Annotated in this window: 50 protein-coding genes and 1 tRNA gene (2 of these 51 cut by a window edge); 38 read left to right on the forward strand and 13 right to left on the reverse strand. The window is 58.0% G+C overall.

Translation table 11 applies throughout. From position 1 onward, the window contains the following. Positions 1–1,078, reverse strand: partial view of an MECDP-synthase gene (locus D0851_RS19110; RefSeq protein ID WP_117620041.1) — the 5' portion only. The gene continues 1,769 nt to the left of window position 1, outside the view; the window shows 1,078 of its 2,847 coding nt (coding positions 1–1,078); the start codon lies at positions 1,076–1,078; its stop codon lies beyond the left edge, outside the window. Between the two features lie 689 nt (positions 1,079–1,767). On the opposite strand from D0851_RS19110, the gene D0851_RS19115 reads away from it, so the two are divergent. Then, positions 1,768–3,282 (forward strand): fumarate hydratase, encoded by a 1,515-nt coding sequence (locus D0851_RS19115; RefSeq protein ID WP_117620042.1) that lies wholly within the window; start codon positions 1,768–1,770, stop codon positions 3,280–3,282. An 85-nt stretch (positions 3,283–3,367) separates the two neighbouring features. Here the strand turns inward: D0851_RS19115 and D0851_RS19120 are convergent, their stop codons facing one another. After that, positions 3,368–4,822: a protein adenylyltransferase SelO gene (locus D0851_RS19120; protein ID WP_117620043.1), complete on the reverse strand. Its 1,455-nt coding sequence runs from the start codon at positions 4,820–4,822 to the stop codon at positions 3,368–3,370. Between the two features lie 77 nt (positions 4,823–4,899). Here D0851_RS19120 and D0851_RS19125 point away from each other — a divergent pair, with 77 nt between their 5' ends. Genes D0851_RS19125 through D0851_RS19150 form a run of 6 tightly spaced genes read left to right on the forward strand, consistent with a single transcriptional unit; the run spans position 4,900 to position 11,775 of the window. Further along, positions 4,900–5,838, forward strand: coding sequence for a hypothetical protein (locus tag D0851_RS19125; protein WP_117620044.1), 939 nt, complete (start codon positions 4,900–4,902; stop codon positions 5,836–5,838). 12 nt (positions 5,839–5,850) lie between these two features. Then, entirely contained in the window at positions 5,851–6,654 is an 804-nt protein-coding gene (locus tag D0851_RS19130; RefSeq protein ID WP_117620045.1) for an HAD-IIB family hydrolase, read from the forward strand. A 35-nt stretch (positions 6,655–6,689) separates the two neighbouring features. Then, positions 6,690–7,913 (forward strand): glycosyl transferase, encoded by a 1,224-nt coding sequence (locus tag D0851_RS19135; RefSeq protein ID WP_117620046.1) that lies wholly within the window; start codon positions 6,690–6,692, stop codon positions 7,911–7,913. After that, a complete protein-coding gene (locus D0851_RS19140; protein WP_117620047.1) occupies positions 7,910–9,640 on the forward strand; it encodes a sugar phosphorylase in 1,731 nt (576 codons plus the stop codon). The genes D0851_RS19135 and D0851_RS19140 overlap by 4 nt, the downstream gene beginning before the upstream one ends. Positions 9,641–9,654: 14 nt before the next feature. Next, entirely contained in the window at positions 9,655–10,776 is a 1,122-nt protein-coding gene (locus D0851_RS19145; RefSeq protein ID WP_117620048.1) for a DUF3524 domain-containing protein, read from the forward strand. A gap of 30 nt (positions 10,777–10,806) precedes the next feature. Then, positions 10,807–11,775, forward strand: a complete 969-nt coding sequence (locus tag D0851_RS19150) for an NAD(P)H-quinone oxidoreductase (RefSeq protein ID WP_117620478.1) — start codon at positions 10,807–10,809, stop codon at positions 11,773–11,775. A 322-nt stretch (positions 11,776–12,097) separates the two neighbouring features. Here D0851_RS19150 and D0851_RS20690 read toward each other — a convergent pair whose 3' ends face one another. Next, complete coding sequence (locus D0851_RS20690) at positions 12,098–12,445, reverse strand: hypothetical protein (protein ID WP_227539362.1); 348 nt, start codon at positions 12,443–12,445, stop codon at positions 12,098–12,100. 44 nt (positions 12,446–12,489) lie between these two features. Here D0851_RS20690 and D0851_RS20695 point away from each other — a divergent pair, with 44 nt between their 5' ends. The 7 genes from D0851_RS20695 (at position 12,490) to D0851_RS19180 (ending at position 20,724) form a co-directional block, all read left to right on the forward strand. Further along, entirely contained in the window at positions 12,490–12,681 is a 192-nt protein-coding gene (locus D0851_RS20695; RefSeq protein ID WP_227539363.1) for a hypothetical protein, read from the forward strand. A gap of 153 nt (positions 12,682–12,834) precedes the next feature. Then, a complete protein-coding gene (locus D0851_RS20700; RefSeq protein ID WP_227539364.1) occupies positions 12,835–14,145 on the forward strand; it encodes a type VI secretion system Vgr family protein in 1,311 nt (436 codons plus the stop codon). Further along, positions 14,142–17,519 carry a hypothetical protein gene (locus D0851_RS19160; RefSeq protein WP_117620049.1) on the forward strand — a complete coding sequence of 1,126 codons (3,378 nt, stop codon included), beginning with the start codon at positions 14,142–14,144 and terminating at the stop codon, positions 17,517–17,519. Before D0851_RS20700 ends, D0851_RS19160 begins: the two co-directional genes overlap by 4 nt. Beyond that, positions 17,516–18,601 (forward strand): hypothetical protein, encoded by a 1,086-nt coding sequence (locus tag D0851_RS19165; RefSeq protein WP_117620050.1) that lies wholly within the window; start codon positions 17,516–17,518, stop codon positions 18,599–18,601. The genes D0851_RS19160 and D0851_RS19165 overlap by 4 nt, the downstream gene beginning before the upstream one ends. A gap of 174 nt (positions 18,602–18,775) precedes the next feature. Next, the gene (locus tag D0851_RS19170) at positions 18,776–19,624 is read left to right on the forward strand and encodes a transposase (RefSeq protein WP_117620051.1); all 849 of its coding nucleotides are present in this window, start codon (positions 18,776–18,778) and stop codon (positions 19,622–19,624) included. A gap of 124 nt (positions 19,625–19,748) precedes the next feature. Continuing rightward, the gene (locus D0851_RS19175) at positions 19,749–20,162 is read left to right on the forward strand and encodes a TA system antitoxin ParD family protein (protein WP_117620052.1); all 414 of its coding nucleotides are present in this window, start codon (positions 19,749–19,751) and stop codon (positions 20,160–20,162) included. After that, the gene (locus D0851_RS19180) at positions 20,140–20,724 is read left to right on the forward strand and encodes an AAA family ATPase (RefSeq protein ID WP_227539365.1); all 585 of its coding nucleotides are present in this window, start codon (positions 20,140–20,142) and stop codon (positions 20,722–20,724) included. The genes D0851_RS19175 and D0851_RS19180 overlap by 23 nt, the downstream gene beginning before the upstream one ends. Before the next feature lie 7 nt (positions 20,725–20,731). On the opposite strand, the gene D0851_RS19185 is transcribed toward D0851_RS19180, so the two are convergent. After that, positions 20,732–21,628, reverse strand: coding sequence for a DUF1853 family protein (locus D0851_RS19185; RefSeq protein ID WP_117620054.1), 897 nt, complete (start codon positions 21,626–21,628; stop codon positions 20,732–20,734). 75 nt (positions 21,629–21,703) lie between these two features. Here D0851_RS19185 and D0851_RS19190 point away from each other — a divergent pair, with 75 nt between their 5' ends. The 3 genes from D0851_RS19190 to D0851_RS19200 all read left to right on the forward strand — a co-directional run bounded on the left by D0851_RS19190 (position 21,704) and on the right by D0851_RS19200 (position 24,022). Beyond that, the gene (locus D0851_RS19190; RefSeq protein ID WP_117620055.1) at positions 21,704–22,144 is read left to right on the forward strand and encodes a VOC family protein; all 441 of its coding nucleotides are present in this window, start codon (positions 21,704–21,706) and stop codon (positions 22,142–22,144) included. A gap of 107 nt (positions 22,145–22,251) precedes the next feature. Further along, positions 22,252–23,676 (forward strand): hypothetical protein, encoded by a 1,425-nt coding sequence (locus D0851_RS19195; protein WP_117620056.1) that lies wholly within the window; start codon positions 22,252–22,254, stop codon positions 23,674–23,676. Then, entirely contained in the window at positions 23,648–24,022 is a 375-nt protein-coding gene (locus tag D0851_RS19200) for a hypothetical protein (RefSeq protein WP_117620057.1), read from the forward strand. Before D0851_RS19195 ends, D0851_RS19200 begins: the two co-directional genes overlap by 29 nt. Before the next feature lie 46 nt (positions 24,023–24,068). On the opposite strand, the gene D0851_RS20955 is transcribed toward D0851_RS19200, so the two are convergent. Then, entirely contained in the window at positions 24,069–24,602 is a 534-nt protein-coding gene (locus D0851_RS20955) for a cold-shock protein (RefSeq protein WP_117620058.1), read from the reverse strand. 223 nt (positions 24,603–24,825) lie between these two features. Between D0851_RS20955 and D0851_RS19210 the strand changes: the two genes are divergently transcribed. Next, complete coding sequence (locus D0851_RS19210) at positions 24,826–25,044, forward strand: SlyX family protein (protein WP_117620059.1); 219 nt, start codon at positions 24,826–24,828, stop codon at positions 25,042–25,044. Between the two features lie 76 nt (positions 25,045–25,120). Here D0851_RS19210 and dapE read toward each other — a convergent pair whose 3' ends face one another. From dapE to map, 6 genes are all read right to left on the reverse strand, one after another. Then, entirely contained in the window at positions 25,121–26,257 is a 1,137-nt protein-coding gene (gene dapE, locus D0851_RS19215; protein WP_117620060.1) for a succinyl-diaminopimelate desuccinylase, read from the reverse strand. Then, the gene (gene dapD / locus D0851_RS19220; protein WP_117620061.1) at positions 26,244–27,272 is read right to left on the reverse strand and encodes a 2,3,4,5-tetrahydropyridine-2,6-dicarboxylate N-succinyltransferase; all 1,029 of its coding nucleotides are present in this window, start codon (positions 27,270–27,272) and stop codon (positions 26,244–26,246) included. The genes dapE and dapD overlap by 14 nt, the downstream gene beginning before the upstream one ends. Before the next feature lie 91 nt (positions 27,273–27,363). Further along, positions 27,364–27,705: an ArsC family reductase gene (locus tag D0851_RS19225; RefSeq protein ID WP_117620062.1), complete on the reverse strand. Its 342-nt coding sequence runs from the start codon at positions 27,703–27,705 to the stop codon at positions 27,364–27,366. Next, complete coding sequence (gene dapC / locus D0851_RS19230; protein ID WP_117620063.1) at positions 27,702–28,904, reverse strand: succinyldiaminopimelate transaminase; 1,203 nt, start codon at positions 28,902–28,904, stop codon at positions 27,702–27,704. The genes D0851_RS19225 and dapC overlap by 4 nt, the downstream gene beginning before the upstream one ends. Then, complete coding sequence (locus tag D0851_RS19235) at positions 28,901–31,546, reverse strand: [protein-PII] uridylyltransferase (RefSeq protein WP_117620064.1); 2,646 nt, start codon at positions 31,544–31,546, stop codon at positions 28,901–28,903. The genes dapC and D0851_RS19235 overlap by 4 nt, the downstream gene beginning before the upstream one ends. Then, positions 31,547–32,317, reverse strand: coding sequence for a type I methionyl aminopeptidase (gene map, locus D0851_RS19240; RefSeq protein ID WP_117620065.1), 771 nt, complete (start codon positions 32,315–32,317; stop codon positions 31,547–31,549). A gap of 254 nt (positions 32,318–32,571) precedes the next feature. On the opposite strand from map, the gene rpsB reads away from it, so the two are divergent. The 20 genes from rpsB to D0851_RS19340 all read left to right on the forward strand — a co-directional run bounded on the left by rpsB (position 32,572) and on the right by D0851_RS19340 (position 53,548). After that, entirely contained in the window at positions 32,572–33,324 is a 753-nt protein-coding gene (rpsB, locus tag D0851_RS19245; protein WP_117620066.1) for a 30S ribosomal protein S2, read from the forward strand. A 92-nt stretch (positions 33,325–33,416) separates the two neighbouring features. Next, positions 33,417–34,286: a translation elongation factor Ts gene (gene tsf, locus D0851_RS19250; RefSeq protein WP_117620067.1), complete on the forward strand. Its 870-nt coding sequence runs from the start codon at positions 33,417–33,419 to the stop codon at positions 34,284–34,286. Positions 34,287–34,470: 184 nt separating this feature from the next. After that, the gene (pyrH, locus tag D0851_RS19255; protein ID WP_117620068.1) at positions 34,471–35,199 is read left to right on the forward strand and encodes a UMP kinase; all 729 of its coding nucleotides are present in this window, start codon (positions 34,471–34,473) and stop codon (positions 35,197–35,199) included. 85 nt (positions 35,200–35,284) lie between these two features. Continuing rightward, entirely contained in the window at positions 35,285–35,842 is a 558-nt protein-coding gene (frr, locus tag D0851_RS19260) for a ribosome recycling factor (RefSeq protein WP_117620069.1), read from the forward strand. Positions 35,843–35,913: 71 nt separating this feature from the next. Next, on the forward strand, positions 35,914–36,684 hold the full coding sequence (uppS, locus tag D0851_RS19265) for a polyprenyl diphosphate synthase (RefSeq protein WP_117620479.1): 771 nt from the start codon (positions 35,914–35,916) through the stop codon (positions 36,682–36,684). A 21-nt stretch (positions 36,685–36,705) separates the two neighbouring features. Next, positions 36,706–37,545, forward strand: coding sequence for a phosphatidate cytidylyltransferase (locus tag D0851_RS19270; protein ID WP_117620070.1), 840 nt, complete (start codon positions 36,706–36,708; stop codon positions 37,543–37,545). 2 nt (positions 37,546–37,547) lie between these two features. Beyond that, on the forward strand, positions 37,548–38,732 hold the full coding sequence (gene ispC, locus D0851_RS19275; protein ID WP_117620071.1) for a 1-deoxy-D-xylulose-5-phosphate reductoisomerase: 1,185 nt from the start codon (positions 37,548–37,550) through the stop codon (positions 38,730–38,732). 48 nt (positions 38,733–38,780) lie between these two features. Continuing rightward, entirely contained in the window at positions 38,781–40,130 is a 1,350-nt protein-coding gene (gene rseP, locus D0851_RS19280; protein ID WP_117620072.1) for an RIP metalloprotease RseP, read from the forward strand. A gap of 44 nt (positions 40,131–40,174) precedes the next feature. After that, positions 40,175–42,493 carry an outer membrane protein assembly factor BamA gene (gene bamA, locus D0851_RS19285; protein ID WP_117620073.1) on the forward strand — a complete coding sequence of 773 codons (2,319 nt, stop codon included), beginning with the start codon at positions 40,175–40,177 and terminating at the stop codon, positions 42,491–42,493. A gap of 45 nt (positions 42,494–42,538) precedes the next feature. Then, positions 42,539–43,036 (forward strand): OmpH family outer membrane protein, encoded by a 498-nt coding sequence (locus tag D0851_RS19290; protein ID WP_117620074.1) that lies wholly within the window; start codon positions 42,539–42,541, stop codon positions 43,034–43,036. 47 nt (positions 43,037–43,083) lie between these two features. Further along, the gene (gene lpxD, locus D0851_RS19295; protein WP_117620075.1) at positions 43,084–44,124 is read left to right on the forward strand and encodes a UDP-3-O-(3-hydroxymyristoyl)glucosamine N-acyltransferase; all 1,041 of its coding nucleotides are present in this window, start codon (positions 43,084–43,086) and stop codon (positions 44,122–44,124) included. Further along, positions 44,121–44,558, forward strand: a complete 438-nt coding sequence (gene fabZ / locus D0851_RS19300; protein WP_117620076.1) for a 3-hydroxyacyl-ACP dehydratase FabZ — start codon at positions 44,121–44,123, stop codon at positions 44,556–44,558. Before lpxD ends, fabZ begins: the two co-directional genes overlap by 4 nt. Beyond that, positions 44,558–45,349: an acyl-ACP--UDP-N-acetylglucosamine O-acyltransferase gene (gene lpxA / locus D0851_RS19305; RefSeq protein WP_117620077.1), complete on the forward strand. Its 792-nt coding sequence runs from the start codon at positions 44,558–44,560 to the stop codon at positions 45,347–45,349. The genes fabZ and lpxA overlap by 1 nt, the downstream gene beginning before the upstream one ends. Positions 45,350–45,367: 18 nt before the next feature. After that, on the forward strand, positions 45,368–46,552 hold the full coding sequence (gene lpxB, locus D0851_RS19310) for a lipid-A-disaccharide synthase (RefSeq protein ID WP_117620078.1): 1,185 nt from the start codon (positions 45,368–45,370) through the stop codon (positions 46,550–46,552). Beyond that, complete coding sequence (gene rnhB, locus D0851_RS19315) at positions 46,552–47,238, forward strand: ribonuclease HII (RefSeq protein ID WP_117620079.1); 687 nt, start codon at positions 46,552–46,554, stop codon at positions 47,236–47,238. Before lpxB ends, rnhB begins: the two co-directional genes overlap by 1 nt. A 200-nt stretch (positions 47,239–47,438) precedes the next feature. Further along, positions 47,439–47,515, forward strand: a tRNA-Met gene (locus D0851_RS19320). 123 nt (positions 47,516–47,638) lie between these two features. After that, positions 47,639–48,859 carry a polyhydroxyalkanoate depolymerase gene (locus D0851_RS19325; RefSeq protein ID WP_227539366.1) on the forward strand — a complete coding sequence of 407 codons (1,221 nt, stop codon included), beginning with the start codon at positions 47,639–47,641 and terminating at the stop codon, positions 48,857–48,859. A gap of 198 nt (positions 48,860–49,057) precedes the next feature. After that, positions 49,058–50,179, forward strand: coding sequence for a metallophosphoesterase family protein (locus D0851_RS19330; RefSeq protein ID WP_117620080.1), 1,122 nt, complete (start codon positions 49,058–49,060; stop codon positions 50,177–50,179). Beyond that, on the forward strand, positions 50,176–52,833 hold the full coding sequence (locus tag D0851_RS19335) for an AAA family ATPase (RefSeq protein ID WP_117620081.1): 2,658 nt from the start codon (positions 50,176–50,178) through the stop codon (positions 52,831–52,833). The genes D0851_RS19330 and D0851_RS19335 overlap by 4 nt, the downstream gene beginning before the upstream one ends. Before the next feature lie 319 nt (positions 52,834–53,152). Beyond that, complete coding sequence (locus tag D0851_RS19340) at positions 53,153–53,548, forward strand: fibronectin type III domain-containing protein (protein WP_117620082.1); 396 nt, start codon at positions 53,153–53,155, stop codon at positions 53,546–53,548. 33 nt (positions 53,549–53,581) lie between these two features. Here the strand turns inward: D0851_RS19340 and D0851_RS19345 are convergent, their stop codons facing one another. Together D0851_RS19345 and D0851_RS19350 are read right to left on the reverse strand one after the other, a co-directional pair. After that, positions 53,582–56,149: a CHASE2 domain-containing protein gene (locus tag D0851_RS19345; RefSeq protein WP_117620083.1), complete on the reverse strand. Its 2,568-nt coding sequence runs from the start codon at positions 56,147–56,149 to the stop codon at positions 53,582–53,584. Positions 56,150–56,181: 32 nt separating this feature from the next. Beyond that, positions 56,182–57,671: the 3' portion of a FecR domain-containing protein gene (locus tag D0851_RS19350; RefSeq protein ID WP_117620084.1), read on the reverse strand. It continues 148 nt past the right edge of the window; 1,490 of the gene's 1,638 nt are visible here — the last part of the coding sequence; the start codon falls outside the window, past its right edge; it ends in the stop codon at positions 56,182–56,184.

Consider the following 57,671-nt stretch of genomic DNA (forward strand, 5'->3'; position numbering starts at 1 on the left):
CGATGGCGGTCTCTGTTGTCGCCTGCTGCGCGGCACCAAGGGCCGTAATCGCATCAAGTTCCTGCGCTGTAAGCGTGCTTGGATCAACCGATCCACCTTGCAAACCGGCTGCGAGGGTTCGAAGTTCGCCAAGCTTTGTGGTCAGCTGTGAAAAGTTCAGGGTCGGATAGTTGTCACGAACGGCCTTCAAAAGAGCTGTGAAGCCAACCTTCTGGCCAAGAGCACTGCCAAAAACGGCAGGGGCCATCATGGCGCGCAGCACATCTGTATCGGAGTTTGTCGTAAACGTGTATGCCAAGGCCGATTCCGGAGTGTTCTGGGGAATCGCTAGTGCAAGGAAGCCGTTCGCCAACTGATCCGAAGCTGCCAGGAGGCTCTTTATGTTGGCTAGCGCGGGGTTGCCCAAAACACCATCGGCCAGGTTTACGTCCTGTACGGACCTTTCGATAGGCTTGCCGTTGGTGCCAACAATATCGTTAGTCGCTACGACCAGGTACTTTTGGCCCTCCTTGAGCGGCTCCAGGGGAACGATACGGATAGCGTTATCGCTGCCGCTGTCCACGCTTACAACGTCGGCACGGAAGTTCGGGGTCGAGGCTAGATCAAAAGGATTGCTCTGGTCGATGCCTGAAGGATTGGTGTTTGGCAGTGCTTCAGGAACTCCCTCCACAGCATCTTTAACATTGACGGCCAGCAGGAAGACAGTTGCTCCCGCTTGTACCGACTGAGGATTCAGGGATCCATCGAATTTCAGGGTGAATGCGCCTGAGGTCGAGAAGCCGGACAGGTCGTTTATAGCATCATCAGCGGGAGATGTGCCGGTAGAAAGCCCAGTGAAGTCGTAATTGGCACTCTGGGTCGCGCCCAGCAACAGGATCAGGTCCGAGTTGATCGGGAACTGCGGGTCTGCCGCGATCGGGTTCGGATCGTAGATCGGGCGCACAATTGATCTATCAATCGTCGTGTCTTCAATCTGATAATCCGGATTGGCATTCGCCCCCGTATTGCCGCCCTCAAGGCAGCCTGTAAGTCCAACGGAAGACGCCACGGCAAGACTTATTAGAGTTTTCTTGAACATGGGTGGAACCTTTTCCTGTTGTTGTGTCGTTATGTTCGGCAGCTGACGGGGCCGGTCTGATCCGGTAAGCCCGTTGTCAGTGGCCTGTTCTGCTTAAACGGTTGTTCTGAAATTGTAGCCAGCGCTGTAAGCCAATTTCTGTATCTATGACTATAGCGACAGTATGGCAAGTGTTGATCAGCCAAAAGTGTGATTCTAGTGTAGTGCATTGCCTTATTTGATACTTATAGCGAGTACCTCAGGGGGGCCAGCTGCAAGGCGCGATCGCGCAGGCATAGCGGGCTACGTCAAGCGGTCGCAACACCGCAGATGGCCCCCCTGAGGTACTCGCCCGGAGGGAGCTCCGTACAGCCGCGATCACTGCGTTGGAGCTCTTGGAAAGGGCTACGGCCATTCCCGGCGAGCTCCGTCTTGCGCTCGCGGCTGTACGGAGCTCTATAAGTACCAAATAAGGCAATGCACTACACTACACTGATGCTTTGAACCCTCCCCGCACGGTTGGAGCTCGGCCTTTGTGAAAAATAGTTGCCGGTTAACGGTTTGTCGAGCTTCGGTGCCGGTAGCGCTCCGGTTTTTCCACGAATGGCTTCGCCATCTGTCGAATCACTCGCCAAACCGATTTTCTGGTAAACTCTCGCCTCCCGATTTCCGATGACACAACATAACGATATCAAGCTGATGAGGCGCCTATGACCACCGTAATCCGCCAGGACGACCTGATTGAAAGCGTAGCGGACGCGCTGCAGTTCATTTCCTACTACCACCCGAAGGATTTCATTGACGCGGTTCATGAAGCCTACCAGCGGGAAGAGAGCGAGGCGGCCAGGGATGCCATGGCCCAGATTCTGATCAATTCACGTATGTGTGCCCAGGGTCACCGGCCGCTGTGCCAGGACACCGGTATTGTCACCGTATTCGTGAACATCGGAATGAACGTGCAGTGGGATTGCGAGCTGCCGCTGGATGAGGTGATCAACGAAGGCGTGCGCCGGGCGTACACGCATCCGGATAACGTACTGCGGGCTTCGATCCTGGCGGATCCGGATGGCAAGCGCCAGAACACCGGTGATAACACGCCGGCCATCATCCACTATAAGGTGGTGCCGGGCGACAAGGTTGAGGTGCATGTTGCCGCCAAGGGCGGCGGTTCCGAGGCGAAATCCAAGTTCGCCATGCTGAATCCTTCGGATTCGGTCGTGGACTGGGTGCTGAAGATGGTGCCGCAAATGGGCGCTGGCTGGTGCCCGCCGGGCATGCTGGGTATTGGTATCGGTGGTACCGCGGAGAAAGCCATGGAAATGGCAAAAGAATCTTTGCTGGACCCGATCGATATTCACGATCTGCAAGAGCGTGGCGCGTCCAGCCGCGCAGAGGAGCTGCGCCTGGAGCTGTTCGACAAGGTCAACGAGTTGGGCATTGGTGCCCAGGGCCTCGGCGGCCTGACCACGGTTCTGGATGTAAAGGTGAAGGACTACCCGACTCACGCCGCCAACAAGCCCGTGGCTATCATTCCGAACTGTGCGGCCACCCGCCATGCTCACTTTACCCTGGATGGCACCGGCCCCTCCCTGCAGACCCCACCGAGCCTGGACGACTGGCCGGAAATCACCTGGGAAGTGGGTGAAAACGTTCGCCGCGTGAACCTGGATACCGTAACACCGGAAGATGTGAAGGACTGGCAGCCGGGTGAAACCGTTCTGCTGTCCGGCAAGATGCTGACCGGCCGCGATGCCGCCCACAAGAAGATGGTGGACATGATCGGAAAAGGCGAGGAGCTGCCGGTGGATCTGAAGGGCCGTTTCATCTACTACGTGGGCCCAGTGGATCCGGTGCGCGAAGAAGTAGTTGGTCCCGCCGGCCCGACCACTGCAACCCGTATGGACAAGTTCACCCACACCATGCTGGAGAAAACGGGCCTGACCGGCATGATCGGTAAGGCCGAGCGCGGCCAGGTAGCCATCGACGCCATCAAGGAATTCGGTGCGGTTTACCTGATGGCCGTGGGTGGTTCCGCCTACCTGGTTTCCAAGGCGATCAAGCACGCCGAAGTGGTTGCCTTCCCGGAGCTGGGTATGGAAGCGATTTACGAGTTCGAAGTAGAAGATATGCCGGTCACGGTAGCGGTAGACTCACGTGGTTCTTCGGTGCACCAGACCGGCCCGGCTGAATGGCACGAGAAGATCATCGCGGCCAAGGCAGTCTGAAAGCTGAAATTGGGGTCAGATGAAAATGGGGTCAGATGAAGTTTCATCTGACCCCATTTTCATCTGACCCCGTCTTTATCTACGGTCAGCTGGAACAGCTGATATTCAGATGCTTGCCCCAGTCTGGCGGTAAAGCAGCGTAAGCTTCGTTTTCCGGCTGCTCATCGAAGGGGCGCTCCAGAACCTTGAGCAGTGCCTTCATCGGTTCATAATCCCCGTTCTGTGCTTCCAGGATAACCTGCTGGGCCAGATAGTTTCTCAGCACATACTTCGGATTCACCCCGCGCATGGCGTACTCTCGTTCGTCGTGGGCACGGGTCTCGCTCTTGAGTCTCTCTTCATAGCGCTCCAGCCACTGGTCCGCTACGCTGCGATCCACGAACAGGTCCCTGACTGGCGCGTGGCCTTTAGCATATAGATTGGACAGTGCCCGGAAGAACGCGGTGTAGTCCACGTGATGCTCATGCAGCATGCTGAAGGTGTCCATGATCAGGCTCAGGTCTCCCTCATCCTCGATTGCCAGGCCCAGTTTGTCGCGCATGTTCTGCAGGAACCGTTCGTTGTAGGCGGTTTCGTAGCGGCGCAGCCCCCGGCGCACGTCATCCTCATCCATAATCGGCAGGAGGGCACGGGCCAGGTACTGGCAATTATCAAAGCCCACCTGCGGCTGGCGGTTGTAGGCGTATCGCCCGGCCTGGTCGGTGTGGTTGCAGATGTAGCCAGCATCGAAATCGTCGAGGAATGCGAAGGGGCCATAATCAAAGGTGTCGCCGATGATCGACATATTGTCGCTGTTCATCACGCCATGGCAGAAGCCCACAGCCTGCCAGTCTGCAATCATCCGGGCGGTGCGCTCCACCACCTCCCCGAACCAGCGGCTGTGGCGTTCGTCATCCGGCAGGCTGATCAAATGGGGAAAGTGCAGCGAGATGACGTGTTCGAGCAGGGTTTTGACCGTTTCCGGTCCTTCATGATGGGCCGCGAACTCGAAATGGCCGAAGCGGATATGGCTCTGGGCCACCCGAACCAGCGCTGCGGCGGTTTCGATGGATTCCCGGCGAACCGGGTCTCTGGCGCTTACCATAAAAAGAGCCCGGGTAGTGGTGATGCCCAGGCCATGCATGGCTTCACTGCAGAGGTATTCGCGGATGGTGGAGCGCAGAACGGCCCGGCCGTCGCCGAATCGGGAATAGGGGGTCATGCCTGCGCCTTTCAGGTGCCAGTCCCAGCGGCGACCGTCCGGCCCCACGGTTTCCCATAGCAGGAGGCCCCGGCCGTCGCCGAGTTCGGGGTTGTATACGCCGAACTGGTGGCCGGTGTATTTCATTGCCACCGGGTCCATGCCCTCAAGCAACTCTGTACCTGCGCCCACGCCGGTCCAGTCGGATTCGGACTCGGCATGGAAGCCCATCTGCCCAGCCAGCGTGTGGTTGAAGCACACCATCTTTGCGCCGCTCAGGGGTGAGGGTTGGACTCTTGTATAAAAGCTGTCCGGGAGTTCCAGGTAGCGATGCTCCACACGAAAACCGTTGCCACTCATAAAATGCCTATACTCCCATTGGTACGAATTCTGCTGACCTGTTTCTTAAACCATCTGTCAAAACCGGGAAAACCAACGTGCCTGACCGATCGCTCGAACAAACCATCAAGGCCCTGATTCAACAGGAGGGCCTGCCCGAGACCTACGCCCAGACCGTGGAACAGACCATTTTGCCACTGGCGGACCATATCCTGGCGCTCCATGATACGGAAAAACGCCCGGTAGTGGCGGGCATTCACGGAGCCCAGGGCACTGGCAAGTCCACGCTGACCCTGTTTCTGCGGGAAATTCTCGCCCGGCACCGGAACTGTCCCACCGCCAGCTTTTCCCTTGATGACATCTACCTTACCAGAGCTGAGCGCCAGGACCTTGCCGAACGGGTCCACCCCCTGTTTAAAACCCGGGGTGTGCCGGGCACCCACGATGTTGCACTCGGGCAAAGAGTGTTGGGCCAGCTTCGCTCCGCGGGGCCTGATGCCACTACCCCGATTCCTTCCTTCGACAAATCCAGGGATGATCGGGTTCCAACCGATGGCTGGCCTGCCTTCCCGGGCCGGGCGGAGGTGATCCTGATTGAAGGCTGGTGTCTGGATGCCCGGCCCGAGGATGAGGGGGTGCTGAGGTCTCCGATCAATCGGCTGGAGGCGGACGAAGACCCCGATGGAACCTGGCGGACGTATGTCAATGAGCAGTTGAAAGGCCAGTACCGCGATTTTTTCGGCCAGATCGATTGCCTGGTGATGCTGAAAGCCCCGTCCATGGAGTGTGTTCTGGAATGGCGCAGTCTACAGGAGCAGAAGCTGGCCCGGAAAATCCGTGGCGCACCAGAGTGGGGCGATGCTGGTGCCTGCGCCCAAGGCTTGCGCATTATGGATGACGACGAAGTCGCCCGATTCGTCATGCATTACGAACGCGTTACCCGGGCCTGTCTTGCTGAAATGCCGGGCCGGGCTGATGTTCTGATTAAGGTGGCCGAGGATCACTCCCTGGGCCTTCCGCAGTTCCGCGCAGGTTAACGGAGACCCACCATGGCCAGACCCCGTTTGCTTATTTTTTCAGACCTGGACGGCACCCTGCTTGACCACGACGATTATCGCTGGCAGCCGGCGCGCCCCGCGCTGGCAAAGCTCCGGGCGGCGGCGATTCCGCTGGTGCTCAACTCCAGCAAGACCCTGCCGGAAATACGGGCGTTGCGGGAGGAGCTTGGAAATACCGCCCCCTTTATTGTCGAAAACGGTGCAGCGGTCATTATTCCGCCTCACACCTTCGGCAATACCGCTGAGGAAGTGGTGAATTTTGGTGCAACCCGGGACCGGGTGCTCGAAGTCCTTGGCGCCCAACGGACCGCGGGTGCGCAGTTTCGGGGCTTCGATGACATGTCTGCCGAAGAGCTGGCCGGTGAAACGGGTCTCGATCCGGCCGCGGCAGAACGGGCGAAACAGCGCCTGGGTACCGAGCCGTTAATCTGGCAGGGTGCCGACGAGGGACTGGCCGAATTTAAAGCGGCCCTGGCGAACGAAAATCTCCGGCTGGTGCCGGGAGGACGTTTCCTTCACGCCATGGGCATTTTCGATAAAGCCGATGGGGCCCGTTTCTTGCTGGGCAAATACCGGGAGCGTTACGGCGAGCAGCCGCTGGTGGCCATCGCCCTCGGCGACAGCCCCAACGATCAGCGAATGCTCGAATCGGCGGATATACCGGTGGTGATCCGGGGCGTAAAAAGCGAAGAGGTGACGTTACCTTCGGCAAAGCACGCCATGCGCTCCCTCAAGCCCGGCCCCGAAGGCTGGAATGAGTGTGTGCTCAATCTCTTGTTTGAGTACGGGTACTGACCTGTTTAAGTAAGGGTATAAAAAGGAGAGCCGCCATGGGCGACTTTTACCAGAATGGCATTATCACCACCCTCCATAACCTGGTTCGCCGCCCGGTGGAGGACCTCGAAGCGGAGTTGATGAACTTCCGCAAATCCCGCCCCATGTCCCTGGTGCTGCCGTCGCTCTATTCCGAGCTGGAAGGCCCGGCCCTGAAAAACATCGTGCAGGAACTTGGCAAGGTGTCCTATCTGGATCAGGTTGTTATCGGCCTGGACCGGGCGAACGAGGAGCAATATCGCCATGCCCTCGAGTATTTCTCTGAGTTGCCCCAGAACTTCAAAGTGTTGTGGAACGACGGGCCGCGACTGAGGGCCATTGATCTCCAGCTTCGTGAGCAAAATCTGGCACCGACGGAAATGGGCAAGGGACGAAATGTCTGGTACTGCTTCGGCTATGTGCTGGCGTCTGGGGTGAGTAAATCGGTTGCGCTGCACGATTGCGACATCCTGACCTATTCCAGGGACCTGGTGGCGCGGCTGATATACCCGGTGGCGAACCCGGGCTTCAACTATATGTTCTGCAAAGGCTATTACGCCCGGGTGGCCGATAGCAAAATGAACGGTCGGGTCAGCCGCCTGTTGGTGACACCACTGATCCGGGCCCTGAAAAAGGTGTGCGGCCCCAACGATTTTCTGGATTACCTGGACAGTTACCGCTATCCCCTGGCCGGTGAATTCTCGTTCCGTACCGACGTGATCAACGATCTGCGCATCCCCAGCGACTGGGGCCTGGAGATCGGAGTGCTTTCGGAAATGAAGCGCAACTACGCGACCAACCGTCTGTGCCAGGTGGACATCGCCGATGTGTACGATCACAAACATCAGGAACTGTCCCCCGAGGATGCCAGCAGGGGGCTCTCAAAAATGAGCATGGACATCGCCAAGGCCCTGTTCCGCAAGCTGGCGACCAACGGCGAGATTTTCTCCAACGAGAAATTTCGCACCATCAAGGCCACCTATTTCCGGATCGCCCTGGATTTTGTCGAAACCTACCAGAACGACGCCATAATCAACGGCCTGACCTTTGACCGGCACAAGGAAGAGAAAGCCGTGGAGCTGTTCGCCCAGAATGTGATGCGGGCCGGCGCCTATTTTCTGGATAACCCCATGGATACCCCCTTCATTCCCAGCTGGAACCGGGTAACCAGCGCCCTCCCGGATATCAAGGAACAGTTGCTGGAGGCGGTCGAGCTGGATAACGAGGAATTCCGGCCATGAACCAGCCGCTGAAAGCCAAGCTGGTGGCCATGCTGGACGTGGTCTACCCGGAACTGGATTGCGATTTCCTTTCGGAACAGCTGCTGATTACCATGGGTCTGGCGGCCAACCAGCCGCCGCCCCCGGCCCATCAGAACAACTGGGATGAATCGGATGTGGTGCTGATCACCTATGCCGATACGGTGCAGCAGCCAGGGGAGAAGCCTCTGGTCACTTTGCACCGGTTCCTCAGTGACTGCCTGGCTGACAGCCTGTCGTCCGTCCATATCCTGCCGTTTTTCCCCTACAGCTCAGACGATGGTTTCTCGGTGATGGATTACCTGGCTGTCAACGAATCCCACGGAACCTGGGAAGACATCGAGCGCATCGCCCGGGATTACCGGCTCATGGCGGATTTGGTTGTTAACCACATGTCGGCCCGCAGCCGTTGGTTTGAGAATTTCCGAAAACGGGTGGATCCGGGCAAGGACTATTTCTTTGAGGGCAATCCCCGGGATGATCTGAGTGCCGTGGTGAGGCCCCGCACCTCACCGCTGCTGAATCCGGTGCAGACCGACGATGGTGAGCGGTACGTCTGGTGTACCTTTAGTGAGGACCAGGTCGATCTGAACTTTGCCAACCCGAAGGTGTTGATGGAGTTCGCGGCGATCATTCGGCAATACCTGGAGCGGGGCATTACCCTGTTCAGACTGGATGCGGTGGCTTTCCTGTGGAAAGAGCCGGGCACGCCCAGCATCCACCTCAGGCAGACCCACGAGCTGATCAAGATCCTGCGCCTTCTGATCGAGCATCACAGTCCGGATGCGGTGGTCATTACCGAGACCAACGTGCCCAACCGCGAAAATCTGACCTACTTTGGCAACGCCAACGAAGCCCATGTTATCTATAATTTTTCCCTGCCACCGTTGCTGATCAATACCCTGGTGACCGGAGACTGCAAGCACCTGAAAACCTGGCTGATGAGTATGCCGCCGGCGCAAATGGGCACCACTTACCTGAACTTCATCGCCTCCCACGACGGCATTGGCATGCGCCCGACCGATGGCCTGCTGACCGATGAGGAAAAGCAGCGGCTGATCAATACCATGGATTCCTTCGGAGGCAAGGTGTCCTATCGCCGTACGGCCGATGGCCGGGACCAGCCCTACGAAATCAACATTGCGCTCTACGATGCCCTGAGGGGAACCGCGGAATCCGGTGCGGATCACTGGCAGTTGCAGCGCTTTATCTGTGCTCACACCGTTATGCTGGCGCTGGAGGGGATTCCGGCGTTCTACATCCACAGCCTGCTGGCGACTGAGAACGATCTGGAGCGGGTGGAGCACACCGGTCGGCTGCGGTCCATTAACCGCAGCCAGTGGCAACTGGATGAGCTGGAGCAGAAGCTCGCGGACCCCCTGAGCCATCACAGCAAGGCCTTCCAGGAGTTGAAGCGCCTGATTGCCATCCGTCGAAAACAGCCCGCATTCCACCCCAATGCCACCCAGTTCACCCTGCATCTGGGCCTTCAGTTATTTGGCTTCTGGCGGCAGAGCATGCGGCGGGATCAGTCGATCTTCTGCATTCACAACATCAGCGATGAGGTTCAGCCAGTGGCTTTGAGTGATATCAATCTCATAGGAACCGATCACTGGCAGGACCTGATCTCGGGTATGAAGATCGATGACCTGTCCGGCTCGATCACACTTAAGCCCTATCAAAGCGTCTGGTTGTCGAACCGGGAGTAGGGCAGAATGCGCCCATGCCCGAACACACAGCAACGAACCGACCCCGAATACTCCTGCTTTCGGCCTACGATGCAGGCAGCCACCGACGCTGGCGGGAACAGCTGGTGGCAACGCATCCGGAGTTCGACTGGCATACCCTGGCCCTGCCGCCCCGGTTCTTCCAGTGGCGGATTCGTGGTAATGCGCTGAGCTGGTTTCGGGAACCCTTGCTGCAGGAATCCTGGGATCTGTTGCTGGTTACCTCCATGGTGGATCTTGCCAGCCTCCGGGGAATCCACCCCCATCTCGCCGCAACGCCTGCCATCCTGTACATGCACGAGAACCAGTTCGCCTACCCGGATTCCGGCAACCAGCATTCCAGCGCTGAGCCTAAAATGGTGAACCTGTACAGTGTGGTCGCCGCGGATACGGTTCTGTTCAACAGCGACTGGAACCGACGCAGCTTTCTTGAGCAGGCCCAGGCTTTTCTGGACAAGCTGCCTGATGGTGTACCTGAAGGCCTGATCCGCACTATTGATGAAAAATCCAGGGTGCTTCCTGTACCGGTTGAAGACAGCCTGTTTGCAGGCGATCATTGTGGCGTTGATCGACAGTGCCCGCATCTGGTGTGGAACCATCGCTGGGAATACGACAAGGGGCCGGACCGGCTGCTGCTTCTGCTGGATGCACTGGTCGCCCGTGGCCAGCCGTTTCGTATCAGTGTAGTGGGTGAGCAGTTCCGCAACGCACCTGAGGCGTTCCGGTTGATCGAGCAGCGACACAGCGAACGGCTGGTCAATTTTGGTTTCATGGCAAGCCGCGACGATTACAACCGGCTGCTCAGGCAGGCGGATGTGGCTGTTTCCACGGCGCTGCACGATTTTCAGGGACTGGCGATGCTGGAGGCCATGGCTTCTGGCTGCCTTGCGCTCGCTCCGGACCGGCTTGCTTATCCGGAATACGTCCCCCGGAATCAGCGCTACCCAAGCCATCCGGGCGAGCCAGAAGCCGAGGCTTTGGCCGCGGCTGACCGGCTTGCGGAACTGTTGGCAAATCCTCCCTTGCCCAGTTGCCCGGGTGAGTGGCGGGTTTCGTCGCTTGCCACTCGCTATGGCGATATCATTCGTGCAACGCTTGAAAAACATGGGGTATCCTGAGCGGATATGAGCAAGGCCGAGATATCAGACATGAGCAAAGCAATCAAGATGACGGGGGCCAACCTCCGCTGGGAAACCTGGGAAGGGCCGGGTGAGCCACCGGCAGATCACGTAGAAATCGAAGTAGTCTGGACAGCAATCAACCGGGCGGACCTTATGCAGCGGGCCGGTGTTTACCCGCCTCCGCCGGGTGCCTCCGACATCCTGGGCCTGGAAGTGAGTGGCCGGATTGCCTCGGTTGGCCCGGGCGTTAGCCGCTTTCAGCCCGGGGATGAAGTGTGTGCCTTGCTGACGGGCGGGGGCTACGCCACCCGCGTGGTTGTACCGGACATTCAGGTATTGCCAATACCCAAGGGCCTGACTCTGGAGAAAGCCGCGGCGATTCCGGAAGTTTTTGCCACGGCCTGGCTGAACCTCTACCACGAGGCAGCGCTGAAACCCGGTGAGCGGGTGCTTCTGCACGCAGGCGCCAGCGGACTGGGCACCGCTGTTATTCAACTGGCCACGGCGTTTGGCAACCCGGTGTTTGCGACCGCCGGCGATGACGCCAAGCTGGAGACCTGCCGGAACCTGGGAGCCAGTGGTGTCTGGAACCGGAAAGCGGGTTCCTTTGTTGACGCGGTTAAGAGCTGGGGCGGGGTGGATATGGTGCTGGACCCGGTCGGCGGCAGTTACATTGCGGACGACCAGAAGGTGCTGAATGTCGACGGCCGCATTGTGCTGATCGGACTGATGGGCGGGCGAATGGCCGAAGTGGATCTGGGGCTGATGCTGATCAAGCGCCAGCGCCTGATCGGCTCCACGCTTCGCTCCCGCACCGTCGCAGACAAAGGCGAGGTGATGCAGGCCCTGTACCGGCATGTCTGGCCACTGCTCAGTGCCTGCCAGATCGAACCGCTGATCGACAGCACCTGGCCGATTGAGCAGGTAGAAGAGGCAATGGCCTACGTCTCCGAAAACAAGAACACCGGAAAGGTGCTCCTGAAAGTCTCAGACTGATCCGGCAGGCCTTGCAGGAAAGCTGATCGGTTGAAATCGGGGTCAGATGAAAATGGGGTCAGATGAACTTTTCATCTGACCCCATTTTCATCTGACCCCATGTTCAGCCCTCACCACTGGATTTTCTGAACCAGTGCTGGTACTTTCCCCGCCAGTTGTTGTTCGTCAACCCGACCAGGATGTGGTTGGCGTGGAATTCGGGGTCAGATGAAAGTTCATCTGACCCCAACTTCAGGGATTGAAGATATGCCCCAGGCAAGCGGATTGCAGTTTACCGCCCGTGTTGGCGAACTCCCCCGGATCTATTCTCAGTGGTTTGGCTTCACCCTGCCGGACGCCTTTCCGAGGTGTTCCACGTCGCCTTGAGCTGGCCAGTACCGACGGTCGATTCAGGCTGCGGGACATTCTGGAACAACCGGTCGATCTCGCCGTCTGGCAGGGACGGCGTGCCGCTTCGGCGTTTCACCGGCGTGGTCAGCGAATTCGCCCGGGCGATGCCGGCCACCGGCGCACCCGCTACGAACTGGTCATCCAGCCCCCGCTCTGGCGTCTGGCCTGATGCACAACAGGCCGGATCTTCCAGGCCCAAGGCACCGATGCCATCGTGCGGACCCTGTTGGAGGAGCGGGGCATTATCGATTCGGTCTTTGATTTCAAACGCCCACCGCAAGAGCGGGAGTATTGCGTCCAGGCACCGGGAAAGCGACCGGGCCTTTGTCGAACGCCTTGGCCGCCGAGGAAGGCTGGCACTACCGCTACGAACACGGCAGCGTGGACGGGGAGATTCAACCGGCCCTGGTCATCGCCGACCACCACGGCGGATGCCCCGACACTGGCTCCCGCGGAGTACAACGCCAACGCGGGCGGCAGCACCCGGCGCCCGGTGGTGTATCGTTTCCGATATGAGGGAGGCGGTGCGGTGGGCCTCCGTGGCCATGAAGGACTACACCTTCAGGAATCCGGCCTACCCCTGATGCACGAGAATGCCACGGCGGATTGCATCATCGCTGAGGGACTACCAGCACTACGACTACCCCGGCCGTTTCAAGGCCGACGCCAGTGGCCAGCCCTTCACCGAAGGCCAGACTTCAGTCCCTGCGCAACGACGCCCGCACCGCCACCGGGGAGAGCAACCGCCCGGATTCTGTGCGGGTGCCAAAGGTAGAACTGACTGACCACGGCAGCGATGCCCTGAACCGGGAATGGCTGCTGACGGCGATCATCCACACCGGCACCCAACCCCAGGCCCTGGAAGAAGAGGACGGCAGCGAGCCGACCACCTACCATAACCAATTCCGCGCGGTGCCCGCCGACATCCCCTGGCGGCCACAAACCCAACACCGCCCCCGGATGGACGGCCCGCAGATTGCCATGGTCACCGGGCCCGAGGGTGAAGAGATTCACTGTGATAAGCACGGCCGGGTAAAAGTCCGCTTTCCGTGGGATAGATACAGCCGCAATAACGAACACAGCAGCGCCTGGCTACGGGTCAGCCAGGGCTGGGCCGGCGGCCAGTACGGCTTCATGGCACTGCCCAGGATGGGCCACGAAGTGATTGTCTCCTTCCTGGACGGCGACCCGGACCAGCCCATCATCACCGGTCGCACCCACCACGTCACCAACACGCCGCCCTATGCGCTGCCGGAACACAAAACCCGCACCACCCTGAAAACCAAAACCCACAAGGGCGAGGGCAGCAACGAACTGAGGTTTGAAGACGAAGCCGACCAGGAGCAGATCTACCTCCACGCCCAGAAAGACCTGGACTTGCTTACCGAGAACAACCGGACCGAGGTGATCCGGAACGATAGCCACCTCACCGTCGAGAACAACCGCTTCAGCCACACAAAAGCCAATGAACACTGCACTGTCGACGGAGAAAAGCGCGAATCCGTGGGCGGCGATTGCCCTCAGAACATCGGCGGCACCTTCCACCAGAAATCCGGCAAGGGCACCCTCAGCGAAGCCGGTACTGAAGTACACCACAAGGCCGGCGCCAAAGTGGTGCTGGACGCCGGAGCAGAGCTCACTATTTCGGCGGGTGGCAGTTTGCTCAAGCTGGATCCGAGTGGCGTGACGCTGGCGGGGCCGGGGGTGGGGATCAATTCTGGGGGGAGTCCGGGGGGTGGTACTGGCACTTTTCCTCAGAATACTCAGTTTCCGCAGATTCTGGAAAAAGACAAACCAGTAGCGGCGTCTGAAGTGAGGCTTGCGAATGTCAGCACTCGCCAAAATGGTTCTTCAGCCGACGCCCCTCTACAGGAGTTGCCTGGCAGCGAGCGAAAGCTGATTGTCGATGTTATCGGCGGCAAACTCGACAGGGACACCGTGGAGGCCTGGAAAGGGGTGTCAAAGGAGGACAACGAATGACTGATACTGTGGCGTTTTCAGATGAGTGTAAAGAGCGCTCCGTGTGTCGCAAAGCCGAATACGATGAAACCAACCCGCACGATCTCGTCCTCACGATTCCAAAGCGTAAGGGAGGCCAAATCGCCATTCCGCTCATCAAGAACGCGCGGTCGAATGTCGAGCGGGAAGATCATCAGGAGAACACTCTGCTACGTGTGAAGCCTCTTGCAGAGGTCGAGAGCACGCTACCCGTTACTGTCGGTTATGGTGCGCCCGTCAATCAGGGAAAGGCAGTTGCGATGCTTCGGCCCGGTTTCCTTTATGTTTTTTGTCGCGATAGGTTATGGCGTGAGCTGCAGATCGGTCCGGATTCCAGACTAAGTGATGTTGACCTGGCCAACGCTCGGGAATCGATCAACGATCTAAACAGCAGTTTAAGGATAGAGCGCCCCGCAGAGGGCGAGTGGTTGGATGATGTACTACTACCGGTATTTCTGGAGAGTCAGGCGGTTTTGCACGATTTCCGAATGGCTTACAGCGAAGTTCAGTGGGACTGGAGTTACATCCAGGCGTTGGAAGAAGATGAGCGCACACGGACTGCCCGTACAACTGGTGTAGGGCACGCATGGGCCGTTACCACGGTGGACTCGCTGAGCTTTAGGACCGGATTCCCGGCTTCTCGAATTGAGGATGTGCCCGAATTGCGAGCTCGGGATCTTGGCGTTGAGCTGATGCTGGAGAACCCCCGGGATTTCTTGCCAACCTTTGAACAACCCTCAGATTCAGAGCTCTGTTCAAAACTCGCTAAACGGCTGAAAGACAACCAGGAAGAGGGTGACGAGTCAGTTGGACTGGGTATCCAATGCGATCCTGGGAACGACATGCTGGCCGACTTGCGAGGCCAGAGAGGCCTGGCCTGTGTGGCGCTGCCGGATCCACTGTTCAGATTGCGTCACAGCCTCGCCCAGTTGCAGTTGGCATTGCATTATCTGGATGCGGTGGATGTGTCGATTCAGAAAAACCCTATGGCTCACTCAGCCATGCTGATTAGGCAAGCCGTGTTTGATCCTTTGCCAAATGGAAGTCCCAGTGCCCTGGCCAATTACGCAAAAGCTATAGACCGGGAGAAGTTGGATAATGTGTTGCACACTGCGGAAAAAAATCATGCTATCCGCATAATTGAAAGACACGTTGACGGGCTTCTGGACATGATAAAAGGAAGAAAGCTCGACCCGGTCTTCGACGACTACCGTGAATGCAGGGATGTTGCGATCTGTGAAGCTTACTTGCTGATTGCTGACAAGCTGAACATCCTGCAGCAGATTCCGGGGGTCCTTAAAGCACAGGGTGTGGCAAGCCGCAATCACGTGTTCACCGGTTTACGGCAATGGATAGTTGCTGGCGATTTCCTGGAAAAGTGGGCTCCGGCAGCAGACGAATCAACGAAAGAGCATGAGAGCGATTCTTCTGCAATATCCCCATTTGAGCGCTTGCGACAACTTGCCCAGCAGCAGGCTGAGATTGATGAAGCGTTGTTAAATCGACTGAATGTTCAGTCTTTGGTGCACCTTGAGAAGCAGGTCAGAGAAAACGATGCAGGCAATAGCAGTGCGATCAAGGGGGTTGCTAACGCAGGCAAGGTAGGAGGCATGATTTCTGGTGCCCTTAACGAATGGAGCACTTCGATACTGACAGTATGCAAACGCCTTGTCGAAGAAGACGTGATTCAGTCCCTCGAAATACAGCGGATTATGCAGAGAGTCAGTTCGAATCTTGTGCTGGCTGACCCGACGCTCAGGGGCATCGATGTGATGGGGCGGACCGGGGCTATGGAGCAACGAATTATCGTGGGAGTATCTGGTCATGGTCTCAAACGTGGCCTTACGGATTTCGACCGAACGGAGGGCTTGCTTACACGGAGCAAGGATTACCTGTACGCGGATCTGTTAGATGAGACAGGCAACCGGATGGCTTCGACCAGTCCCGGGCGTGCCGCAGAAGCATTGGATGAGGCCATTAAAAAGGTCGCCGGCTCGGCCTTTGTTTTTTCTGCTCCAGCGGGGCACCCTGAAGCCCATAAACTGAGTTTGCTTAAGGTGGATTATGCCAAGCAGGTTGGGCAGGTAGTGGATGGTCCGGCGGTGTCTCATGGGTTGGTGGTATTGGCTGCTTTTAATGTTTTTTTGGAAGCTCAGTCACTTCGAAAAGCAGTAAAATCTGATCAGGGAAATGTACCTCTAGCAGTTACGAAGCTCTTGGCTGGTGCGGGGAGTGAGCTACTTGCTGCATCACTCAAACTCAGCGAAGTGTTGGGCAGATCCTCCGCTGCGACTGGGGCTACTGCAAGAGTACATCAGATCGCGGTCCGACCTCTGTTTGATATGAAAAACTGGACATTTATTGGGAGCTTGCTGAAACGTAGTGGAGCCTCTACGCTGGTCCGTGTCGCGGGCCTGGCAACATTCGTCGCTGGCGGGGTCGGAGCTGGCCTGAGCTATTGGGGCATGCGAATCAGCATGACCAATAAGGACTTCGATACCGCGACAGGGCATGCAATCGCCATGACCGGAAGCTTGGTTGTTTTGTCGTCTCCCCTTATGCATGGCTTGCTGGCAATACCAGGTTGGGGCTGGGCTATTTTTGGTTTAGTGATGACGGTTGGTGGCGGGCTGTATGCGGGGGCTGCCACCGATGATGCCTTTGAAAAACTGCTCAAACGTGGCCCTTGGGGCACTTACCCTGATGGAGCGTTGCCGGGGCGGGATGATCAAGCCTACTACAGCCAGTTGCTGGCCCTTTTGTCGCCTGTTCAGGTGACGGCCCAGCGGTATGAGGAGGTGGAGCAAGACCCTGCGCTCGCCCACCCTGACTATCCGCCGAAAGCGGATGATTACGTGATTACGCTCCAGTTCCCGCTCGTTAGTCGCTTGAGGATATACCGAAAGGGTGGTGGCGGCCTAACTGACAGCCCATTCCGTTTGGTAGTCCAGGAGGTAGCCTACCAGTCCTCGACAGCTACAGCTGTCGCTCCCGGCTCGACAGATTCGGTAAGTGATACCCAGATGCTTAAGGTCACACCGCTGACCAAGGTCACCGCCCGGCAGTCCCTGCCCAACCAGTCAGCGGTTCGATTCCTTGTGCGGCGTGAAATCCAGGACAGCAGTTATCAGGGTTTGTTTTACGAGGAGACTGTAACGACTCAGGTCCGAGTTGGGCTTCAGGCCACCCTGGATACCGAACTGGGACCGCTGGTGTTCCCCGCCCCGGTGCTCGAAGACTACGAGCCGTTCGATGTTACACAGCATAGTCAACCACCTTCCAAAGTTCGGTCGGTCCTGAACCCCTATTCCCAGCCTCAATCCCCTTACTGGTACTTCACCGAGGTCAGCACATGAACAGCGAACACGAACAATCCGTGTTCATGGACACAGCCTTCCGGGCATCGGCCATTGGCCCCTTGCCCGAGGCCCCGACTAAACGCACCCGCATTGGCGAAGAGTTGCAGCCTTTTGGCAGCTATGCGGGGGCCGTTCCTTACCTTGGCACGATTCAGGATGTTGAGGCACTTCAGGACTGCGAAAAGAGCGATCCGGAATTCCGGGATGAGGATTGGTGGTGGGATCATCAGCGGATACGGTTTTTGAACGGGAAGCTGGGGCTTAAGTTCTTGATCTTAATCATACCTCTTACTTGGATAATTTTTCTGTGGCTGAGCGGAGTGGGAATGGTTTGCTGGGGGGTTGTAGAGTTCCTCGAACAACCTAACCTGTCTGATGCCATTGCTATCATCGCGATTGCAACAGCCTTTCTTCTGACATTAAGTTGGTTTGCATTTGCGATCTGGGTGACCCCCGTCACCACCAACTGGATCATGAGCACCGGCCTAGGCTTCCTTCTCAAACCATTCGAAAAGACACTCAACAAACGGTTAAACGAGACAATGGAGGACGGCTGCAGTGAATTCAACCGAGTCACCGGCCAGGTCCGGATTGCTTTGGGACGAAAACGCTTTTTCGAAGTTCCCTTTGTGGAATTCGATGCCTATGTGGACCGGGTTATCCAGGAAAGTGGCGTCTTTTACCGGTTAATGTTGGTGCACCGCTATACCCAGAAAACCTTCAACAAAACGGCCTTTAGCACCATTGAGTCAAACAAGAATGAAGTACTGGCTACCTGGGATATGCTGCAGCGTTACATGGATGTGAGTCAGCCGCTACCTGATACCCCTCGCCTCGAACCTTTCCGTCACCTGGACCCGGTAACGGCAGAACACGACAGGAGGACAGGACGCAATCCCCGGTACTGGCGAGACCTTGACCTGGAATCCTGGAAGGACGGTGAGGGCTGGGCAGAAGTTTATAGACATCAGAATGAATACCCCTGGGGAACCCGATTCTGCAAGCTTACTCCGCAACTGGGCAAGATATCGATGGAGGAATATCGGAAACAACGCCCGGCTGGCGCATCACCAATTTAAGGCCTGATCGAAGAAGCAAGTCTCAATTGTTGCAACACGCAACAACCGTGGTAACCTGTAACAGGCCAGATCAGGGTCATGGATCAGGGGGCACACAGATCAGGGGTCAGGTCTTGCTCTTTGATCTTGAGAGAAAGGAACTCTCCCAACTCGTAACCGACAGGGAGCCAAGGAATGGCCAGACCACTACGCCTGGAATTTGAAGGCGCGCTCTACCACGTCACCTCCCGAGGCAATCGACAGGAAGCCATCAACGAGACACCCGATGACCGGGAAAGTTACCTCGATATTCTGGGGAGCACCTGCGAAAGGTATAACTGGCTTTGCCATGCCTATTGTCTGATGGGGAACCACTACCACCTCTTGATCGAAACCCCTGAGGCGAACCTTTCCAAAGGCATGCGCCAGCTCAACGGCCTGTACACTCAGTATTTCAACAGGGCCCATGGTCGGGTGGGGCACGTTTTTCAGGGGCGATACAAGGCCATTTTGGTTGAGAAGGAAACCTATTTGCGGGAACTTGCCCGTTACATTGTTCTGAACCCCGTCAGGGCCGAAATGGTTTCATTCCCACCTGAGTGGCCGTGGAGCAGTTACCGGGCCACTGCCGGTGAGGTTCCTCCGTTGGACCACCTGACTACAGATTGGTTGCTTTCGGTATTCGGAACAACCAGAAGTCAGGCACAGCAGGCTTACGTCGACTTCGTCAGTAATGCCTGTCCCAAAAGTTCACCCTGGGATGACCTTAAAGGGCAGATTTACCTGGGAAGTAACCACCAGTTTCGTGAACGCATGCTGGAACACCTTGACGAGCCGGACCGTTTGAGCGAAGTCCCCGCAGCTCAGCGCCGCCCTGAGCCGTTGTCCCTGGAAGCATATTTTTGCAAAACTGAAGATCGTAATGCCGCTATCGCGAAAGCCTATGCCAGCGGTGGGTATACGCTGAAGGAAATTGGAGATTACTTAGGGCTGAGTTATTCGCGCATTGGTCGGATAGTAAAAGAGCGCAAAGGCAAGACCTGACCCCATGTCCACTAGACCTGACCCCATGTCCAGACCTGGTCGAAGAAGCAAGTCTCAGGTGTTGCAACTCGCAACACCCGTGGTAACCTGTAACAAGCACCAAGTCATACCTCAGGAGGCCATCATGACAACCGCTGTCCGTCTCGACGACACCCTGGTCGGCCACGCCGCAGCCGAGGGCGCGGTTCATCGGCGTTCAACGCCCAAGCAGATTGAGTACTGGGCCGAGATAGGGCGCGCCGTTGCCGGTGAGGTGAGTGCCGAGGATCTGATTGCCATCATCCAGGGTATTCGCCAGGTGAGGGTTGAGCCGGTGGTGGCTGAGTCGGTTTCCAGTGATGACCTTTGGGCGGAGGTGGATCAGGCCCGTGAAAGTGGCGAGTTGAGCCGGTCCATTGCCCGGGGGCGCACGGTGTATCAGGCCTCTGGCGACAAGCCCGGGTATCTGGAGGCCATTTATCCGGATGGCTCCCGGGAAGTCGGGCAGTTTCGCAACGGGCGTTTTGAGGCACTGAGTGACCGTGACAACGCGGCCTGAGCTCTGGCTGCTGGTTGGCGGTAACGGTGCCGGCAAGACAACCTTCTATGAGCGTTTTCTGGCCCGCCGGAAGATCCCTTTGGTGAATGCCGATAACATTGCCCGCAGCGTTTGGCCGGATGCGCCCGAGAAACACAGTTATGAGGCGGCGCTGATCGCAGAACGGGAACGGTTTCGACTGCTTGAGGAACGTCAGGGTTTCTGCTTCGAGACCGTCTTCTCCCATCCGTCGAAGGTGGACTTCGTGGGCGCTGCCAAAGCGGCAGGGTTTCGCATTCGGCTGTTCTATTTCCACCTGGAACTGGCATCATTGAATAAGGCCCGGGTGGCCTCCCGCGTAAAATCCGGAGGGCACAATGTACCGGAGACCAAGATAGAGGCGCGAATTCCAAGAGCCCTGGCGAATCTTCGCCAATGCATAGGCCTGGCGGATGAACTGCACCTGGTCGATAACACCAGCCTTGATCAACCCTACTTGCGCGTCGCGGTCTGGCAGGCGGGGCAGTGGCGTTCCTGTCAGGAAGTCTTGCCTCAGTGGGCAAAGGATCTGATCGATACCTGATTGACCACTAGGGCCAAGTGTCCGGCACCACGAATAACCGGTCGGTTTCCTGCCAGAGTCCGGTGGTTGAATCTTTCTCGAGGTTGGCGAACAACAGAGGCATGGCGTGGCGCTCGATTATGTTCAGCGCAGCCAATACATCTTCCGTTTCGGGCGCCTTACTCTGGCGCCAGCGCCCAATCCAGTGGGGTTTGTTCAGTACCACCCAACCGGGAATGTTCGATGACGTCACCTGCGAAAGATAGCACCATTGCCCGTGCAGGTGATTGGCGGGTACATAGTCGGGAGCGATAGCTTCTTGTGCGGTAGGATAAAACAGGTATCCCGGCATAAAAATTCTGGGCGTCACCGGCCTCGTAATCCCGACCTCATCCAGTAAGGTTCGGGCCTCCGGCAACTGGGTCCGCTGGCTTTGCTGGTGCAGCATCCGGTCGGTTTTCAGGTCAAGTCGGTCCCTGGCGTTAGGGCCGTACCACAGGGTCTTCCCATTCGGCTCGGGCACACCCAGGTAATACTTGATGGCAATTTCGTGGTGCTCTATCCGGTCATCGGTCCGATTGTGCACCACAAAATCCAGCTCGCCAATGGTTCGCCCGTTCGACTGTATCTGCCGGTTCTGCAGAATAATGTCCCAGCCAAGCAGGTCTTCCAGCAATACCCGGTAAAGTCGCTCGAAATAAAAGCCCAGTCGCTTCAGGGGCGCTTCTCTCAGTAGCGCCGGAGCCGCACCGGGGTTGCTGTCCCATGCCCAGAATGTGCTGTCCAAAGCTCCGGAGAGGTATCGGGCTGGCTCAAAGGTCAGTGGCGAGTGTAACAGCTGAGGCGCCCGGCACAGCCAAGCGAGATGTCGGATTGCCGGTGTATTCAGCTCCGAGAGGTGGTTGTCCGCTGTTTTTGCATCCATGGGGCCAGAATACCGTAAAATGTCCCCATAGTAAGATGATGAATTTGCGATTAATCCTGTTCCGAAGGAGGCGCCATGCAATATCTGCACACCATGATCCGGGTGAGTAACCTGGACGAGACTCTTCATTTCTTCTGCGATCTGCTGGGGATGGTTGAAATCAATCGGAAAAGCAGCGATAAGGGCCGATTTACCCTAGTGTTCCTGGCAGCTCCTGAAGACGAGGCCCGTGCCCTTGAGGACAAGGCGCCAATGATCGAGCTCACCTACAACTGGGATCCGGAGGAGTACACCGGCGGGCGGAACTTCGGTCACCTCGCTTATCGTGTTGATAACATTTACGCACTTTGCGAGCACCTGAAGGCCAATGGCGTCACTATTAACCGGCCGCCGCGGGATGGTTACATGGCCTTTATCCGCACGCCGGACAACATTTCTATCGAATTGCTGCAAAAAGGTGAGGCGTTGCCGCCGAAAGAGCCCTGGGCCAGCATGGAAAACACCGGTATCTGGTAAAGGGTGAGATCCTGGTACGGGCCGCCAACCGCCCGAAAGTGTTATGATAGCACTCCGCAAAACAGCTTTTGCATCAGGATGATGCATACAGAACAGGGAGGTGTTTGATGGAAGATTGGCAAGGGTGCCTGGATCCCCAGTGCCAGACGGCATTATTGCGAGCCCGGGACAGCGTTGAACGCCGTGGTGGCTCAGTGATTACGGTTGAAGATTACCTGCTCGCCCTTCTGGATTCGGGCCCGGCAATAACCCGCTTTCTGCGGGGCTGTGGGGTGGATATGGACGAACTCACCCGCACCATTCAGTGTGAGCAACCCATCGTGACCGAAGTCGGTGGCGAGGGCCTGTTATCTTCCCAACTCATGTACTGGTTTGCAGCGGCCAGGGAGGCCCGCGAGTCACCCTGGCTGGGGTGGGCGCAGTTGCTGGAAGCCCTGGTTCGCCACGCCGAGCGGCTGCAGGAAAAGGCTTATGTGGCAGTCCTTGAGCTGGTCGCCCGCTGGCCAGACCAGACTGAGGATCGGGACCCTCCACCCATTGATGAACTCCAGAGAGCGCCAGTGGTGGTTACGGATTCCGCGTGGATTGAGCTTGCTGAAGATGTGGCGGTCAGTCTGGAAGCCTCGCCCTCAGCTATAGTTTGGGTGCGTGGCGAGCGTGGTTCCGGCAAAACTGCCTGGCTGCAGGTGCTTCTGTCAGCGCTGGAACAGGATTATGTCGAGCTGGACCTGAGGCGCGAAGCGGAGATCATGGCCAGTGATTTGCCGGTCCTTCCGGAGCGAGGAGGCATTGGGCATTCTCCGGGCGATCACTCTCGCTGGCCGGTTCTCGTGCTCGACAACATTTCTCCCTCCGATCTGGTTGCTCTGATGAATCTGCCCGATGGTCTGGCGTCAGCGCTGGTGCTGCAATGGGAGGGGCCAATACTCCTGTTGGGGCCTGACGAGCCGGGCGGTAGCAACGCAGCAGCACCACTGCAACACCGCCTGGGTCGAACTCTGGACACCTATGATATGCCGGTTTCAAGCACGGTTCAGCGCCAGGCGATTCTGATCGCCCATCAGGCGGCCATCGAGAAACAGTGGAACGTGCAGGTTCCGGGGGCGGTGATCCGTTTTGTCTCTTCCAGGCGCAGCCGGTGTGTCAGCACCCCGGGTGGAATGCTGCAGTGGCTGGAGCGGGCCGCCGCCCGGCTGAGTCTATTTGCCCGTAGGGGGCCGACAGATGCATTGGCTCTCGCGGGGCAGGCAGACACCCTGCGGCGTCAGTCTCTGGTGGCGCTGGCGCGGAAAGAACCGGTCGAAGAGATTGAGACCTCGCTGGGCGAAATCCAGCTCCAGCGTGCGGCTGCCGAGGTGGTCTGGCATGAGCGCAAGGCGGCGGGAACGGTGCGTCAGCTCAGCATCGAGGATTTGCGGCAGGAACTGGAGCGCTGGGTTGCAGCGCGGCGCGGGCCGGTTCACTATGTGCTGCATTGTGAGCAGCAGGATGGAGATTCAGCGGGTGCAGGACCTGGAAATTTATATTCGTGATCTGGAAGCGGGTGCGGTTTCGGGATGGCTCGAGAGCCACGTCGACGAATTGAAACTGGACGACAGTGAGGTTACAGGCGTGGTCAAGGGTTTGGCCCGTTATGAAGGCGAGTCGCTTCGGATAGCCCTGTATCCGGGGGCTTTTGGAAAGCGCTTTACGTCACTGGTCATTGAGGGTGAGCGTCTGCCCTGGAGCAGCGATCTGGACTGCGCCCGCAGTGCCTGGCGGGCCATGGATACCGAGATTCGTTGCAGCCCGGGAGACTGGAAAGAAGGCGAGCCGGTTGAGGAAGAAAAGTGGTGGCGCCTGGATCACCGGGGTGAACAACAGGTCGCCTGGAACTGAAAGAGGCAGCCCGCGGGCTGCCTCTTTGTTTTCAGTGGACCGTGATTCAGTCACTCAGGATGGAAACGTTGTCGGCTTGCAGCCCCTTGTCGGCTTCCACAACATTAAAGCGAACCAGTTGTCCCTGGCGGAGAACCCGGCGGCCGCGACCACGGATAGCACGGAAGTGAACGAAAACCTCATCGCCACTGTCACGCACGATAAAGCCAAAGCCTTTCTTGACGTTAAACCACTTGACGGTACCTTCCTCGTCACCCTCAGGGCTGTTCTCGTCGTAGCTGTCGTCTTCGTCCTCATCGTAGTTCTGGCTCGGTGCGCGGTTGTCGGGCCGGGAAGTGCTGCGCTGGCTGGCCGGTTGTTTGGCTGAGAGCGCAAGGGCCAGGAAGCCCGTAACGCCGAAAAGAACGAGGGCAATAACGTAAGCAGCGATGCCACGGGTGCTTCCCAGTGCTTCAACAAATTCGCCAACGGCAATAAGACGAAGTGGCTCGGGGGTGAACGACAGCAACAGGGCAAGTACCAAGGGTGCGGGAATGGCGATCAGGAGAGCAACAAGGATCGCTTTGGATGGATTACGCATTGAGTGAAATATCTCCATTCTTGTAACGCTAACGATAAAAACCGGATATCGGGTAAAATCGGGCATCCGGCCGGTGAAAACCGTCAGTTCCCCGGAAAACGGGAGCGCTGGCGGGCAAAGGCGGCATGATACCAGATTATCCCGAGCGCTGACCAAGCAACGGGGTAAAGCAGTGTCATCTATCCCATTCTTCAGAGATCCACCCAGGGGAGTACCAATACCAATGAGCCAGAACGATCTGGAAATCCGACTGGACGAGCTGGAAACACGGCTGGCGTTTCAGGATGACGTTATCAACACGCTGAGCGAGCAGGTGGCGAAGCAGGAAATGGACATTCGGGAGTTGTGGGAGGCTAAGCGCTTGTTGCACAAACAGCTGAAGGATGTATCCCCGTCCGATATCAAATCGGAACAGGACGAAACCCCTCCGCCTCACTACTGAAAATGGGGTCAGATGAAAATGGGGTCAGATGAAAATTTCATCTGACCCCATTTTCATCTGACCCCAGGTTCACGCTTTACGCCAGAAGCTCGATCAGAATCTGCTCGTAAATCTCTGATAGCGTGTCCAGGTCCTTGGCCTTCACACGCTCATCCACTTTATGAATGGTGGCGTTGATGGGGCCAAGCTCGACTACTTGTGCGCCGGTCGGGGCAATGAACCGGCCATCTGAGGTGCCGCCTGAGGTCGAAAGCTCGGTTTCCCGTCCGGTAACCGCACGAATGGCATCCTGGCTGGCGGACACCAGTGCGCCCTTGTCGGTCAGGAAGGGCCGCCCGCTCAGGTGCCACTGCAGGTCGTACTTCAGGTTGTGGCGGTCCAGAATCGCGACTACCCGTTCCTCCAGGCTTTCTGCGGTATTTTCGGTGCAGTAGCGGAAGTTGAAGTGCACCAGGCACTCTCCGGGGATGATGTTACTGCCGGTGCCGGCTGCCACTTTGGTGATCTGGAAGGTGGTCGGCGGGAAGTAATCGTTGCCGCTGTCCCAGAACTCATTCGCCAGGGCATCCAGCGCCGGGGCGGCCGAATGGACCGGGTTCTCGGCCATGTGCGGATAGGCCACGTGGCCCTGCACGCCTCGAACCGTCAGGTAACCATGGAGGGAGCCCCGGCGCCCGTTCTTGATCACGTCGCCCACCTCATGGGTGCTGGACGGTTCGCCAATCAGGCACCAGTCGATTTTCTCGTTCCTGGCTTCCAGGGTTTCCACTACTTTCACGGTGCCGTGCTGGGCGGGGCCTTCTTCGTCACTGGTGATCAGCAGGGCAATCGAGCCCCGATGATCCGGGTAGTTCGCTACAAATCGCTCACAAGCAGTGATGAACGCAGCGAGGCTGCCTTTCATATCGGCAGCGCCCCGGCCGTACAGGTAACCGTCCTTGATGACCGGATTAAAGGGCGGGTGAGCCCAGTTCTTCTCCGGCCCGGGTGGCACCACGTCGGTATGCCCGGCAAAGGCGAGCACCGGGCCTTCGGAGCCCTTGCGGGCCCAGAGGTTATCGGTATCGCCAAAACGCAGGTTTTCTCCGGCAAAGCCCAGAGGCACCAGGCGAGACATCATCAGTTCCTGGCAGCCGGCATCGTCCGGGGTGACGGACCGCCGGCTGATCAGATCGATGGCAAGATCGAGTGTCGGAGAATCAGTTGTTCGCATGCAGCTCTTCATTCAGCTCGATGGCGGACTTGTTGGTTTTGCACTCCACCGCGCCGGTCTGGCTGTTGCGACGGAACAGCAGGTCGGTCTGGTTGGCCAGATCCCGGGCCTTGATAACCTCAACCAGCTCGTTATTATCATCCAGCAGGGCAACCTTGGTGCCAGCGGTGATGTACAGTCCGGCTTCAACCTTGCAACGGTCACCCAGCGGGATACCAATGCCGGCATTGGCACCGATCAGGCAGTTCTCGCCAACGGCAATGATGATGTTGCCACCACCGGAAAGGGTACCCATGGTGGAGCAGCCACCGCCCAGGTCCGAGCCCTTGCCAACCATAACACCAGCGGAAATACGGCCTTCAATCATGCTGGTGCCTTCGGTGCCGGCGTTGAAGTTGATGAAGCCTTCGTGCATGACGGTGGTGCCTTCACCCACATAGGCGCCCAGACGGACACGGGCGGTATCGGCAATACGCACACCTTTCGGTACCACGTAGTCGGTCATCTGCGGGAACTTGTCCACCGATTTTACCTCCAGCATACGGCCTTCCAGCCGGGCCTGGAGCTGTCGATCGGAGAGTTCGTTCAGGTCGATTGCGCCTTCGTTGGTCCAGGCCAGGTTCGGCAGCAGACCGAAAATGCCGTCCAGCTTTACACCGTGCGGTTTTGCCAGGCGGTGGGAGATCAGGTGCAGCTTCAGGTAAACCTCGGGCGTGCTTGAGGCAGTGGTATCGGTTTCCAGGATTGTGATCGCCACCGGGCGCTTGCTGTTGGCGGCTTTTTCCGCCAGGGTTGCCTGGTCGGTCTCGCCAACCTGGCGCAGGGCGTTGGCAAGCTGGCTGAGGTGTTCGGTAGTGGCGCTGATCACCTGGTTGCCACCCTTGTAGTCCATTGCATTGCGAATGACTTCCATGAGGGTGTCGTCAGGTGTCATGACCGGCTGCTGGTAGAAGACTTCCAGCCATTCGCCCTGGTTGTTCTGGGTGCCGATACCGATACCGAATGCAAAACTCATCAGGTGGTTGCTCCTGTTCTGAATATGGGGTCAGAAGAAAGCGTTCTTCTGACCCCGGAGTTAAATTTTGACGTTGGGTTGGACCTGGAATTCAGGCTAGCCATGAAGCCCATTCGTCTGCATTAAAGCCCGCGGACACATTCCCGCCCCGTTCGACGACGGGGCGCTTAATGATGGAAGGATTCTCCAGCATGATCTCGTGGGCGCTCTGGGCGCTAATGGTATCACGAACCTCCTCGGAGAGTTTGCGCCAGGTGGTTCCGCGACGGTTCAGCAGGGTCTCCCAGCCAACGGCCTGTTCCCAGCGGGATAGCATCTCGCCGTCCAGTCCGTCCTTTTTGAAATCGTGGAATTCGTAGTCAACGCCATTCTCATCCAGCCATTTGCGGGCTTTCTTGACGGTGTCGCAGTTTTTTATGCCATAAAGCTTCATGTCTTATTCGCCTTAACAAATTCAGCAATCCGGCGCGCTGCTTCCACGCATTCTTCCAGGGGCGCCACCAGGGCCATCCGCACCCGGTTTTCGCCCGGATTATGGCCATCTGCGGTCCGGGACAGGTATCGGCCCGGAAGCACGTGTACATTCTGCTGTGCTGAAAGCTCCCGGGCGAAGGTTTCATCATCCATCGGAGTGACCGGCCATAGATAGAAACCTGCATCCGGGAAATCCACGTCCATCACTTCACGCAGGATGGGGACAACCGCTTCGAACTTGGCGCGATAGGCCGCGCGGTTTTCCCGCACATGGTCTTCGTCGTTCCAGGCGGCAATGCTGGCCAGTTGGTTGTGGGCCGGCATCGCGCAACCATGATAGGTTCGGTACTTCAGGTAGCCTTCGAGAATCCGGGCGTCACCGGCAACAAATCCGGACCGCAGCCCCGGCAGGTTGCTGCGCTTGGACAGGCTGTGGAATACCACGCATCGGGCGTAATCATCGCGGCCAATGGCGGCGCAGGTCTGCAACAGGCCTTCGGGTGGATTGGCTTCGTCCGGGTAGAGCTCGGAGTAGCACTCGTCTGAGGCAACGATGAAATCATACTTGTCGGCAAGCGCAATCACGTTTGCCAGTGTTTCTCTGGGAATGACCGCACCGCTCGGATTGCCCGGCGAGCAAAGGAACAGCACCTGGCAGTCCTGCCAGACAGGCTCTGGCACCGAATCAAAATCCGGAATAAAGCCGTTGGAACCGTCGCAGGGCAGGTACACGGGCGTGGCGCCCGCCAGGAAGGCAGCTCCTTCGTACACCTGGTAAAACGGATTCGGGCTTATCACGGTGGCCGGTTTGCTGGCGTCTACCACGGCCTGAACCAGGGAGAAGATGGCCTCCCGGGTTCCATTCACCGGCACGATATGGCGGGCCGGGCTCAGGCTGCCGGGTGCCAGATTGAATCGGCGGGTTGCCCACCGGCTGATGGCTTCACGGAGTTCGTCGGTTCCCCGGGTGGTCGGGTAATTGGCAAGCTTGTCGAGATTGTTCGCAATGATCTGCTTAACGAAGTCTGGCGACGGATGTTTGGGTTCACCAATACCGAGTGAAATCGGCCGGAGGTGGTCGGGCACGGTGATGCCGGCCTTGAGTCTGGCCAGTTTTTCAAACGGGTAGGGGTGGAGTCTGTCCAGGTTCGGATTCATTGAATGTCGTCCAGCATTTTACAGAGGTCTTGCTGCAGGGCCTGGCACATGGCCGGGTCCCGGATAGGTTCGCCCTGCTCGTCGGTGACGAAGAATACGTCTTCAACCCGCTCACCCAGGGTGGCAATCTTGGCATTGCTAAGGCGAACGCGGTGCTCCAGCAATACCTGGCCGATCCGTGCCAGAAGGCCGGGGCGGTCCGGAGTGATCACCTCCATCACCGTGCGCTGATTGATGGTGTCGTTGGAAAACGTCACTTCCGTCGGGAAAGCGAAATGTTTCAGTTGCCGTGGTGTTCGCCGGTGGATGATGTCCGGGTAGTCGTCTGGGTCGTCCAGCTCCTCAATCAGCCGCTTGCGTGTGCGCTCCTTGCGGGCAGGGTCAATGCCCAGTGGCTGGCTTTTCTCGTCCAGCACTACGTAGGAGCTGATGGAGTAGGGCCCTTCGCTGGAGCTGATCCGGGCATCTACGATGTTCAGATTGAGTTGCTCCAGCACCGCCGTGGTCGCGGCAAACAGGGCCACCCGGTCCTTCATGTAAATGATGATCTGGGAATAACCGTCGGTGGGGCCGCCCCGGGTGTCGCGAATCAGTACCAACGGGTCCGGGTTGTCGCCATGGCGGATGATGGCGGCCGTTTGCCAGGCGATATCCACAGTGGAATCCTGGAGGAAGTAGTCCTCGTCCACGGTGTCCCAGATGGCATCAATCTGCTCGTCGGTCATGTTCTGGGCGTGCAGGATCTCCCGGGCCTCGGACTGGGTGGCGCGCACCCACTCCTGCCGGTCGATGGGCGTTTCAGTGCCCCGCCGCAATGCCCGCTTGGCTTCGATGTAGAGCTGGCGCAGGAGGGAAGCGCGCCAGGTATTCCAGAGCTTGGGGTTAGTGGCGCTGATGTCGCACACGGTCAGGATGTACAGGTAGTCCAGATGTGCCTGGCTTGGCACTGCCCTGGCAAAACCGTGGATAATGTCCGGGTCCGAGATGTCCTTGCGCTGAGCGGTCATGGACATCAACAGATGGTTTTCTACCAGCCAGGAAATCAACTGGGTATCCCGCTCGCTGAGGTGATGCCGTTTGCAGAAGGCCTCGGCATCCATGGCGCCCAGTTCTGAGTGGTCGCCGCCACGGCCCTTGGCCACATCATGGTAGATGCCGGCAATGTAGAGGGTTTCCAGTTTTGGCAGCCGGTGAATCAGGCGGGAGGCGAGGGGGTACTCTGTCTGTGCTTCTGTACCGTTGAGTCGGACCATGTTCCGGATCACCCGCATGGTGTGGGCATCCACCGTGTAAATGTGGAACAGGTCGTGCTGCATCTGGCCGATGATCTGGCCGAACTCAGGCAGATACCGGCCAAGCACGCTGTACTTCTTCATGGCGGACAGGGTCTGGTCCAGCGCGTGGGGGGTTCTCAACAACTCCATGAACAGCGTGGTTACCGCCAAGTCTGAACGGAAGGCGTCATCAATCAGGTGCCGGTGTGCTCGCAGGGAACGAATCGTGGTGGCCCGGATACCCTTGATTTCGGGATGCTGCGCCATCAGCACGAAGATTTCCATGATGGCGTAAGGCGCGTAGGCAAAGACCTGATTGTTGACGGCTTCTATATAGTAGTTGCGAATCTGGAAGCGTTTGTTGATCGGCTGGATCGCATCCTCCGAAGCGCTGCCGAGGATCGCCTCGTCGTAATACTGCAGGATCACATCGGCCAGCTCGGCGAGGGCGAGAACGGTCCGGTAGTAGGACTGCATCATCAGCTCTACACCGAGGCGTTTGCCTTCATCCTTGTAGCCAAGCATCTGGGCCAGGGCCCGCTGGTGATCAAACAGGAGTCGGTTCTCGTTTCTGTCTGCCAGAAGCTGAAGGCCGTAACGCAGCTGCCACAGGAAGGTCTCACCCTGGAACAGGATCTGGTGCTCTTCTTCGGTAAGGATGCTGAAGCGGGTGAGGTCGGCTATATTCTGCAGGCCGAAATGCCGCTTGGTAATCCAGCCGATGGTCTGGATATCACGAAGGGCGCCCGGTGAGCCTTTCACGTTGGGTTCCAGGTTGTACTCGGTATCGCCGTATTTCTGGTGCCGTTGTTGCTGCTCTTCCCGCTTGGCAATGAAATAGTCGCGATCGGTACTGACACCATCGGAATACACCTGCTCGCTGAGCTCCATGCGCAGCTCATCCGGCCCCGCAATGGTGCGGGTCTCAAGCAGATTGGTCAGGATGGTGACGTCTTCGCGGGCGGCGGCTTTGCTTTCCTCGATACTGCGAACGCTGTGGCCAATATCGAGCCTCAGGTCCCAGAGCAGCGTAACGAAGGCGCCGAGGTCTTCGTGCCAGCTGTCTTCAATGCCATTCCGGGTGAGGATAAGCAGGTCGATGTCAGAGTGGGGGTGAAGCTCGCCCCGACCGTAGCCGCCTACCGCAATCAGGGCAATATCCGGTGAGCTGGAAAAGGAATAACGGTTCCAGATCAGTCTGAGAACGGTATCGACCGTGCCGGCCCTGGATTGGACAAGAGCGCGAACATCGGCACCCTGCCGGAAGGCCTCGGCATCGGCGTTGTACCTCCCCTTCAACAGCTCCCGGGCCGCCTTCACCGGAGAAGGGTCTTTACTGATGCGGGATTCCAGCTCGCTTCGGTCCACTTAGAAGGACTCTTCCGATCGCTTGGTAAGAACCTCGTGGCCGTCTGCGGTCACGAGGATGGTGTGTTCCCACTGGGCGGACAGCTTGTGGTCCTTGGTGACCACCGTCCATCCGTCTGGCAGCAGCTTGGTCTGGTATTTGCCCTGATTGATCATCGGCTCAATGGTGAAGGTCATGCCTTCCTGTAATTCCATGCCGGTGCCGGGTTTTCCGTAGTGCATCACTTGTGGTTCCTCATGGAATACCGCGCCGATACCATGGCCACAGTAGTCACGCACCACCGAGTAACGATGTTTCTCGGCATGCTGTTGGATAACGTTGCCGATATCACCGAGACGGGTTCCCGGCCTTACCAGCTCAATACCTTTATATAGGCACTCCTGGGTTATCTGGATCAGGCGCTCGGTACCCGGTTTCGGCTTGCCGACAATCCACATCTTGCTGGTGTCGCCGTGGTAGCCCTCCTTTATTACGGTGACATCGATGTTCAGGATGTCTCCGTCCTTGAGAATTTTCTGCTCGGAAGGAATGCCGTGGCAGATGACGTGGTTGACCGAGGTGCAGATGGATTTCGGAAAACCCTTGTAGTTGAGCGGGGCCGGGATGGCCTTCTGCTCGTTTACAATGTAATCGTGGCAAATCCGGTCGAGCTCTTCGGTGGTTACGCCAGGCTTGACGTGTTCACCGATCATCTCGAGAACATTGGCCGCCAGGCGGCCTGCGACGCGCATCTTTTCGATTTCTTCCGGAGTCTTGATCGATACCTGCATTGGGCTTCCCGTTGATTTGTATCAAACCGGCATTTTAAGGGGCCTGATGCCCGGGTACAAGGAAGCAGGCCCTCAAAAATAATGGCGTTTGTTGGCCCGTTTGTGGTATAAACGCGCCCGCTGGAAACAAATCCGGCAAATTCACACACGTGTCGGCACGTTATCCCAGGGTGCCTGCTCCTGCTTTATAAAGGGGCCAGGTTGGGGTAATCGGATACGTGGAGGACTAACCCGAAGCTAAAAAGGTAACTATCATGGCTCAGGTAAATATGCGTGACCTGCTCAAGGCAGGTGCTCACTTCGGTCACCAGACCCGCTACTGGAACCCGAAAATGTCGAAGTTCATCTTCGGCGCCCGTAACAAGATTCATATCATCAACCTTGAGCAGACTGTTCCTGCCATGAACGATGCGCTGAAATTCGTTCAGCAGCTGGCAGAGAACAAGAACAAGATCCTGTTCGTTGGTACCAAGCGTGCCGCGGCCAAGATCATCAAGGAAGAAGCCGAGCGTGCCGGTCAGCCCTTCGTAAACCACCGCTGGCTCGGTGGCATGCTGACCAACTACAAGACCATCCGTCAGTCTATCCGTCGCTACCGTGATCTGGAAGCCCAGAGCAAGGACGGCACATTCGACAAGCTGACCAAGAAAGAAGCGCTGGACCGTACCCGTGAAATGGACCGCCTTGAGCGTTCTATTGGTGGTATCAAGGACATGGGCGGCCTGCCGGACGCCATGTTTGTGATCGACGTTGACCACGAGCGTATTGCTATCAAGGAAGCCAACAAGCTGGGCATCCCTGTTATCGGTGTTGTGGATACCAACAGCGATCCTGACGGTGTTGATTACGTCATTCCGGGCAATGATGACGCCATCCGCGCTATCCAGATTTACGTGCAAGCCGTGGCCAACACCTGCATTGAGGCCGCCCAGGCTGGCGGTGCCGGAGCTGACGAGTTTATTGAAGTCAGCGAAGACGCCGAAGGCGCTGCTCCAGCCGCTGAGTGATGCTTTATCTTCACGTTTGAGATGTAAGGTGTGCCCGGGTTTGCTTCGGGCATACCTCCCCACCGAATTCGGAACAGTTGAGAGGATTGAACATGGCTGCAATTACCGCTGCAATGGTCAAAGAGCTGCGTGAGCGTACCGGCCTTGGCATGATGGAGTGCAAGAAAGCACTCGTGGAAGCTGAAGGCAGTGTTGACGCTGCGATCGAAGAGCTGCGCAAGTCTTCCGGCCTGAAGGCTGCCAAGAAAGCCGGCCGTACCGCCGCTGAAGGCGTGTCTCTGATCAAGATCTCTGACGACAACACCGTCGCCTACATTCTGGAAGTTAACTCAGAAACAGACTTCGTTGCCCGTGACGACAACTTCGTCAACTTCGCCAACGATGTTCTGAATGTCGCTTTCGAAAAAGGCGAAACTGACGTTGCCAGGCTGATGGATGGCGATCTGGAAGCCAAGCGCGAGGCGCTGGTTCAGAAGATCGGCGAGAACATCACCGTGCGTCGCATCGTTAAGGTTGAAGGTCCGGTTGTTGGTGGCTATGTCCACAGCAACAACAAGATTGCTTCCGTTGTTGCGCTGACTGCCGGTGATCCGGAAGTGGCCCGCGACGTCGCCATGCACGCTGCGGCTGTTAACCCGCGCGTTGGCAAACCGGAAGACATGCCTGCCGATGAGCTTGAGAAAGAGAAAGACGTCATCAAGGCCCAGCCGGATATGGAAGGTAAGCCTGCCGAAATCGTCGAGAAGATGATGGGCGGCCGCATCAAGAAGTTCCTCAAGGAAAACAGCCTTGTTGAGCAGCCTTTCGTTAAAAACCCGGACCAGACCGTGGGTGAACTGATCAAGTCCGCCGGTGGCGAACTGGTCGGCTTCGTTCGCCTGGAAGTGGGTGAAGGCATCGAGAAGGAAGAGGTGGACTTTGCTGCCGAGGTTGCTGCCGCAGCCGGCACAGGCAAGGCCTGATCCTTCTTTTGGTGCAGCGGGCTCATTGCCGCTGCGCCAGCTGAGTCTGCCACGTTAGCCGGGAATTCCCGGCTAACGTGGCGGGCTTGTATCTGAGATACCCCTTTTGCGAGGAGTATGTCAGATACAAGCCTGCAACGGGTATCACGCCGGATAGCAGCCAACAGACGAAAAGGGGATCACCATGCCGACATCATCGAAAACCCAGCCCAGATACAAGCGTGTTCTGCTCAAGCTCAGTGGCGAGGCCCTGATGGGGGAGCACGATTTCGGTATTGATCCCAAAGTTCTTGATCGTATGGCCCTGGAAATTGGCGCGCTGATTGGTATTGGTGTTCAGGTTGGCCTGGTCATCGGTGGTGGCAACCTGTTTCGGGGTGCAGCCCTGAATGCGGCTGGCATGGACCGGGTGACCGGTGACCACATGGGCATGCTGGCAACCGTTATGAATGGCCTCGCCATGCGGGATGCCCTTGAGCGTTCCAATATCCGGACCCGCGTAATGTCCGCAATCCCCATGAGCGGGATTGTCGAGCATTATGACCGCCGTCGGGCGGTGCGGGACCTTAAGGACGGAGATGTGGTGATCTTCTGCGCCGGCACCGGCAACCCCTTCTTCACCACAGATTCCGCCGCTTGCCTCCGTGGTATCGAAATTGAGGCCGATGCGGTACTCAAGGCCACCAAGGTAGATGGCGTATACTCTGCTGATCCGCATCTGGACAGCAGTGCCGAGAAATACGATCACCTCACCTACGATGAGGTGCTGGACAAAAAACTGGGGGTGATGGATCTGACGGCCATCTGCCTCGCCCGGGATCACGGTATGCCGCTGCGGGTATTCGACATGAACCGCGCAGGCGCGCTGACTCGCATCGTAACCGGCGAAAGAGAAGGTACACTGATCGAATAACCTGGTTGTCCGGGTCCCTTTGATCCGTGCCTTTCAAGAGGACCAGGTTACTGAATGACATGACGAACGAATTGAGGATGCTGAAGTGATCAACGACATCAAAGCAGAAGCCGAAAAGAAAATGAAGAAGAGCCTGGAGTCTCTGCACTCGGCGTTTAACAAGATCCGTACCGGCCGGGCCCACCCGTCCATCCTGGACAGCGTTATGGTGAACTACTACGGCCAGGAGACACCGCTGAAACAGGTGGCCAGTGTCAATGTCGAGGACAACCGGACTCTGACCGTCTCCCCCTGGGAGAAAAACCTGATGCCGACTATCGAGAAGGCCATCATGAGCTCTGATCTGGGCCTCAACCCGGCCACCAGTGGCGACATTATTCGCATTCCGATGCCCATGCTGACCGAAGAAACCCGCAAGGAAATGGTCAAGCAGGCGAAAGCCGATGCCGAGCACGGCCGTGTGTCTGTTCGCAACGCTCGCCGTGACGCCAACAGCATGATCAAGGAGCTGTTGAAGGAAAAGGAAATCACCGAAGACGACGAGCGCAAGGGCGAGGAAGAGATCCAGAAGCTGACCGATCGCTACATCGCCGAAGTCGAGAAAATGCTCAAGGCCAAAGAAGAGGACCTGATGGCGGTTTAACTGCCCGGGTTCACTTGCAAGCGAATTGAAAGGCCGGTGCAACCATGCGCCCCGGCCGCACAGGGGATTTCATGACGGGAACTGTATCCGCAGAGATTCCGGTGTCGGCAGACAGCCGGCCCCGGCATGTGGCTATTATCATGGATGGTAACAACCGGTGGGCCAAGGCCCGCCGGCTCACGGGAGTAGCCGGCCACAAGGCCGGGGTGGATGCAGTCAGGGCGGTGGTGGAAACCTGCGCACGCGAAGGTGTGGAAGTGCTCACCCTGTTCGCCTTCTCCAGTGAAAACTGGCGTCGCCCCAAGGATGAAGTCTCGGCGCTGATGAAGCTTTTCCTGTTCGCCCTGGAACGGGAAGTACGCAAGCTCCATCGCAACGACATTCGCCTCAGAATCATCGGCGACCGTTCCGCCTTCAGCCCGGCCTTGCATGAGCATATGGCAGCGGCGGAAGAACTGACCCGCTATAATTCCCGTATGACACTGGTGATAGCTGCGAATTACGGTGGCCACTGGGATATCACGCAGGCGACGCGTCAGGTTGCTGAGCAGGTGCGGGCAGGGCAGCTGGCACCTTCGGATATCACCGATGACCTTATCCAGCAGCACCTCAGTATTGGTGATCTGCCGATGCCGGATCTGATGATCCGGACAGCGGGTGAACAGCGGATCAGCAATTTCATGCTGTGGCACCTGGCTTACACAGAACTTTACTTCTCACCGGTGTACTGGCCTGATTTCCGGGAAGAGGAAATGCGCAAGGCCCTGCAGGCCTATGCCGGTCGCCAGCGTCGTTTTGGCCAGACGGATGATCAGATCACGGCCAAGGCCCCACAACAATAACGAACGATAGCGACGTTAACCGTGTTAAAAACCCGAATTATCACCGCACTGATCCTTGCCCCCATTGCCATTGGCGGAATTTTCTTCCTCCCGCCCCTGGGTTTCGCGTTCTTTACCGGCGCCATCATTACCGTGGGTGCCTGGGAGTGGGCGAACATGTCCGGCATTGAGAATTCTCCGGGCCGTGTGGCGTACGCCTTGGTGACTGCCGCCATTCTTTATGGTTTGCTGAACGTTCCTTTTGTTGCGGTGCTCTGGCTGGCGCTCGCCTGGTGGTTTATCTGTTTCCTGATGGTTCGCAGCTACCCTGGTGGCTCAGAAAAATGGGGCAGCCTGCCCGCACGAGCGGTTATGGGGCTGCTTGTTCTGGTGCCCGCATGGGTCGGACTGAACCATTTACGCACTGGCGGCTTCCAGTTTGGCGACAGCACCAATAACCTTCTCCTTATCCTGTATGTGTTGTGTGTGGTCTGGGTTGCGGATATCGGTGCCTACTTCGCCGGGCGGGCATTTGGCAAGGCCAAGCTGGCGCCCCGGGTCAGTCCTGGTAAATCCTGGGCGGGGGTCTGGGGTGGGCTTGTGGCCGTGGGCGTTTTCGCCCTGGTGGTGAGCTTCCTGGCATCCGCCGGAACTGTCGAGACCCTGCTGCTGGTCGCTGCCAGCCTGATTACCGGGTTTGTCTCGGTGCTGGGGGATTTGCTGGAAAGCATGCTTAAACGCTTTCGTGGCATCAAGGACAGCAGCCAGCTGCTGCCCGGTCATGGGGGCATAATGGACCGGATTGACAGCCTTACCGCAGCCATTCCTGTGTTTGCTCTGATCATTACCCAGTTGGGTTGGCTGACAGCCGGGCACTGGTGATTATGGTAACCCGTCATATCAGCGTATTGGGAGCGACTGGCTCCATCGGTCTGAGTACCCTGGATGTCATTCGCCGGCACCCTGACCGGTTCTCGGTCTATGCCCTGACGGCCAGTACCCGTGCGGAAGAGCTGGCGATATTGTGTCGCGAATTCCGACCCCGGGTAGCGGTTATGGCGGACCCCGGGGCTGCGCAAACGCTTGTCGGGTTACTCTCCGATTTGCCGGATATTCGAGTTCTGGGTGGCATGGAAGGGTTGTGCGAAGTTGCCTCGGCCCCGGAAATTAATACCGTGATGGCCGCCATTGTCGGCGCCGCGGGCCTGTCGCCGACCCTTGCAGCTGTGCGTGCCGGCAAGCGGGTATTGCTGGCCAACAAGGAAGCCCTGGTGATGTCCGGCAAGCTGTTTATGGACGCCGTGGCCGAGGCCGGCGCCGAGCTCCTGCCTATCGATTCTGAGCACAACGCCATTTTCCAGTGTATGCCGGCCGATAAAATCCGGGATCCCGCCGCCGCCGGTATTACCCGAATTCTGCTGACAGCCTCCGGTGGGCCGTTCCGGGAACACAGTGCCGAGGCGCTTCGATCAGTCACGCCTTCGCAAGCCTGTGCCCATCCGAACTGGTCCATGGGGCAGAAGATTTCCGTGGATTCAGCAACGCTGATGAACAAAGGCCTGGAGCTGATCGAGGCCTGCTGGCTGTTTAATACAACCCCGGAGTGGGTGGAAGTGCATGTTCACCCGGAGAGCATTATTCACTCCATGGTAGAGTATGCGGACGGTTCTGTGCTCGCCCAGCTTGGCAGCCCGGATATGAGAACCCCGATTGCCAATGGTCTTGCCTGGCCGGAGCGTATCGATGCAGGTGTCGCGCCGCTGGATCTGTTCGCCATCGGCCGTTTCCATTTCGAGCGCCCCGACCTGGTTCGCTTCCCCTGCCTTCGCCTGGCTGCGGAAGCCTTCGAGGCCGGAGGCACAGCTCCGGCCGTATTGAACGCAGCAAATGAAGTGGCGGTTGCTGCTTTTCTTGAAGGTAACCTTTGTTTTACGGATATCCCCGTTATTATAGAGCGCACGCTGGTTGCTACCGCGGTTGAACCAGCTGACAGTTTCGAGGTTATCTTCGCCAAGGACACCGAAGCACGGGCCCGGGCATGGGAACAGATTGGTCTGTTAACTGTCTGACACTCGCAGCGGTTTGCTGCCCGGCTAAAGCCATCAATCAGGAATGCTATGCAGATTATTGAATCCGTCCTCGCACTGGCCCTGACCCTGGGTATTCTCGTGACCCTGCATGAATACGGTCATTTTTGGGTTGCCCGCCGTTGCGGTGTGAAAGTGCTCCGTTTCTCCGTTGGTTTCGGAAAGCCGCTGTATTCCTGGTACGACAGGCACGGCACCGAATTCGCCATCGCCGCCATTCCACTTGGCGGCTATGTCAAAATGCTGGACGAGCGGGAAGGGCCGGTGCCCGAAGAACTGAAAGACCAGGCCTTTACTTCCAAGCCACCGTCCCGGCGTATAGCCATTGCAGCGGCGGGTCCGCTGGCTAACTTTATTTTTGCGGTTTTCGCCTACTGGCTGCTAAGCGTGGTCGGAGTTACCCACGTTGCCCCCATCGTAGGGCAGGTGGCCGATGGCAGTGCGGCAGCGCGTGTCGGCTTACAGGAAGGCATGGAAATTCATTCTGTGGACGGTCATCGGGTTAGCTCCTGGCGCGATGTCAACATGCGTATCCTGGAGCGAACCGGCGAGCAGGGCCTGATTTCCATGGAGGTGTCTGACGGCGGTGCCCGGGGCACGGTCAGGGGAGAACTTGCCGGCTGGAGTCTGAGCGACGATACCCCGAATCCGCTGGCGGAATTCGGCATCACACCCTGGCGCCCCGCGGTTCCTCCGGTGCTGGGCCAGATTTCCGAGGGTGGCCGGGCCCAAGTGGCCGGCCTGCAAACCGGGGATCGTGTGGTTGCCGTTAACGGCGAGCCCATCAGCAGTTGGTTTGATCTGGTCGAGTTCATTCGCAATGCCCCTGAACAGACGTTACAGGTAACCGTTAAGCGCAATGGCTCGGAACGCTCAATCCGCGTTATGCCGGAAGCGAAAAGCGAAGAGAGCGGTGAAACAATTGGCTTTATTGGCGCTGGCGTTGAAGCCATCTCATGGCCGGATGAAGTGCTGCGCGAAGTCAGCTATGGCCCGTTTGCTGCGATTCCCGTTGCTTTCAGTGAAACCTGGGCCGACACCCGGCTGACCCTCGTGGCCATAAAGAAAATGGTCACTGGCCTGCTGTCGCCCACCAACCTCAGCGGGCCAATCACTATTGCCAGGGTTGCCGAAGCCAGTGTCAGCTCCGGATTTGAAGATTTCGTGCGTTTCCTGGCCTATCTCAGCGTGAGTCTGGGTATCCTGAACCTTCTGCCGGTGCCGGTGCTCGATGGTGGTCATATTGTCTATTACACCATCGAAGCGCTCCGCGGAAAGCCGCTCTCCGAGCAGGCCCAGGCGTTTGGATTACGAATTGGTATGGCAATGATTCTCACATTAATGGTGTTTGCTCTTTACAACGACCTGATGCGGTTGTGAGAATTGCGAACTTCTTACGCGCATTAACCAGGCGAAATATTTGAATGAGACGTTCTCTTCTAGGTGTAGCCGTTGGCCTCGCTGTGGCCCTGTCTGGCATGAAGCCAGCGCTTGCAGACCAGTTCACAGTTGCAGATATCGAGGTAGAGGGCCTGCAGAGGGTTTCTGCGGGCACCGTTTTTTCTGCGTTCCCCGTGAATATCGGTGAGCAGGTTGACGAGACCGAGCTGGCCGATGCGATCAGGTCCCTGTTCCGGACCGGGTTGTTTACGGACATTGAGGTTAGCCGTGATGCCGGTGTTCTCATCCTGACGGTTCGCGAACGACCCTCCATTAGCAATATCGAGATCGAGGGCAACGAGAACATCGAAACCGAGGTGTTAATGGATGCCCTGGCAGGTGCCGGTCTTCAGCAGGGCCAGGTTTTCCGGCGCGCGACCCTCGAGCGTCTTGAGCTGGAGATTCTGCGGTCTTACATCGCTCAGGGGCGTTACAACGCCCGGGTGAAGGCAACGGCGGAAGAACTTCCACGGAATCGCGTTTCAATTCGCCTGGACATCAACGAAGGCTCCGTGGCGGCAATACACCACATCAATCTGATCGGCAACGAAGACTTCAGCGACGAGGAGTTGCAGGAGCTGTTTGAGTTGCAGACCACGAGCTGGTGGAACTCGATCACCAATTCCGACAAATACGCGCGAGAGCGTCTCAGCGGCGACCTGGAATCCCTGCGTTCATTCTATCTGGACCGCGGTTACCTGGATTTCAATGTGGAATCCAGTCAGGTCTCAATATCGCCGGACAAGCAGAAGGTTTTCATCGCCATCGCCCTGAATGAAGGGCCCCAGTACACTATCTCGGAGATAAATCTGCGCGGTGAGCTGATCGTGGGTGAGGAAGAGTTGCGCTCGCTGATTCCGGTTACGGAGGGCGACGTGTTCTCCCGCTCCCACATGACAGCCATATCCGAAGCCCTGGCATTCCGGCTCGGACGCGAGGGCTACGCCTTCGCCAGCGTCAATGCCGTCCCCGAGCCGGGAGAAAACAACACAGCTGCCGTCACCTTCTTTGTTGAACCGGGCAAGCGGGCCTATGTGCGACGCATCAATTTCGAGGGTAACGTATCGACTCGTGACGACGTTCTCCGCCAGGAAATGACCCAGATGGAAGGGGGCGTGGCTTCTTCGGATCGTATCGAGTTTTCCAAGACCAAGCTGGAGCGTCTCGGCTTCTTCCAGACGGTGAACGTTGAGACGGTTCCGGTGCCAGGCACGGATGATCTGGTCGATGTGAACTACTCCGTTGAAGAACAACCGACAGGCAGCCTTTCCGCTTCCGTCGGCTTCTCGCAGCAATCCGGTGTGATTCTTGGCGCCAACGTGTCCGAGAACAATTTTTTCGGTACCGGGAAGCGCGTCTCTTTCGGTGTCAATGTGAGTGATTATGTCAAAAGCGCAAACGTTTCCTACCTGGACCCTTACTACACGGTTGACGGCGTAAGCCGTGGCTACAGTCTTTTTGCCCGGCAAACCGATTATGAGGAAGAGGATATCTCCGCCTTCCTGCTGGACGAATATGGCGGCCGTATCACCTTCGGTTATCCCACGGACAATATCACCCGTTTGAACTTCGGGGCCGGGTTTACCCAGTCCAATCTTAAGGAAGGCCTGTTCACCTCACAGGAGGTCATTCAGTTCATTGATGAGGAAGGGGATTCGTTCAATAACTTCTTCCTCTTCGGCAGCTGGCGCCGCAGTACTCTCAACCGGGGTGTTCTGCCCAGTGATGGCCATAGCCAGTCGTTGTCGCTTGACGTAGCAGTGCCGGGCAGCGATCTGACCTTTTACAAGGTGACACACAAGACCGATTTCTACTATCCGGTGACTGACGATAATCGCTGGATCTTACGGGCGCGTTCAGAGATCGGTTATGGTGATGGTTACGGAGATCGGACCCAGATGCCGTTTTACGAGCACTTCTATACAGGGGGCTACGGATCGGTTCGGGGGTACCGGGCCAACTCCTTGGGTCGCCTTGCTACGAACAACGTCAACGACCTCTCAGACCCGGATCCGTTCGGCGGTAACCTGCTCACTGAAGGTGGTGTTGAGCTGATATTCCCCACGCCCTTTGCCGGTGATACCCGCTCCATGAGAACGGCGTTTTTCCTGGACGCAGGTCAGGTGTTCGACACTGCGCGCGGTTTCGATCCGGAACTGAGCGAAATCAGAATGTCCGCCGGTATTGGCTTCCAGTGGATTACCGCTGTTGGCCCGCTGGCCTTCAGTCTGGCGAAGCCGCTGAACGACAAGCCGGGTGATGACACCCAGGTATTCCAGTTCTCGCTGGGCCAGACCTTCTAGAGCATGGATAATAACAACCTACGGATGAAAATCAGGAGAAAACCAATGTCCCGATTCATGTTGATATTCGCCGCCATGGTTATGGCGTTTTCAGTCCCGGCCATGGCAGAAACCCGCATCGGTGTGGTCGACCTGAGGCAGGCACTGTTTTCCTCAAATGATGCCAAGGCCTTCAGCGAATCGCTCCAGAAGGATTTTGCCGGCGATGAAGCCAAGGTCCGCGAGGCGCAGGAAGAGGCTCACAAGCTCAAGGATCGCCTCGAAAAGGACGGCGCCATGATGAACGAGACCGAACGTAACAAACTTGCCGGTGAGTTCCAGGAAAAAGTGAAAGAGTTCAACTTCCTCAAGCAGCGGCTCGATACCGCCGTCAATCAGCGCAAGCAGGCGTTCCTGGAAGAGGCTCGCCCGGAAGTGGACGCGGCTGTCAAAGAACTTCTTGAGGAAAATGAGCTCGACCTGATTCTGCCGAGCGAAGCGGTTGTTTATGTGAAACCGGAAATGAATCTGACCTCTCAGCTTCTGGAAAAACTGAATCGTTAATCCGTGACGGGCACCCGGGTGCCCTGAAAGTTGCTTGGGAGCACGCAATGACAGATAGGTCTTACTGCCTGGGGGAGATTGCCAGCGCCCTGGGTGCAGAGCTGCGGGGCGATCCTGATGTGCGGGTTTCAGGTTTGGCAACACTACAGGCAGCCGGGCCTGGCCAGATCAGTTTCCTGGCAAACCCGTCCTATGCCAGGTATCTGGCTGATACCCGTGCTTCGGCGGTCATTGCGTCGCCCGCCACTGCAAAAGGCGCTCCTACCAACGTCCTGTTACTGGACAACCCTTATCTCGGTTATGCTCGCCTCAGTCACTGGTTTGATCCGGCACCGGTTGCCTTTCCGGGCGTTCATCCGACTGCCGTGGTTGACCCCTCGGCAACCCTGGCTGACGACGCCTGCATCGGTCCCAACGTGGTCGTGGAAGCGGAGGCCGATATTGGCGAAAAAGTGGTGATCGGCGCCGGCTCGGTCATTGGTGCCCGCGCTCGCATTGGCGCCCGGACTGTGATCCGGCCACGGGTGACCTTGGCTCACGACGTTGTGGTTGGCCAGCGTTGTCACATTCTCAGCGGCGCTGTTATCGGCTCCGATGGTTTTGGCTTTGCCAACGAGAAGGGCGTATGGCACCGCATTGCGCAACTGGGCCGCGTTGTTCTCGGGGATGATGTGGAAGTGGGCGCGAATACCACCATCGATAGGGGCGCCCTCGACGACACCGTCATTGGTAACGGTGTGAAACTCGACAACCTTATTCAGATTGCTCACAACGTCTGCATTGGTGATCACAGCGCCATGGCCGCTATGGTGGGGATTGCGGGTAGTACCCGAATTGGCCGGCATTGTGTATTTGGCGGCGCTTCCGGAGTGGCGGGCCACCTCGAGATTGGTGATCAGGTTCACCTGACGGGCATGACCCTGGTGACCGGTGATATCCGGGAGCCGGGCGTGTACTCTTCCGGAACCAGCGCGGATACCAACCGTCAGTGGCGCAAGAACGCCGTACGTTTTCGCCAGCTTGATGCCTTGGCGCGACGTATTAAAGAACTGGAAAAGAAATCAGAGAGCCGAGGCCAATCAACATGATGAACACCAAAGAAATACTGGAATACCTGCCGCACCGATACCCGTTTTTGCTGGTGGATCGGGTAACGGAGCTCGAAAAGGGAAAGTCGATCAAGGGCTACAAGAATCTTTCGTTTAACGAGGAGTTCTTCCAGGGCCATTTCCCGAACAACCCGATCATGCCGGGTGTTCTGATCATTGAAGCCATGGCCCAGCTTTCAGGCATTCTCGGTTTTGTGACCGTGGGCCGGAAACCCTCTGATGGCGTGGTACAATACTTGGCTGGATCCAGCAAGGCGCGCTGGAAACGCCCCGTTTTGCCGGGAGACCAACTCTGTATGGAGTCGGAACTCATCTCCGGAAAACGTGGTATCTACAAATTCGATTGTCGCGCGCTGGTCGACGGTGACGTCGTCTGCGTGGCAGAGATTCTGACCGCTGAGAGAGAAGTTTGATGGCGACAAATGACTGGTCGGGTGTCCATCCTCAGGCGATTGTAGACCCGTCAGCCAGGCTCGGGGATAACGTTACTGTTGGCCCCTGGAGCTACATTGGCCCGGATGTGGAAATCGGAGACGGTACCGAGATTCTTTCCCATGTGGTGGTCAAGGGCCCTGCCGTTATCGGCCGCAACAACCGTATTTTCCAGTTTTCGAGCATTGGCGAAGCGTGCCAGGACAAGAAGTACGCGGGCGAGCCTACAACTCTGGTGATCGGTGACAACAACGTTATTCGCGAGAACTGCACCATTCACCGGGGCACCGTCCAGGACCGTGGCGAAACCCGGATTGGCAGCGGCAACCTGCTGATGGCATACGTGCATGTGGCCCATGACTGCATCGTGGGTGACAACACCATCCTGGCCAATTGCGCGACCCTTGCAGGCCATGTATCGATAGGCGATTACGCGATTCTGGGTGGTGGCACCATGGTGCACCAGTTCTGCCACATCGGCACGCACAGCATGGCTGCGGGCGGCAGTATCGTACTGAAAGACATACCCGCATACGTGATGGCCAGCGGCCAGTCTGCCCAGCCCCATGGCATGAACTTCGAAGGCCTGAAACGCCGCGGATTCAGCAAGGAAGTGTTGCTGGTGCTGCGCCGGGCCTACAAGATTATTTACCGCCAGGGCCTGACCACCGAGCAGGCTGTGGCAGAACTGGAAAAAGCCTATTCCGATGTGGCCGAAGTGCGGCCTCTCATAGACTCCCTGCGTGGAGCAGACCGCGGCATCATCCGCTAACCCGGCGGGAGCCAGTCGGTGACGGACCATCCTTCAAGCGCGATCATCAGCGAGCGTAATATCACCTTCGGAATCATTGCCGGCGAGGCGTCGGGAGACATTCTCGGTGCCGGCCTGATCCGTTCCCTCCGATATCGTTACCCCAATGCCCGTTTTGTGGGGATCGGCGGTGAGGAAATGGTCGCCGAAGGCTTCCATTCCCTGGTGCCAATGGAGCGCCTGTCGGTGATGGGCCTGGTGGAAGTGCTGGGCAGAATCCGCGAGCTGTTCAGCATCCGCGTTCGGTTACTCGATTATTTTTTTACCACACCACCGGATGTGGTCATCGGCATTGATTCCCCGGATTTCACCCTGGCCATCGAACGGCGCTGCCGGGAAGCGGGCATACTCTCCGTGCATTATGTGAGCCCCTCGGTGTGGGCCTGGCGCCAGAAGCGGATCTTGAAGATCGCCAAATCCGTTAATCTCATGCTCACCCTGTTTCCCTTCGAAGCCCGGTTCTACGAAGATCACCAGGTTCCGGTAGCTTTCGTGGGCCACCCCCTGGCCGATCGCATCCCCATGGAGCCGGATACCCTGAAGATGAGGGCGTCCCTTGGTCTTGATGCCAACGCGCCGGTTCTGGCGGTTCTACCCGGCAGTCGGGCAGGGGAGGTGGAGCGCCTTGGCACCCTGTTTCTGGAAGCCTCCCGCTGGATTCAGGAAAAGCGTCCGGATCTTCAACTGGTGATTCCCTGTGTGAACCGGGATCGCGAGAAGCAGGTCCGGGACCTGGTGGATGCGCTGGATGTGAAGCTGCCGGTCACCATTGTCCGGGGTCGCTCCCGGGATGTGATGGCCGCTTCCGATGTGGTTCTGCTCGCTTCCGGTACTGCCACCCTGGAAGCGATGCTGCTGAAAAAGCCCATGGTAGTGGGTTACCGCCTGAGCGGGTTCAGCTACGCTTTGCTCTCCAGGCTGGTCAAGGTGCCCTACGTGGCGTTACCCAACCTGCTGGCCAGGCGCCAACTGGTGCCTGAGCTGCTCCAGGACGACGCCACTGCCGAAAGCCTTGGTACCGCTGTACTCCAGAGCCTGGAGCACAGCGAAGAACGGGTCCGGCTCAAGGAAGCATTTACCGAACTGCACCACACCCTGAAGCAGGGCGCAGACGAGAAAGCGGCCCGGGCTATCTCGGAACTGGTGGAAGGGGGGGCAAACTGATGCCCAAGGCACCCTTGCCGCCATTTGAATGCCGCTACACCGGTTCGCTCCTGGCTGGTGTAGACGAAGTAGGTCGAGGCCCGCTGATCGGCGCAGTCGTCACTGCTGCCGTAATTCTGGACCCGGAACGGCCCATCGCTGGCCTGGCCGACTCCAAGAAACTCACTGAAAAGCGCCGAAATGCCCTCTACGAGGAAATCATCGAGCATGCTCAAGCCTGGGGCATCGGCCGATGTGAGGCCCGTGAGATTGATAAGCTGAACATCTACCAGGCCACCATGCTGGCGATGAAGCGGGCCGTTTCCGGCCTCGTTATTGCTCCGGAGTACGTGCTGGTAGACGGCAATCGCTGCCCCCAGTGGCACTGGCCCTCGGAGCCCGTGATCAAGGGCGATAGCCGCGTAGAGGCAATCAGCGCTGCCTCCATCATCGCCAAGGTAACCCGTGACCGCGAGATGGAAGCGCTGGAAACCCGATTCCCCGGCTTCGGCCTGGCACAGCACAAAGGCTACCCAACCCCGGTCCATCTGAAAGCACTGCGCCGCCTCGGCGCAACCCCCGAACACCGCCGCTCCTTCCGACCGGTTCAGGAAGTTATTGACGAAGTGGGCCTCTACCAGCAAAGCCTGCCGACGGAATCGGAAGAGCTCCAATACCGCACAGACCTTTTTGAAGATATCGATTGACAGCGCCAGATCGAATCCTTAATATACGCGCACGTTGATCGGGGGTAACCCGGTAAACAACCAGTTTTGATGCGGGGTGGAGCAGTCTGGTAGCTCGTCGGGCTCCCAATCCCGAGAAAGCCGAAGGGAGTCATCGACCTTCGGCTTATGAGCCCGACCAAGAGGCGGACTCTGAAGAAAAAAATTGATGAAAAGTTTGATGCGGGGTGGAGCAGTCTGGTAGCTCGTCGGGCTCATAACCCGAAGGTCGTTGGTTCGAATCCAGCCCCCGCTACCATTTAAAAAACAGATCAGTCAACGACTGATCTGTTTTTTTTTGCGTCTTCGCACTGATCGACAAACAGGCGTATGCTGAACGCATTGTCCAGAAGAACAACTGAACTCATACAGGATAATGCGCATGATGATGTACTACACGCACGAAATGAGCCGTCTGGCGTTGACTCCGGCCCGCATGCTGGCCGGCCCCCAGAGCAAAATGCTTCGACACCGGCTGAGTCCCTGGTCCAGAATTCCCGGAACCCGCAGTATTGCCTCGGCGCTCAACGTGTTTGAGGATCTCACCAGGCGTTATCCGAAGCCCGCCTTCAATCTGGAGGCAACGGTTTGCGACGGCGAGACGGTTCTGGTCAGAGAGACCATCGTCAAACGCAAGCCCTTCTGCCAACTGAAGCACTTCCAGCGCAACATTGATCGTCCCGATGACCCAAAGCTGCTAATCGTGGCGCCACTGTCCGGCCATTTTGCTTCGCTTCTAAGAGGTACTGTGGAAGCCATGTTGCCGGGGCATGATGTTTACATCACAGACTGGCGTGACGCCAGCCTGGTGCCAATTTCGGAAGGCAATTTCGGGCTCGACGACTACATTGATTATGTTATTGATTTTATTGACCATATAGGCCCAGATACCCACGTTCTCGCGGTCTGCCAGCCGGTCGTGCCGGTGCTGGCGGCTACCGCACTGATGGCCCAGGATGATCACCCGTCGGCGCCCCGTTCTCTGGCCCTGATGAGTGGCCCGGTGGACGGACGCGTTGATCCGACAGAACCCTGCGAGCTGGCCAGCAAACACAAACTTTCCTGGTTCAGACGCAACCTGATCCATACCGTGCCGGCGCCTTATCCGGGTACCATGCGCAAGGTTTACCCCGGTTTTTTACAGCTGACGGGGTTCATCAATATGAACTTCGACCGTCACCTGGGTGCCTATCGGGGGCTGTTCCGGTCTATTCGCGATGATGACGCGCAAGAGGTCGCCCGCCACAGAGAGTTTTACGACGAATATCTGGCGGTGATGGATCTGCCCGATGCCTACTATCTCGACACCATCGAACGTGTCTTCCAGGAGTTTCACCTGGCTCGTGGCTGCTTCAGGCACCGCGGCAGGCTGGTAGACCCCGGGGCCATCCGAAAAACGGCGCTGATGACCATAGAGGGGGAAAAAGACGATATTTCCAGCCCCGGCCAGACCCGTGCCGCCCACACGCTCTGCACCAACATTCCCGACAACCGCCGGGTGCACCACTTGCAGCCGGGAGTCGGCCATTACGGCACGTTTAACGGCCGCCGCTGGCGAGAGGAAATCGCGCCTCGCCTGCAGGAATTCATTCGCAAAGCCTGAGCGGACCATCGCTCAGGTTTGTTGTTGCGCCCGCCTCCCTCTGCAAGCTTGAAAGCACTGCTTTCAACAACTACTTGCTGGGCCGTGATGCACGGCCGTTACGACATGATTTGTCGCTGACTGTTGGTGCGATATCTGCTAAAAAGTCCCCGGCGGCTAAGGCTGCACACCGTTTCGTACTGATCTGGGGGAGGCAAGATGCCCACGTTTTTACACACAGCAGACTGGCAAATGGGGCGGGCATTCAGTCGCTTCGAAACAGAAGACGGCGCGGCGCTGGTTGAAGCCCGCTTTGAGGCCATTGAAAGAATCGCTCGCCTGGCTAACGAGCACCAGTGCGATGCGGTCCTGGTGGCAGGAGATGTCTTTGACGCCCAGATCGTCGCAGACCGAACCATTCGCCGCGTATTCAACGCTATCAAAGCATTTACGGGCCCTTGGGTAATGCTGCCCGGGAACCACGATGCGGCCTTGGTGGAAAGCGTCTGGACAAGAGCGAAGCGCCTCGGCGCGGTGCCAGAAAATGTCCATCTGGCTTTGGAACCGGGCATTATCCGTCTCGAACCTCAAGGCCTGGCGATCCTCTGCGCCCCTCTGACGCAACGCAACACCTACAGCGATCTCACTGAAATCTTCAATACGTGGGAAACCCCGGAACGCCTGATCCGGGTTGGCCTTGCCCACGGCAGCGTGCAAGGTGTGTTGCCCGACGACATTGACTCCGCCAATCCCATATTGCCAAACCGTGCCGAAGCAGCCCGTCTGGATTATCTCGCTCTTGGTGACTGGCACGGTACCAAACAGATTGATGAGCGCACCTGGTACAGCGGCACACCGGAGCCGGAACGGTTTCGGAACAACGGTGCCGGCTACGCCCTGATCGTCGATGTGCCCGGGCCAGGAGAGTTGCCGAAGGTAACGCCTCTGGAAACCGCCCGCTACCAGTGGCACCAGTGGCGTGAAACCCTGGCTGTTGAATCCGATCTGGACCAAATGCTGGAAAGACTCCAGGCGCTACCCGAGTCATCCGTGGTTGATCTTCGCCTGGAAGGATCGGTCACTCTGGCCGGTGAGGAGAAACTGATTAATGCGTTGTCCGTGGCCGAGGCCAGGTTCCGGAGCATCCAGTGTGATCGAAGCGGGTTGCAGCTGGAGCCCACCGACGAGGACATCGCTGCCCTGAAGGCGGATGGATACGTAGGGGAAGTCATCGAACATCTCAGAACCCAACAAAAGGACGGCGACGCTGAAGTTGCACGGGATGCCCTTGCCATTCTCGCCGGGCTGCTGAAAGACCGGAAACTGGAGGCCAGCGAATGAAACTTCGTCGTCTGAAGGTGGAGCAGCTTCGCCAGTTCCGGCAGCCGTTTGTGATGGACGACCTGCAGCCGGGGCTGAATCTGATTCACGGCCCTAATGAGTCCGGCAAGAGCACCCTGGTGCGGGCCATTCGTGCCGCCTTCTTTGAGCGTTACCGGACCAGCTCTGTGGAGGATCTTCGCCCCTGGGGCGATTCTGCGGCAGCCCCTACCATTACATTGGAGTTTGAGGCCCAGCAGAAGTCCTGGCATCTGGTAAAAAGCTTTCTCCAGCGCAAACGCTGCGACCTCAAGATCGATTTGGACAGCTACAGCGAAGACGAGGCCGAAGAAAAACTCGCAGAACTCCTTGGCTTCCAGTTCTCCGCCAAGGGCGTCAGCAAGCCCGAGCACTGGGGCGTGCCCGGGCTGCTGTGGGTTGAGCAGGGTACCGGGCAGAACATCGAACAGGCGGTGGAGCATGCGGGCGATCACCTCAAGTCAGCGCTCAATTCCCTGGTCGGTGAAGTGGCCAGCACTGGTGGTGACGAACTGATCGAACAGGTCAAAGCCCGCTGGAGTGAACTGTTCACACCGACCGGCAAACCCCGTGGCGATTACCAGAAACTGGAGAAAGAGCGGGAAAAACACCGGCAGGAAATCGACGAACTGCAGGCGCGCATCCAGAATTACCAGGAGCAGGTAGACCGGCTTGGCAAACTGACCCAGGACTACGAACGCACCCGGCATGAGCGCCCCTGGGAAGAGGCCGAGCGCCAGCTTGAACAGGCGAAGGAGCGGTACCGGCAAGTCGAGAGGCTCGAGCAACAACAGGTCCGGGAAAAGGAAACCCTGACCCACCTGCGGAACAACCAGCAACTGTTACGGCAGAACCAGGAACAGCTGCAAAGCCTGAGCAAGAAACTGGATGTCCGCAAGGTGGAACTTGATAAAGCCCAGTGGGAGCTGGAGCGGGCTGAGGCCCGCAGCCCGTCCATTGCGAGTAAGGTCCGGGAGGCAAAGTCTGCCTATGAAGTCGCCACAAAGCAGGTCGACCAGGCCCGCCTGCAGGAAATCCGTTCCCGGCTGGAGCAGGACATCCGCCGGCTCGAACAGCAATCCCAGACACTGGCCCGGAACCTTGCGAACGCCCGGCAGTACCAACATGAGCTCGAACAAGCGAGAGACCAGGCGCGGCAGAATCAGATTGATGCCCAGGCGGTGAAAATCCTGAAGGACACCGGGCATGAACTGAAAGACGAGAACATTCGCTCGCAGACCATCGCAACCCGATTAACCTGGCGGCTGGAGCCAGGCGCCAGGTTGGCTCTGAATGAGGAACCGCTGGAGGGGCAGGGCGAGAGACAATTGCTGGAGGAATCCAGCCTGGTGATTCCGGGTGTAGGCACGTTGGGAATCACCCCTGGTGGAGCGGATCTCGCCAGTACCCGCCGTAAACTTTCGGCGCTGGAGCAAAGCCTGACCGAACAGATGAAAACGCTCGGGGTGAGCTCCGTTCAGCAGGCTGAGTATCGCGTGGCAACCTATGAGGCCGCCGAAAGGACGCTGCGGCATACCCGCGAGTTGCTCAAGTCTGTTGCACCTATGGGTATCGATCAGCTACTGGCGGACCAGAAAGAAACCGAATCCCAGCTGCAAAATGCAAAAACCGAACTGCAAAACAGCCCGGCCCCAGAGCTGGGTCAGCAGCCACAGGTAACCAACCTTGCCTCAGCGGAAGCAGGGCGTGCCCAGGCGGAAACCCGGCTGGCCGAAGCGGAGGCCGAGGAACGGAAGCACCAAACGGAGCTTTTGACCCGCCGCCAGACCCGCGACAATGCTAAATCCGAGTGGCAACAGCTGCAGGACGAAGTGCAAAACCCGGAGCACCGGAAACAGCTCCAGAGGCTCTCAACAGAGCTGGCGGAAATTGAAGAAAAGCGGGTTCGTCTGGAGGCCACCCTGCAGGCCCGTGAGCAGGAAATACAGGAAGCCCGCCCGGCGATCCTGAAGCAGGACATCGAACGCTATCAGCGCAGCATCACCAACCTGCGCCAGACCCAGGAAGAGCGGCAGCGGGAATTGAGAGATATACAGGTGAGGCTGGAAGCCTGGGGTGCCGAAGGCCTGGAAGAGCAGTTCAGCGACAAAGTGGCCGGGCTTGAACAGTGCAATCGACGCTACCAGGAGCTGCATCGTCGCGCCCAGGCGCTGAACCTTCTGCTCTCATTGCTGACAGAAAAACGGCAGGCACTGACCCGGCGCCTGCAGGCACCCTTGCAAAAACACCTGAACCACTACCTTTCACTACTGTTCCCGCAAGCCACCCTGGAAGTTGATGAACACTTAAGGCCGGGCACGTTCACTCGGGGCACCGAACTGGGGCAGATTGCCGAGTTAAGCTATGGCGCCCGCGAACAAATGGGGCTGATCAGCCGCCTCGCCTACGCAGACCTGCTGCGGGAAGCCGGAAGGCCCACTCTGGTGATACTGGACGACACTCTGGTGCACAGCGACACGGATCGCCTGGAAGACATGAAACGCATTCTGTTCGACGCCGCCAACCGGCACCAGATACTGCTGTTTACCTGCCATCCGGAAAAGTGGAGTGACCTGGGTGTTGCGCCCAGGGATATTCAGGCAATGAAAGAGCAGGCTACTGGTAACCTGGGCTAGAAAGCTGCCAGGGACAATAATTCGTCCACTTACAAGCGCTGTTGGGGGGGCGCGCCGTTGATGGCGTATTTGAGGCTATGCTCCAACAACATCTGTCGTTTTCCCGGGCGCCTTAGACTTTCCTACAACACCGCTCACCATCATCGGCTTGCCCAGGCAAAAAATTGCCTGCCATATCAGTACCTTTCCTTACTTTATTACTGCTACCTGACGAAAAATTGACAATTTATTAATTGGAAAAATGACAGATATCACGTCGATAATCCGCCTCGTTTTATAGAATTTCACAAATTCGACGAAAAACAGGTGCCGAGTTAATATGAAACGCGTCATAAAATTGTCTAAGGCATGGATTGCCGCGTTTGTTCTTGGAGTGCTGCTTACAGGGTGTGGGGGAGGTGGTTCCAGCGCTTCCAGTGCGCCAGCCTCGTCACCGGAGAGCTCTGCGGTTCTGAGTTGGAGTGCGCCGCTTACCCGGGTTAACGGTGAGAGCATCCCGATGGGCGAACTGGACAAGTACGTTATCCGGTACGGTCAGGATACCGATAACCTCAGCAAGGAAGTAATTGTCACCAATGCGGCTGCCGAGGCGGAGATGTCTTACGAAGTAAGCGGGCTGGAGAACGGCACCTGGTACTTCACCATTCAGGTTCAGGACGTCAATGGGCTGATCAGCGAGCCCTCCGAAGTAGTAAGTAAGGCCTTCAGTTCCTGAAGTCCGCAACCCGTTGCCTGAAGGTATTTAGCCTCAGGCCATTGGGTCGGCGATCGGCAGTTTCAGGGTGAAGGAAGAGCCTTCGCCCGGCGTAGACGATACCGAAATTTCCCCTTTGTGTTTTTCTACCACGGTTTTCACGAAGGAAAGCCCGAGTCCGGTGCCGTGTACTCCTGCCAGCTCGCTGCTTTTCTGCCGCCGGTAACGGTCAAACAGGTATGGCAGTTCTTCCGGATCGATGCCGGAGCCCTCATCAGCGATGGCAAGGCACGCCTGATGGCCCGCCCGGAATACCTGAATGCTGACGGCGGAACCTTCCGGGCTGTACTGAACCGCGTTGGTGAGCAGGTTGATCACCGCTCGCTCCAATAGCTCCGCGTTACCCCGGAGCCAGAGATCTTCCGTGCCCTGCAGCTGAAGCTGTATCTGTTTCTCCACCGCCTGTTCACTGACGCTGTCCCGGGCGTTTTCAACGATGGCGAGGAACTCGCATTCGTAAAACCGGGTCTCGGTGAGCTGTTCGGCCCGGGCAAGCTGCACGAATTCCTCGGCCAGGTGATAGCTTCGCCGGGCGAGTCTGCCCAATTGTTCCAACTGGCTTTGCTCAATGTGGCTGGGGTCGCGTTTGAGCTGCTCGATCAGCGCCAGCTGGGAGACCAGCGGCGAACGGACATCGTGGGAAATAAAGTCGATGGCCTCGCGATGCTGGCGCTGCTGCTCTCGCAGTTCCGAGATGTCGGAAATGTTGGCGATGATGCCTTGCTGGTCGCTGTCGGGCAGTGAAAACGGGGCGAAGTGGATCAAAAAGTCCTTGTCGCGAATTCTCAGGTCCACGGTGCGGCTCTGCCGCAGCGTGAGGGTGTCTGAAACCGTTTCATGCCAGGGAGGGGTTTCCCGGGGGTCGTGGCCTTCAAGGAGTTTAACGAGAGGCAGGCCGCCCAGGCTTGGCATGGGTTCCTGGAACCATTCTTCGATATGGCCGTTGGCGAAGCGGATAACACCCAGCTCGTCGGTCACTATGATGCCATCGGGCATTCGCTCGAAGCTCCTGCGGATGAACTGCTGCATATGATTCAGCCGATCCGTGGCAGCGCGAACCCGTTCGATCCGTGCGGAGATGTTCTCGCTGGGCCGGGCGATGCGGTTTGCCGGTGCGGTCTGCTCAAGGTGGAGTCTTCGAAGATAGCGCTGGATGACTTCGCGGCCGAGGTCGTTGGGCAGTACCAGGCCAAGATGGTAGCGGGTGCCTCCGCGCAAGAGCTGAATCCAGCTGCGGTTGCTGTCGTGGAGCCAGTGGCCAGGGGTCAGGTCTTGTGGAATGTCGGCGGGGGAGAGGTCCCGCCTGGACAAAATGTCGCTCTCCTCTGTGAGTAGCCATCCGGTGGGCTGGAACAGGGCCTGGAAATGCTCCAGCAGTTGTGTCGGATGCCGGCCTGAAGGCGCAGGCAGGGCAACCTGGGGGCTTCTGGCCAGATCATCCAGCTGGCGGTTCAGGAAGCGGTTGGTCATGGCCAGGCGAAGGCCGCTGGATACCGGGAAGGCCAGGAAAGGAACGATCATCGCGCTGGCGAGTGGTACCCACCATCGGAGAACCAACAGCATGAACAGGTAGAACCCGGCCAGCGCAATCACGGCAGTTGTGCAGGCCAGGAGGGTACGTGCCGGCCGCATGGAGGGCAGGGCAAGCGCGAGTGCCAGAATGGTTGCCAACGCCAGAAAAGCAGATGCCCACTCCGGTGCCGGGCGAATAAGCAGCCCCCTGGCCTGGGCGGAAAACACGTTGGCGTGGAATTCAACGCCGGACATGGGGCGGCTGAGGCCGGAGAAGGGCGTTGGCAGTATGTCTCCGAAGCCGGCAGCTGTGGCACCTACAAACACCGTCTTGCCGTTGAACAGTTCCGGCGAGGGTGGTTGCGTCAGTACCTGCGCGAACGAGTACGCCGGCAGGGAGCCAGCACCGCCGATCAGCGGAACCGCCCGGTACTGATCCCGTACGTTCACGTAAGGGGGTGTGTCCCTGGTTTCTGCGCGTTGCGGCGCTTCGCCCGTGGCGGCCAGGGAAAGGCTGGGCCAGAGGCGCTCGCCGAGGCCGTTATAGAGATAAAGGCCGCGGGCGACGCCGTCGTTGTCCAGCTCTACATGGGCGTGGCCAAGGCCAGCAGCCGCCGAAGCAAGTTTGCTGACGGGCAGTTGTTCGCTTAACAAGTACTGGGAGGTGGGCGGTGACAGGTAAACGGGCAGAATCACATTGCCGTGGTTGCGCATCTGTTCGGCCAGTTCATCATCATCTGATGAGGGCTCGGCAAACAGGATGTCCAACACGATCGTCTCGGCACCTGCCTGGTTGAGTTTGGCGATCAGTTCCGCGTGCAGGTTCCTGGGCCATGGCCAACGGCCCAGACGGTTCAGGCTGAGTTCGTCGATGGTAACCAGAACAACGTCGTCAGAGGCGTGCACCGGGCTGGCGGTGATGGCCCTGTCGTACAGCCAGTAATCGAGGCGCTGGGGCAGGGTGGTGGTCTGGATGAGCAGAAGGAGTGCCAGCAGTATCAGGCCCAGTGTCCAGGGGGTCGTTTTTATTGGCAGCCAATCCCGGTTCATGAGCCCTGCTGTGTGTTTCGTCGATCAAAGGATTATTCCAGGTACAATTCCCTCCCGGGTCCCCAGCGGCTTTGCAGCGGACCGTCAGAAAGAGCTTTCAGGCGCACAAAATACCGCCTTCCGGGAATCAGACGCAAGGCTGCTGTGGTATCAGACAGCGTGGCTTCCTTGATGATGTTGTTGAATCCCGGCTCTTCAGACAGCTGCAAGCGGTAATCTGTGGCCGTGACGATCTTTTCCCAGAACACCCGCACCTGGCTGTCGATGTAGTTGACGCTGATGATGCGCACCGGCGGCAGGCTGCCGTTTACCACCAGTTGCCGGGGCCCGGTGGTGGCCACGGAGTTGCCGCCGGCCTCGGTCACCACCCGCCAGTAATATTTGCCCGGCCCAAGGGGGCGAGACGGCAGGGCGGAGGTTTCCGGTGCCCATTCGCTGGTGGCGACCAGGTTCCGGAAGTCTTTGTCTTCGGCGATTTCCACCCGGGCCACTTCGTTATCGCCATTGAGCTGCCAGCGGAATTCCGGCATGTCATCGTTTACGGTATCACCGTCTGAGGGCGACATCAGACTTGCTATTCTGGCCTGCAGGTCGACTTCGACCGGAATCACACCGGGCATACCGGCAGTGCCACGGCTGTCCAGGGCGGCCAGGTGAATTTCGTAGCTGCCGTTGTCCAGCCGGCCGATATCAAAGCTGTTGCCGGTGATTTCCCGGCTCTCCACCCAACGGCCGCTGTCGGCTTCAAAGATGTCCACCCGGTGCATGGGGGCCCGGCTTTCCCGCCAGGTCATGGTTGATGGCAGTTGGGTCAGCGTGGGTGGCAGAGGGTTAATTTCCGGAGCGGGCGGCAGGCGGCGAATACTCAGGCCACTGGTGCTATTGGTAGACAGGCTGGCGCCGAACCCGGCTGGGATGCGGCGGGTTTTGCCCGGCGCGCCGAAATCCACCTCGCCCTTGGTTACCTGCAGGCTGGTGCCTTTGGCTGAGGCCTGGAGGGCAAATGCGGTGCCGCGCACGGCGGCCACGGCGGACGGAGTTTCAATCTCAAAACGTGCTCCGCCTTCCATTATCGGTTTCACCCGGGTGTGGATTTCACCGTGGTTGAGCCGCAGGCGGGTGTCGACCATACCGGCTTTGCCGTATTGGGTCAGACGGTTGAATATCAGGCGGGAGTTAGGAGAGATCCGTACTTCCGAGCCGTCGGCCAGTTCGATGGTCGCGGTACCAGAGGCAGACAGAATCTCGTCGCCTACTTGAATCAGGGTGTCTTCGGTCAGGCGAATCTTGCGGCCAGTGTTGCCTGAAATCAGTTGAACGGTTCCCGAGACGGTGGCGGCCTTCGCCGGTTGGGGCTGGCGCTTCAGCCAGGCCAGGGGAATGCGAATGGCGTCGCCGGCTCCGAGGGTGGCACCATTGGTGATCTTATTGTACTGAAGCAGGCGGTTGGCGCTGTACTTCTGTGCGAGCAAGTCGTTTGCCACTTCCGGGAAACTCTCGCCCGGGTGCAGGGTATAGATCC

Source organism: Marinobacter sp. Arc7-DN-1 (assembly GCF_003441595.1).
GTDB classification, from domain to species: domain Bacteria; phylum Pseudomonadota; class Gammaproteobacteria; order Pseudomonadales; family Oleiphilaceae; genus Marinobacter; species Marinobacter metalliresistant.

Excerpts from the sequence above, each read along its gene's own strand:
- D0851_RS19340 (WP_117620082.1), top strand. The coding sequence starts at position 53,153 with ATGAAACGCGTCATAAAATTGTCTAAGGCATGGATTGCCGCGTTTGTT.
- dapE (WP_117620060.1), bottom strand. The coding sequence starts at position 26,257 with ATGCGAACAACTGATTCTCCGACACTCGATCTTGCCATCGATCTGATC.
- D0851_RS19190 (WP_117620055.1), top strand. The coding sequence starts at position 21,704 with ATGCAATATCTGCACACCATGATCCGGGTGAGTAACCTGGACGAGACT.
- D0851_RS19330 (WP_117620080.1), top strand. The coding sequence starts at position 49,058 with ATGCCCACGTTTTTACACACAGCAGACTGGCAAATGGGGCGGGCATTC.
- D0851_RS19150 (WP_117620478.1), top strand. The coding sequence starts at position 10,807 with ATGAGCAAAGCAATCAAGATGACGGGGGCCAACCTCCGCTGGGAAACC.
- uppS (WP_117620479.1), top strand. The coding sequence starts at position 35,914 with ATGACGGGAACTGTATCCGCAGAGATTCCGGTGTCGGCAGACAGCCGG.
- D0851_RS19210 (WP_117620059.1), top strand. The coding sequence starts at position 24,826 with ATGAGCCAGAACGATCTGGAAATCCGACTGGACGAGCTGGAAACACGG.
- rseP (WP_117620072.1), top strand. The coding sequence starts at position 38,781 with ATGCAGATTATTGAATCCGTCCTCGCACTGGCCCTGACCCTGGGTATT.
- lpxD (WP_117620075.1), top strand. The coding sequence starts at position 43,084 with ATGACAGATAGGTCTTACTGCCTGGGGGAGATTGCCAGCGCCCTGGGT.
- D0851_RS19145 (WP_117620048.1), top strand. The coding sequence starts at position 9,655 with ATGCCCGAACACACAGCAACGAACCGACCCCGAATACTCCTGCTTTCG.
- D0851_RS20955 (WP_117620058.1), bottom strand. The coding sequence starts at position 24,602 with ATGCGTAATCCATCCAAAGCGATCCTTGTTGCTCTCCTGATCGCCATT.
- D0851_RS19165 (WP_117620050.1), top strand. The coding sequence starts at position 17,516 with ATGAACAGCGAACACGAACAATCCGTGTTCATGGACACAGCCTTCCGG.
- pyrH (WP_117620068.1), top strand. The coding sequence starts at position 34,471 with ATGCCGACATCATCGAAAACCCAGCCCAGATACAAGCGTGTTCTGCTC.
- D0851_RS19325 (WP_227539366.1), top strand. The coding sequence starts at position 47,639 with ATGATGATGTACTACACGCACGAAATGAGCCGTCTGGCGTTGACTCCG.
- D0851_RS19170 (WP_117620051.1), top strand. The coding sequence starts at position 18,776 with ATGGCCAGACCACTACGCCTGGAATTTGAAGGCGCGCTCTACCACGTC.
- dapD (WP_117620061.1), bottom strand. The coding sequence starts at position 27,272 with ATGAGTTTTGCATTCGGTATCGGTATCGGCACCCAGAACAACCAGGGC.
- D0851_RS19225 (WP_117620062.1), bottom strand. The coding sequence starts at position 27,705 with ATGAAGCTTTATGGCATAAAAAACTGCGACACCGTCAAGAAAGCCCGC.
- D0851_RS19120 (WP_117620043.1), bottom strand. The coding sequence starts at position 4,822 with ATGAGTGGCAACGGTTTTCGTGTGGAGCATCGCTACCTGGAACTCCCG.
- ispC (WP_117620071.1), top strand. The coding sequence starts at position 37,548 with ATGGTAACCCGTCATATCAGCGTATTGGGAGCGACTGGCTCCATCGGT.
- D0851_RS19140 (WP_117620047.1), top strand. The coding sequence starts at position 7,910 with ATGAACCAGCCGCTGAAAGCCAAGCTGGTGGCCATGCTGGACGTGGTC.
- D0851_RS19160 (WP_117620049.1), top strand. The coding sequence starts at position 14,142 with ATGACTGATACTGTGGCGTTTTCAGATGAGTGTAAAGAGCGCTCCGTG.
- map (WP_117620065.1), bottom strand. The coding sequence starts at position 32,317 with ATGCAGGTATCGATCAAGACTCCGGAAGAAATCGAAAAGATGCGCGTC.
- D0851_RS19115 (WP_117620042.1), top strand. The coding sequence starts at position 1,768 with ATGACCACCGTAATCCGCCAGGACGACCTGATTGAAAGCGTAGCGGAC.
- D0851_RS19185 (WP_117620054.1), bottom strand. The coding sequence starts at position 21,628 with ATGGATGCAAAAACAGCGGACAACCACCTCTCGGAGCTGAATACACCG.
- D0851_RS19290 (WP_117620074.1), top strand. The coding sequence starts at position 42,539 with ATGTCCCGATTCATGTTGATATTCGCCGCCATGGTTATGGCGTTTTCA.
- rnhB (WP_117620079.1), top strand. The coding sequence starts at position 46,552 with ATGCCCAAGGCACCCTTGCCGCCATTTGAATGCCGCTACACCGGTTCG.
- D0851_RS19130 (WP_117620045.1), top strand. The coding sequence starts at position 5,851 with ATGGCCAGACCCCGTTTGCTTATTTTTTCAGACCTGGACGGCACCCTG.
- fabZ (WP_117620076.1), top strand. The coding sequence starts at position 44,121 with ATGATGAACACCAAAGAAATACTGGAATACCTGCCGCACCGATACCCG.
- D0851_RS19175 (WP_117620052.1), top strand. The coding sequence starts at position 19,749 with ATGACAACCGCTGTCCGTCTCGACGACACCCTGGTCGGCCACGCCGCA.
- lpxA (WP_117620077.1), top strand. The coding sequence starts at position 44,558 with ATGGCGACAAATGACTGGTCGGGTGTCCATCCTCAGGCGATTGTAGAC.
- rpsB (WP_117620066.1), top strand. The coding sequence starts at position 32,572 with ATGGCTCAGGTAAATATGCGTGACCTGCTCAAGGCAGGTGCTCACTTC.
- D0851_RS19135 (WP_117620046.1), top strand. The coding sequence starts at position 6,690 with ATGGGCGACTTTTACCAGAATGGCATTATCACCACCCTCCATAACCTG.
- D0851_RS19345 (WP_117620083.1), bottom strand. The coding sequence starts at position 56,149 with ATGAACCGGGATTGGCTGCCAATAAAAACGACCCCCTGGACACTGGGC.
- D0851_RS19195 (WP_117620056.1), top strand. The coding sequence starts at position 22,252 with ATGGAAGATTGGCAAGGGTGCCTGGATCCCCAGTGCCAGACGGCATTA.
- bamA (WP_117620073.1), top strand. The coding sequence starts at position 40,175 with ATGAGACGTTCTCTTCTAGGTGTAGCCGTTGGCCTCGCTGTGGCCCTG.
- dapC (WP_117620063.1), bottom strand. The coding sequence starts at position 28,904 with ATGAATCCGAACCTGGACAGACTCCACCCCTACCCGTTTGAAAAACTG.
- D0851_RS19335 (WP_117620081.1), top strand. The coding sequence starts at position 50,176 with ATGAAACTTCGTCGTCTGAAGGTGGAGCAGCTTCGCCAGTTCCGGCAG.
- tsf (WP_117620067.1), top strand. The coding sequence starts at position 33,417 with ATGGCTGCAATTACCGCTGCAATGGTCAAAGAGCTGCGTGAGCGTACC.